The organism is Pseudomonas sp. IPO3778 (assembly GCF_013386825.1).
Lineage (GTDB): Bacteria > Pseudomonadota > Gammaproteobacteria > Pseudomonadales > Pseudomonadaceae > Aquipseudomonas.
In genome coordinates, this window is sequence record NZ_JACARC010000066.1 from 1 (window position 1) to 57,671 (window position 57,671).

50 protein-coding genes (1 of these 50 running past the window's edge) are annotated in these 57,671 nt (G+C 61.0%); 26 read left to right on the forward strand and 24 right to left on the reverse strand.

All coding sequences use genetic code 11. From position 1 onward, the window contains the following. The first annotated feature begins 226 nt into the window (after positions 1-226). From cobU to HX855_RS28565, 7 genes are all read left to right on the forward strand, one after another. A complete protein-coding gene (gene cobU, locus HX855_RS28535; protein ID WP_177082378.1) occupies positions 227-748 on the forward strand; it encodes a bifunctional adenosylcobinamide kinase/adenosylcobinamide-phosphate guanylyltransferase in 522 nt (173 codons plus the stop codon). Continuing rightward, positions 745-1,800, forward strand: a complete 1,056-nt coding sequence (gene cobT, locus HX855_RS28540; RefSeq protein WP_177082376.1) for a nicotinate-nucleotide--dimethylbenzimidazole phosphoribosyltransferase — start codon at positions 745-747, stop codon at positions 1,798-1,800. The genes cobU and cobT overlap by 4 nt, the downstream gene beginning before the upstream one ends. Further along, positions 1,797-2,372: an alpha-ribazole phosphatase family protein gene (gene cobC, locus HX855_RS28545; protein ID WP_177082374.1), complete on the forward strand. Its 576-nt coding sequence runs from the start codon at positions 1,797-1,799 to the stop codon at positions 2,370-2,372. Before cobT ends, cobC begins: the two co-directional genes overlap by 4 nt. Positions 2,373-2,374: 2 nt before the next feature. Next, positions 2,375-3,103 carry an adenosylcobinamide-GDP ribazoletransferase gene (locus tag HX855_RS28550; protein ID WP_177082372.1) on the forward strand — a complete coding sequence of 243 codons (729 nt, stop codon included), beginning with the start codon at positions 2,375-2,377 and terminating at the stop codon, positions 3,101-3,103. A 42-nt stretch (positions 3,104-3,145) separates the two neighbouring features. Then, positions 3,146-3,550, forward strand: coding sequence for a MarR family winged helix-turn-helix transcriptional regulator (locus HX855_RS28555; protein ID WP_177082370.1), 405 nt, complete (start codon positions 3,146-3,148; stop codon positions 3,548-3,550). A gap of 61 nt (positions 3,551-3,611) precedes the next feature. Next, positions 3,612-4,811, forward strand: a complete 1,200-nt coding sequence (locus HX855_RS28560) for an MFS transporter (protein ID WP_177082703.1) — start codon at positions 3,612-3,614, stop codon at positions 4,809-4,811. A 150-nt stretch (positions 4,812-4,961) separates the two neighbouring features. Beyond that, the gene (locus HX855_RS28565) at positions 4,962-5,513 is read left to right on the forward strand and encodes a glutathione peroxidase (protein ID WP_177082368.1); all 552 of its coding nucleotides are present in this window, start codon (positions 4,962-4,964) and stop codon (positions 5,511-5,513) included. A 65-nt stretch (positions 5,514-5,578) separates the two neighbouring features. Here HX855_RS28565 and HX855_RS28570 read toward each other — a convergent pair whose 3' ends face one another. From HX855_RS28570 to HX855_RS28580, 3 genes are all read right to left on the reverse strand, one after another. Further along, positions 5,579-6,853 carry an OmpP1/FadL family transporter gene (locus HX855_RS28570; protein WP_177082366.1) on the reverse strand — a complete coding sequence of 425 codons (1,275 nt, stop codon included), beginning with the start codon at positions 6,851-6,853 and terminating at the stop codon, positions 5,579-5,581. A 146-nt stretch (positions 6,854-6,999) separates the two neighbouring features. Continuing rightward, positions 7,000-7,482, reverse strand: coding sequence for a hypothetical protein (locus HX855_RS28575; RefSeq protein WP_177044794.1), 483 nt, complete (start codon positions 7,480-7,482; stop codon positions 7,000-7,002). A gap of 266 nt (positions 7,483-7,748) precedes the next feature. Then, positions 7,749-7,973, reverse strand: a complete 225-nt coding sequence (locus HX855_RS28580; protein ID WP_003214941.1) for a hypothetical protein — start codon at positions 7,971-7,973, stop codon at positions 7,749-7,751. A gap of 849 nt (positions 7,974-8,822) precedes the next feature. Here HX855_RS28580 and HX855_RS28585 point away from each other — a divergent pair. After that, positions 8,823-9,146 (forward strand): sel1 repeat family protein, encoded by a 324-nt coding sequence (locus HX855_RS28585; protein WP_177082364.1) that lies wholly within the window; start codon positions 8,823-8,825, stop codon positions 9,144-9,146. Between the two features lie 175 nt (positions 9,147-9,321). After that, positions 9,322-10,686 carry a DNA recombination protein RmuC gene (rmuC, locus tag HX855_RS28590; RefSeq protein ID WP_177082700.1) on the forward strand — a complete coding sequence of 455 codons (1,365 nt, stop codon included), beginning with the start codon at positions 9,322-9,324 and terminating at the stop codon, positions 10,684-10,686. Between the two features lie 102 nt (positions 10,687-10,788). Here the strand turns inward: rmuC and HX855_RS28595 are convergent, their stop codons facing one another. Beyond that, positions 10,789-14,259 carry a PAS domain-containing hybrid sensor histidine kinase/response regulator gene (locus HX855_RS28595; RefSeq protein ID WP_177082362.1) on the reverse strand — a complete coding sequence of 1,157 codons (3,471 nt, stop codon included), beginning with the start codon at positions 14,257-14,259 and terminating at the stop codon, positions 10,789-10,791. Between the two features lie 120 nt (positions 14,260-14,379). After that, entirely contained in the window at positions 14,380-15,126 is a 747-nt protein-coding gene (locus HX855_RS28600) for a 3-oxoacyl-ACP reductase family protein (RefSeq protein WP_177082360.1), read from the reverse strand. A gap of 114 nt (positions 15,127-15,240) precedes the next feature. Between HX855_RS28600 and HX855_RS28605 the strand changes: the two genes are divergently transcribed. Continuing rightward, a complete protein-coding gene (locus HX855_RS28605; RefSeq protein ID WP_177082358.1) occupies positions 15,241-16,164 on the forward strand; it encodes a LysR family transcriptional regulator in 924 nt (307 codons plus the stop codon). 188 nt (positions 16,165-16,352) lie between these two features. On the opposite strand, the gene HX855_RS28610 is transcribed toward HX855_RS28605, so the two are convergent. From HX855_RS28610 to HX855_RS28620, 3 genes are all read right to left on the reverse strand, one after another. Then, positions 16,353-17,081 carry an aspartate/glutamate racemase family protein gene (locus HX855_RS28610; protein ID WP_177082356.1) on the reverse strand — a complete coding sequence of 243 codons (729 nt, stop codon included), beginning with the start codon at positions 17,079-17,081 and terminating at the stop codon, positions 16,353-16,355. Between the two features lie 13 nt (positions 17,082-17,094). Further along, complete coding sequence (locus HX855_RS28615) at positions 17,095-18,624, reverse strand: NCS1 family nucleobase:cation symporter-1 (RefSeq protein WP_177082354.1); 1,530 nt, start codon at positions 18,622-18,624, stop codon at positions 17,095-17,097. Positions 18,625-18,975: 351 nt separating this feature from the next. Then, positions 18,976-19,710 (reverse strand): phosphoadenylyl-sulfate reductase, encoded by a 735-nt coding sequence (locus HX855_RS28620; RefSeq protein WP_010176442.1) that lies wholly within the window; start codon positions 19,708-19,710, stop codon positions 18,976-18,978. A 152-nt stretch (positions 19,711-19,862) separates the two neighbouring features. Here HX855_RS28620 and thrH point away from each other — a divergent pair, with 152 nt between their 5' ends. Beyond that, complete coding sequence (thrH, locus tag HX855_RS28625) at positions 19,863-20,480, forward strand: bifunctional phosphoserine phosphatase/homoserine phosphotransferase ThrH (protein WP_177082352.1); 618 nt, start codon at positions 19,863-19,865, stop codon at positions 20,478-20,480. A 116-nt stretch (positions 20,481-20,596) separates the two neighbouring features. On the opposite strand, the gene HX855_RS28630 is transcribed toward thrH, so the two are convergent. The 6 genes from HX855_RS28630 to HX855_RS28655 form a co-directional block, all read right to left on the reverse strand. Beyond that, positions 20,597-20,953 (reverse strand): type II toxin-antitoxin system HigA family antitoxin, encoded by a 357-nt coding sequence (locus HX855_RS28630; protein ID WP_177082351.1) that lies wholly within the window; start codon positions 20,951-20,953, stop codon positions 20,597-20,599. After that, positions 20,953-21,255 carry a type II toxin-antitoxin system HigB family toxin gene (locus tag HX855_RS28635; RefSeq protein ID WP_177082350.1) on the reverse strand — a complete coding sequence of 101 codons (303 nt, stop codon included), beginning with the start codon at positions 21,253-21,255 and terminating at the stop codon, positions 20,953-20,955. Before HX855_RS28635 ends, HX855_RS28630 begins: the two co-directional genes overlap by 1 nt. Positions 21,256-21,483: 228 nt before the next feature. Next, positions 21,484-22,827 carry an aminodeoxychorismate synthase component I gene (pabB, locus tag HX855_RS28640; RefSeq protein WP_177082349.1) on the reverse strand — a complete coding sequence of 448 codons (1,344 nt, stop codon included), beginning with the start codon at positions 22,825-22,827 and terminating at the stop codon, positions 21,484-21,486. Between the two features lie 81 nt (positions 22,828-22,908). Beyond that, complete coding sequence (locus HX855_RS28645) at positions 22,909-23,895, reverse strand: alpha-L-glutamate ligase-like protein (RefSeq protein ID WP_177082348.1); 987 nt, start codon at positions 23,893-23,895, stop codon at positions 22,909-22,911. Continuing rightward, on the reverse strand, positions 23,895-25,427 hold the full coding sequence (locus HX855_RS28650) for an inactive transglutaminase family protein (protein WP_177082347.1): 1,533 nt from the start codon (positions 25,425-25,427) through the stop codon (positions 23,895-23,897). The genes HX855_RS28645 and HX855_RS28650 overlap by 1 nt, the downstream gene beginning before the upstream one ends. Before the next feature lie 5 nt (positions 25,428-25,432). After that, positions 25,433-25,966, reverse strand: coding sequence for an ATP-dependent zinc protease (locus HX855_RS28655; RefSeq protein ID WP_177082346.1), 534 nt, complete (start codon positions 25,964-25,966; stop codon positions 25,433-25,435). Between the two features lie 272 nt (positions 25,967-26,238). Between HX855_RS28655 and HX855_RS28660 the strand changes: the two genes are divergently transcribed. The 6 genes from HX855_RS28660 to prpD all read left to right on the forward strand — a co-directional run bounded on the left by HX855_RS28660 (position 26,239) and on the right by prpD (position 34,966). Next, entirely contained in the window at positions 26,239-26,952 is a 714-nt protein-coding gene (locus HX855_RS28660) for a GntR family transcriptional regulator (RefSeq protein WP_008432676.1), read from the forward strand. Next, positions 26,949-27,842 carry a methylisocitrate lyase gene (prpB, locus tag HX855_RS28665; RefSeq protein ID WP_177082345.1) on the forward strand — a complete coding sequence of 298 codons (894 nt, stop codon included), beginning with the start codon at positions 26,949-26,951 and terminating at the stop codon, positions 27,840-27,842. The genes HX855_RS28660 and prpB overlap by 4 nt, the downstream gene beginning before the upstream one ends. 174 nt (positions 27,843-28,016) lie before the next feature. Continuing rightward, the gene (prpC, locus tag HX855_RS28670) at positions 28,017-29,144 is read left to right on the forward strand and encodes a 2-methylcitrate synthase (RefSeq protein WP_010176436.1); all 1,128 of its coding nucleotides are present in this window, start codon (positions 28,017-28,019) and stop codon (positions 29,142-29,144) included. Between the two features lie 205 nt (positions 29,145-29,349). Next, positions 29,350-31,944 carry a Fe/S-dependent 2-methylisocitrate dehydratase AcnD gene (acnD, locus tag HX855_RS28675; protein ID WP_177082344.1) on the forward strand — a complete coding sequence of 865 codons (2,595 nt, stop codon included), beginning with the start codon at positions 29,350-29,352 and terminating at the stop codon, positions 31,942-31,944. Positions 31,945-31,986: 42 nt separating this feature from the next. After that, positions 31,987-33,177, forward strand: a complete 1,191-nt coding sequence (gene prpF / locus HX855_RS28680) for a 2-methylaconitate cis-trans isomerase PrpF (protein WP_177082343.1) — start codon at positions 31,987-31,989, stop codon at positions 33,175-33,177. A 304-nt stretch (positions 33,178-33,481) separates the two neighbouring features. Further along, on the forward strand, positions 33,482-34,966 hold the full coding sequence (prpD, locus tag HX855_RS28685) for a 2-methylcitrate dehydratase (RefSeq protein WP_177082341.1): 1,485 nt from the start codon (positions 33,482-33,484) through the stop codon (positions 34,964-34,966). A 166-nt stretch (positions 34,967-35,132) separates the two neighbouring features. On the opposite strand, the gene HX855_RS28690 is transcribed toward prpD, so the two are convergent. The 7 genes from HX855_RS28690 to HX855_RS28720 all read right to left on the reverse strand — a co-directional run bounded on the left by HX855_RS28690 (position 35,133) and on the right by HX855_RS28720 (position 43,882). Continuing rightward, a complete protein-coding gene (locus HX855_RS28690) occupies positions 35,133-36,455 on the reverse strand; it encodes an AAA-associated domain-containing protein (RefSeq protein WP_177082339.1) in 1,323 nt (440 codons plus the stop codon). A gap of 14 nt (positions 36,456-36,469) precedes the next feature. Then, positions 36,470-38,215, reverse strand: a complete 1,746-nt coding sequence (locus HX855_RS28695; RefSeq protein WP_177082337.1) for an ABC transporter permease subunit — start codon at positions 38,213-38,215, stop codon at positions 36,470-36,472. Between the two features lie 227 nt (positions 38,216-38,442). Further along, a complete protein-coding gene (locus HX855_RS28700; protein WP_177082335.1) occupies positions 38,443-39,171 on the reverse strand; it encodes an alanyl-tRNA editing protein in 729 nt (242 codons plus the stop codon). A 2-nt stretch (positions 39,172-39,173) separates the two neighbouring features. Next, a complete protein-coding gene (locus tag HX855_RS28705) occupies positions 39,174-40,166 on the reverse strand; it encodes a serine O-acetyltransferase (RefSeq protein ID WP_177082333.1) in 993 nt (330 codons plus the stop codon). A gap of 22 nt (positions 40,167-40,188) precedes the next feature. Continuing rightward, positions 40,189-41,103, reverse strand: coding sequence for a PLP-dependent cysteine synthase family protein (locus HX855_RS28710; RefSeq protein ID WP_177082698.1), 915 nt, complete (start codon positions 41,101-41,103; stop codon positions 40,189-40,191). 24 nt (positions 41,104-41,127) lie between these two features. Then, complete coding sequence (gene moeB / locus HX855_RS28715; RefSeq protein WP_177082331.1) at positions 41,128-42,987, reverse strand: molybdopterin-synthase adenylyltransferase MoeB; 1,860 nt, start codon at positions 42,985-42,987, stop codon at positions 41,128-41,130. 1 nt (position 42,988) lies between these two features. Continuing rightward, positions 42,989-43,882, reverse strand: coding sequence for a DMT family transporter (locus tag HX855_RS28720; protein ID WP_177082696.1), 894 nt, complete (start codon positions 43,880-43,882; stop codon positions 42,989-42,991). Positions 43,883-44,032: 150 nt separating this feature from the next. Here HX855_RS28720 and HX855_RS28725 point away from each other — a divergent pair, with 150 nt between their 5' ends. Beyond that, positions 44,033-45,457, forward strand: a complete 1,425-nt coding sequence (locus tag HX855_RS28725) for a PLP-dependent aminotransferase family protein (RefSeq protein WP_177082329.1) — start codon at positions 44,033-44,035, stop codon at positions 45,455-45,457. A 187-nt stretch (positions 45,458-45,644) separates the two neighbouring features. On the opposite strand, the gene HX855_RS28730 is transcribed toward HX855_RS28725, so the two are convergent. After that, complete coding sequence (locus HX855_RS28730) at positions 45,645-46,463, reverse strand: pyruvate, water dikinase regulatory protein (protein WP_010176424.1); 819 nt, start codon at positions 46,461-46,463, stop codon at positions 45,645-45,647. A gap of 178 nt (positions 46,464-46,641) precedes the next feature. Between HX855_RS28730 and ppsA the strand changes: the two genes are divergently transcribed. The 8 genes from ppsA (at position 46,642) to HX855_RS28770 (ending at position 54,777) form a co-directional block, all read left to right on the forward strand. After that, positions 46,642-49,017, forward strand: a complete 2,376-nt coding sequence (gene ppsA, locus HX855_RS28735) for a phosphoenolpyruvate synthase (RefSeq protein ID WP_076017171.1) — start codon at positions 46,642-46,644, stop codon at positions 49,015-49,017. Between the two features lie 107 nt (positions 49,018-49,124). After that, positions 49,125-50,114: an alpha/beta fold hydrolase gene (locus HX855_RS28740; RefSeq protein WP_177082327.1), complete on the forward strand. Its 990-nt coding sequence runs from the start codon at positions 49,125-49,127 to the stop codon at positions 50,112-50,114. 222 nt (positions 50,115-50,336) lie between these two features. Next, positions 50,337-50,828 carry a ribonuclease E activity regulator RraA gene (gene rraA, locus HX855_RS28745; protein WP_003215007.1) on the forward strand — a complete coding sequence of 164 codons (492 nt, stop codon included), beginning with the start codon at positions 50,337-50,339 and terminating at the stop codon, positions 50,826-50,828. Between the two features lie 25 nt (positions 50,829-50,853). Continuing rightward, positions 50,854-51,849 carry a zinc transporter ZntB gene (locus tag HX855_RS28750; RefSeq protein ID WP_177082325.1) on the forward strand — a complete coding sequence of 332 codons (996 nt, stop codon included), beginning with the start codon at positions 50,854-50,856 and terminating at the stop codon, positions 51,847-51,849. Positions 51,850-51,935: 86 nt separating this feature from the next. Continuing rightward, positions 51,936-52,181 (forward strand): CrfX protein, encoded by a 246-nt coding sequence (locus tag HX855_RS28755; RefSeq protein ID WP_177082323.1) that lies wholly within the window; start codon positions 51,936-51,938, stop codon positions 52,179-52,181. A 2-nt stretch (positions 52,182-52,183) separates the two neighbouring features. Then, positions 52,184-53,008, forward strand: a complete 825-nt coding sequence (locus tag HX855_RS28760) for a mechanosensitive ion channel domain-containing protein (protein ID WP_177082321.1) — start codon at positions 52,184-52,186, stop codon at positions 53,006-53,008. A gap of 87 nt (positions 53,009-53,095) precedes the next feature. Continuing rightward, positions 53,096-53,686: an RNA polymerase sigma factor SigX gene (sigX, locus tag HX855_RS28765; protein WP_008432648.1), complete on the forward strand. Its 591-nt coding sequence runs from the start codon at positions 53,096-53,098 to the stop codon at positions 53,684-53,686. 107 nt (positions 53,687-53,793) lie between these two features. Beyond that, the gene (locus tag HX855_RS28770; protein ID WP_177082319.1) at positions 53,794-54,777 is read left to right on the forward strand and encodes an OmpA family protein; all 984 of its coding nucleotides are present in this window, start codon (positions 53,794-53,796) and stop codon (positions 54,775-54,777) included. 60 nt (positions 54,778-54,837) lie between these two features. On the opposite strand, the gene cobA is transcribed toward HX855_RS28770, so the two are convergent. Together cobA and HX855_RS28780 are read right to left on the reverse strand one after the other, a co-directional pair. Further along, positions 54,838-55,581: a uroporphyrinogen-III C-methyltransferase gene (gene cobA / locus HX855_RS28775; protein WP_177082317.1), complete on the reverse strand. Its 744-nt coding sequence runs from the start codon at positions 55,579-55,581 to the stop codon at positions 54,838-54,840. A gap of 9 nt (positions 55,582-55,590) precedes the next feature. Continuing rightward, on the reverse strand, positions 55,591-57,671 hold the 3' portion of the coding sequence (locus HX855_RS28780) for a nitrate reductase (RefSeq protein ID WP_177082315.1). 628 nt of this gene lie beyond the right edge of the window; 2,081 of the gene's 2,709 nt are visible here — the last part of the coding sequence; its start codon lies beyond the right edge, outside the window; it ends in the stop codon at positions 55,591-55,593.

The window sequence follows — 57,671 nt, forward strand, 5'->3', positions numbered from 1 at the left end:
GGGGCAGGGACGCCCCGTCGCGGCGGCCCGCGGAGTAATGCCGGAGTGAGGGCACACCGAGCCTAGGCGAGGTGCCGAGTGGTGGGGCAAGAGCCCTTTTGGTTACTTTTGGCTGGGCCGGCATTCCGGGCTCTTTTCCAAAAGTGACCCGCCGTAAGGGCGGAACCCATAGCCGCCGTTACGAAAATAACGGATACACACACTGTCAAAAACAGAGGCTCCAGCCATGCTCCAAATGATCCTCGGCGGCGCCCGCTCAGGCAAAAGCCGCCTGGCTGAAAAACTCGCCACCGACAGCGGCCTGACCGTCACCTACATCGCCACCAGCCAACCCCTGGACGGCGAAATGAGCGCGCGCGTCGCCCACCATCGCGAACGTCGCCCAGTCGAGTGGGGCTTGATCGAAGAACCCATCGAACTGGCCCGTGTGCTCAAGGAAAACGCCAGCCCGAACCATTGCCTGCTGGTCGACTGCCTGACCCTATGGCTCACCAACCTGCTGATGCTCGAAGACCCCAACCGTCTTAAGGAAGAGCGCGAAGCCTTGCTCCAAACCCTGGCCTCTCTGCCAGGAGAAATCATTTTTGTCAGCAACGAGACCGGACTGGGTGTCGTCCCGCTGGGCGAATTGACTCGCCGCTATGTCGATGAAGCCGGATGGCTTCATCAAGCCTTGGCCGAACGTTGTCAGCGCGTCGTCCTGACCGTCGCCGGCCTGCCCCTGACTTTAAAAGGTACTGCGTTATGACCGACACCTGGTGGCTCAACCCCTGCAAAGCAATTGACACCCAAGCCCACGAACACGCCCTGGCCCGTCAGCAGCAACTGACCAAACCCGCCGGCTCCCTCGGCCAGTTGGAAGCGGTGGCTGTACAACTGGCCGGCCTCCAGGGCCAGGTCAAACCCAGCGTCGACCACCTGTGGATCGCCATCTTCGCCGGCGACCACGGCGTCGTCGCCGAGGGTGTCTCCGCCTTCCCCCAGGAAGTCACCGGCCAGATGCTCCACAACTTCGTCACCGGCGGCGCCGCCATCAGTGTGCTCGCACGCCAACTCGACGCGAAGCTGGAAGTGGTCGACCTCGGCACCATCACCCCTGCCTTGAACCTGCCGGGCGTGCGCCACCTCAACGTCGGCGCCGGCACCGCCAACTTCGTCAACGGCCCGGCCATGACCGAGGCCCAAGGCAGGCTGGCCTTGCACGCTGGCCGCGACAGCGCGCACCGCGCCATCGCAAGCGGCGCGCAACTGTTTATCGGCGGTGAAATGGGCATCGGCAACACCACCGCCGCCAGCGCCCTGGCCTGCGCACTGCTGGACTGTCAGGTCAGCGACCTGACCGGCCCCGGCACCGGCCTGAACGCCCAGGGCGTCAGCCACAAAGTCGCGGTGATCGAACGCGCGCTGGCACTGCACGCCAGCGACCGTGGCGACGCACTGAAAACCCTGTTCAACCTCGGCGGCTTCGAAATTGCCGCGTTGGTCGGCGCCTACCTGGCCTGCGCTCAAGAAGGCGTGGTGGTGCTGGTGGACGGCTTTATCTGCACCGTCGCCGCGCTGGTTGCCACGCGCCTCAACCCTGCCTGCCGTGAATGGCTGCTGTTCGGCCACCGCGGTGCGGAGCCCGGCCATCGTCATGTGTTGCAAAGCCTCAACGCCGAGCCGCTGCTGGAACTCGGCCTGCGCCTGGGCGAAGGCAGTGGCGCCGCGCTGGCGGTGCCGTTGTTGCGTCTGGCCTGTGCACTGCACGGGCAGATGGCGACCTTCGCTGAGGCGGCCGTGGCGGATCGCCCGGCATGACCTTGCACCTGGACCTGCTGCGCCACGGCGAAACCGAACTGGGTGGCGGCTTGCGTGGCAGCCTGGACGATGCGCTCACCGCCAAGGGCTGGGAGCAGATGCGTGCGGCGGTGGTGGAGCAGGGCCCGTGGGACCGTCTGGTCAGCTCGCCGCTGCAGCGTTGTGCGCGGTTTGCCGAGGAGTTGGGCGCGCGCCTGAACTTGCCGGTCACCTTCGAAAAGGATGTGCAGGAGCTGCACTTCGGCGCCTGGGAGGGGCAGAGTGCTGCGGCCTTGATGGAGGCCGATGCCGAGGCGTTGGGCCTGTTCTGGGCTGACCCGTACAGCTTCACGCCTCCGCAGGGCGAGCCGGTGTTGCAGTTTTCTGCGCGTGTACTGGGCGCCGTTGCCCGCTTGCATCAGGCCTATAAGGGGCAGCGAGTACTGCTGATCAGTCACGGCGGGGTCATGCGTTTGCTGCTCGCCCAGGCACGCGGCTTGCCTCGTGAACAACTGTTGAATGTCGAAGTCGGCCACGGTGGCCTGTTCAGCCTGTTGGTCGAGGCGGATGGCGTATTAAAGGAAGGAGTCTAAGCATGTTGCCGTTCTGGATCGCCTTGCAGTTTCTCAGCAGCCTGCCGATTCGCTTGCCGGGCATGCCGCAACCGCAGGAGCTGGGGCGGTCGTTGCTGTTTTATCCGCTGGTGGGGCTGCTGTTCGGGCTGTTGCTGTGGGGGTTGAACGCCGTGTTGATGGGCGCGCCCTTGTTGCTGCACGCCGCCTTGCTGTTGACCGCGTGGGTGTTGCTCAGTGGCGGCCTGCACCTGGACGGCCTGGCGGACAGCGCCGACGCCTGGCTTGGTGGCTTCGGCGACCGCGAGCGCACCCTGACCATCATGAAAGACCCGCGCAGCGGGCCGATCGCGGTGGTCACCCTGGGCCTGGTACTGCTGCTCAAGTTCACTGCGCTAGTGGCGTTGATCGAGCAGCACAATAGTGCTGCGCTGATCCTCGCACCGTTGATCGGTCGCGCGTCGATGCTGGCGCTGTTTCTCACCACGCGGTACGTACGCGCCGGTGGGCTGGGGCAGGCGTTGGCGGATCATTTGCCACGGATTGTCGGCCAACAGGTGCTGATCCTCAGCGGTCTGGCGTGTATCTTGATCGGCGGTTTCAGCGGCGGGATTGCCGTGTTGCTGGCCGCCCTGTGCTTTGTCGGCTTGCGCCAACTGATGGTCAATCGCCTCGGCGGCACCACCGGCGATACTGCCGGCGCGCTGTTGGAGCTGTTGGAAGTCGCGGTGTTGATCGGCCTGGTGCTGTAACACTTTCTTGCATTTCACTAATCCCGGGTATATACACGCTCCATGCTTGCCTCCGAATGTTTATGCACCAACCTGCGTCGCGCCGCTCGTGGCGTCAGCAGGCATTACGACGGCGCTCTCGACGGCTTCGGGATCAACGTTGCCCAGTATTCTCTGCTGTGTAATCTGCAGCGCCTCGATCAACCGAGTATTTCCAGCCTGGCCGATGCCATGGGCCTGGATCGCAGCACCCTGGGGCGAAACCTGCGGGTATTGGAGGGCGAAGGCCTGGTGCAGTTGGTAGAGGGCGACGACCTGCGCAACCGCCTGGTGTTGCTGACAGAGGCGGGTCACGAACGGCTGGCTGCGGCATTGCCGGCGTGGGAAGCGGCGCAGCAGAAATTGATTGATCAGTTGGGCGCCGAAAAGCGCGAAACCCTGTTGGCCTTGCTGGACGAACTCGCCTGAAGCGGGTTTGTTTGATGACAAACGGGTATATACCCGCGAACGGAGAATAAGAATGACCTCGATGTGGCGCACCAGTGGCTGGATTCTTGTGGGGAGTGCGCTGATCCTGGCGTTGTCCCTGGGTGTGCGGCATGGCTTTGGCCTGTTCCTGGCGCCTATGAGTACTGAGTTTGGCTGGGGTCGTGAAACCTTTGCCTTTGCCATCGCCCTGCAAAACCTGATCTGGGGCCTGGCGCAGCCGTTTACCGGTGCCCTGGCCGACCGCTTCGGCGCGACCAAGGCCGTCCTGGTGGGCGGGGTGTTGTACGCAGCCGGCCTGGTGCTGATGGGCATGTCCGATTCCGCGTGGTCGTTGTCACTGAGTGCCGGCTTGTTGATCGGAATTGGCCTGTCCGGCACCTCGTTCTCGGTGATTCTCGGTGTGGTCGGGCGTGCCGTGGCGCCGGAAAAGCGCAGCATGGCCATGGGCATTGCCAGCGCCGCCGGGTCATTCGGCCAGTTCGCCATGGTCCCGGGCACCCTGGGCCTGATCAGTTGGCTGGGCTGGTCGGCCGCCCTGCTGGTGTTGGGCTTGATGGTGGCGCTGATTTTGCCGCTGGTTGCCATGCTCAAGGATCGGCCGTTGCCGGTCATGGCCGGCCAGCAAACCTTGCGTGAAGCGTTGAAGGAAGCCGGTTCCCACTCCGGCTTCTGGTTGCTGGCGTTCGGTTTTTTCGTGTGTGGTTTCCAGGTGGTGTTTATCGGTGTGCACTTGCCGTCGTACCTGGTGGACCAGCATTTGCCGGCCTCGGTAGGCACCACGGTGCTAGCCTTGATCGGCCTGTTTAATATCTTCGGTACGTACACCGCCGGATGGCTCGGCGGGCGCATGTCCAAGCCGCGCTTGTTGACCGGGTTGTACCTGTTGCGGGCGGTGGTGATCGTGATCTTCCTGTGGGCGCCGGTGACGCAAACCAGTGCCTACCTGTTTGGCATGGCGATGGGCTTTTTGTGGCTGTCCACGGTGCCACTGACCAACGGCACGGTGGCGACCTTGTTTGGTGTCAGAAACCTTTCCATGCTCGGTGGGATCGTGTTCCTGTTCCACCAACTGGGGTCGTTCCTCGGCGGTTGGTTGGGCGGGGTGGTCTATGATCGAACCGGCAACTACGATTTGATCTGGCAGGTCGCAATCGTGCTGAGCCTGGTGGCAGCGGCCTTGAACTGGCCGGTGCGCGAGCGCCCGGTGGCACGTTTGCAGACGCAAATGGGGGTGGCATGAATTCGACCTGGCATTGGCTCGGCGCAGCCGGAGCAGCCGTCCTGCTGCTTCTGGCATGGTGGGGCTGGCAACAGGGCGGCCTCGCGTTGATGCAGTTGGGCATGGCGATCTGTTAAGTTCTGTGTCTGAGACTTTTCAAGGACAGGTGACATGCACATGCGCTGGCTTGCAGTACCCGCTCTGATGCTGGCGTTTGGCGGCGTCGCCCTGGCCGCCGATTGCCCGCCGTTGCTTGAAGGCCAGTTGCCCAAGCTGCGCGCCAAGGAGTCCATCGACCTGTGCCAGCGCTTCGCCGGCAAGCCGCTGTTGATCGTCAACACCGCCAGCTTCTGCGGGTTCGCGCCGCAGTTCAAAGGGCTCGAAGCCTTGTACCAGCGTTACAAGGGCCAGGGGCTGGAAGTGATTGGCGTGCCGTCCGATGACTTCAAGCAGGAAGCCAAGACCGGGGAGGAAACTGCCAAGGTTTGTTACGTTAATTACGGCGTGACGTTCACCATGACCGAGCCACAGAAGGTCAAGGGCCCGGACGCGGTGCATCTGTTCAAGATCCTGGCGCAACAGAGCAGCGCGCCGAAGTGGAATTTCTACAAGTACGTGGTGGACCGCCAGGGCAAGGTGATCGCCAACTTCTCCAGCCTGACCAAGCCGGATAACCCGGACCTGATCAAGGCGGTGGAAGAGGCGCTGGCTTCGAAGCCCTGATCGCCGCCCACTAAAAAGCCCCGCCTCTGTTGCAAGAGAGCGGGGCTTTTTTATGCGGCGTTACATCAGAACTTGTACGTTACGCCCAGGCCGAAACCGTTGGCGCTGTTTTCGTACTTGGCGCTGTAGGAACCCAGTGCATTGGACTTGTTAACTTTGACCGGCTCTTCCTTCAGGTAGGAGTAAGCCAGGTCAACGGTCATGTTATCCATCACGGCATAACCCAGGCCCACACTGAAGATGGTGCGGTCGCCGGTAGGGATACGTGGCGAACGATCAGTGTTGTTGGTTGGCGACTGGTCGAATGTCAGGCCGGTACGCAGTACCACTTGCTTGGTGACCTGGTACGAAGTACCCAGGGCGTAGGCCCAGGTGTCGTGCCAGTTCTGAGGTTCAGTGATAGTGCCGATGACCGAAGGTGCGAGGAAGCCGTTGGCGCCGGTTACACCTTGGTTCTTGACCGTGATGTCTTTCAGGCGGCTCCAGCGGGTCCAGGTAGCACCACCGTAGAGTTTCCAGGCGTCAGTCAGGTCCTGGGTTACCGACAGGTCGTAAGACTCAGGCGTGTCGATGCTCAGCGAGGCGTCGTAGCGGCCACTGCCAATCGCACCGGCAGTCGGAGCAGGCGCCGTCACCTCGGTGTGGCCGTCAAGCTTGTAGCTGACCTTGGAGTGATAGGTCAGGCCGACACGGGTGGTATCGGTGGCCTGTACCAGTACGCCGACGTTGAAACCAATGGCGGTATCGTCGCCCTTGATCGTGACATTGGTCGAAGGCACGGCAGGGTTCAGGGTCAGTTCCGATTCCAGCTTGCCGGAAATCCGGTTGATGGTCGGACCGAAACCGATGGAAACCCGGTCGTTGAACGCGTAGCTGACCGTTGGCTGAAGGGTGATGACAGATACTTTGCTGTAGCTGCCAAACCCGCTGCCCTGGAAGCCGCGTTCATAATCAGTCACCAGGCCGAACGGTGCGTAAACACCAAAGCCGACAGCCCACTGATCGTTGAGTTTGTTGGTGTAGAAACCGAACGGTACGCCGGTGAAGGGCACCATGTCGCCTTTGTTAGAGCCCCTGGAGCGGCCGCCGGCGTCTTTGATATCGGTGGAGGCGTCGATGGTTGCAACGCCACCGGTGATTTGCTGGCCTTCCAGGCGAGCCATACCGGCAGGGTTACCATAAACGGTGCTTGCGTTATCGGCAGATGAAGAACGTCCCGCAAAACCGGTACCCATCCCGGCAACGTCTTGTTCGTTGAGGGCAAAGCCGCTCGCGAACACGTGGGAGGATGCCATTGCAACGGCGAGGCTAAGTGTCGTCTTGAGCATTACTTTTTTCATTATTAGAACTCCGTGGTGATCACCGCTGCGGAAAGTAACAATAAATTTATGTTTGCGCTATAGGCTGAAACATAGGAGATAGAGCGGTTTTGTAGGACAATCCGACCAAAATCAACGTTTTTAGCCGAATCTTGCAAATCGCCCGATCAACAAGCGACATGATTCATGGGTGAAACACAGGTTTGCCACGCTTGGGTGAAGTCCCGAAGCCGGCCCTGGGGGTGAAATATTTCTTTCCAGATACGCGCCATGGCCAAAACATCGTCGGGTGGCGGCAGGGCAGGGCGGTGTTGTTCCACCAGCAGCCAGGCGATGGCAGTGGCGTAACGCAGGTTGACCGTCAGCTCCAGCTGCGGCCCGCTGAGGAAGGCATGCTGGCTGGCGAGGCCACGAACCAGGCTGGCGCGCTCGGGGTCCAGCGCCAGGTAGTTATCCCACAGTGCGCGGTGGCGCGGTTCGGTGATGCTGTACAGGCCATGGCCGCGGCGGTCGTGCAGGGCTGAACCGAGGGCTGACTGGCTGGCGGCGATGCCCAGCAGCAGGGATTCGGCAGTCGGGTTATGGCGGCCCAGGTACAGCAGGGTGGGCCGGATCACATAACGACACAATTCGCTGGCGGCAATGCCCATAAAAGCCTCAATCCATGAAAGGGTCAGCGATGCCTGAGAGGGGGGGCTTGGCAGCAGTGAATCGGATCTCAGGCTCGCCGGAAGCGGATCATGCCGCTTGAGTTGAAGTGTAGTGTCATATTTACGACGTAAAGGACTGTTTTTAAAATATTTTCATCATTTAGTTATATCGGTTATATCAATTTAAACTTAGCGCGCTTGAATTTCGGGCAATAAAAAACCCCGGGTTTTAACCGGGGTTTTTGTGTTTCAGCGATCCGGGTCGATCAGGCAACCAGTGCCTGGCGAGTACGATCGATCACGGCCTGCAGCGGTTCTGCGCTGGAGTATTGATCGGGGTACAGGCGTTCGCTGTGACGAGCGATGCCGTGTTCGTTGACCAGGGTAAAGCTGAAGCAGCCTTTGCGAGCGGCCATGATCAGGCAGTTCATTGGTGCAAAAGCGTTGGTGAGGGTGCGAATGGCATCCTGAGTGTGGATTTGAGTGGACATATTATGGGTGTTCCTACAAATGACACGGTTAAGAACCGTGCAACGTTAAAACGTTCCAGTGACGCTGATCACCATTGATCAAACGAAGAACCCGACTGGAACAAAGCAGCCAGTTTGAAGCGCTAATTAAGTTTGGCGCGCTTGGGCTGGCAGGTAGGTACTTAGGAGGGCAGGCAACACAACAGGGGCAAAGGTTCTGGGCCCGGGGTGAAGATCCTGATCAATTTGCAGGTTGGTTCGGTCAGCGTATGGAAACTTCGCGACACCCTTTGCATTGTTCAAAGGCTGTGTCGTCGCAAGTGATACCTGGAAACCATCGAGGTGGTCGATCCCTTTTTGTCGGCGGTGCCGTGAGGGAGTTGTTCGACCAGAATTGACTTTCAGCTTGGTACTAACGCCGCGGATAGTAACGGATTGAAACGTGGAAAGAAAGTGTGCTAGGCAAAAAACTTTTCTGTCCTTGGTACGCCGGTAACAGTACTGAGGCCGCCGCCTGACAAAAAAACGCGGTTGATATAACCGCGAGGTGGGTAGTTGTGCACATTGGTTGCGCCGTGTGTAACCGCCCTGACATACGCCCCGCAATGCTCCCGGGTGCCTGTAACTAAAATTTAAGTCAATGAAAAATAGAGCTTTTTTTTATTGGTGAAAAAATCGTCAGTTTGACTGCGGCCCCCGTTCCATGGGCCTTTGCGAGAGTTACAGAACGGTTGTCCACTGAGTTATCCACAGGTTCTGTGGATTGTCCCAAGCGCTTGCTCTAGAACGGGCGTGCAGGCTTTTTTCAGCTTTACCTGTGCGAAAAAAAGAGTAGAGTGGCGCGCCTTCCGTTCTGTCCCACAGTGCTTTATGAAGTTTCGCTCAGTATCACCTTCTGTTACCGACAGCCCCCAAGTTGTTACCGCACCCAAGCGTTTCTCCCTGAAAGTTGCCTTGTGGTTGCTCGACAGCCCGCGCCTGAGCCACAGCCCCAACGTCAAGCATTTTGCCGGGCACTTGCTCAAGCAGCCGGCACGCGCGGGCGTGGTCGTGGCGCAAAGCCGTCTGGGCCAGTTGATGTGCCGCGAGTGCGGCAACGCCCGGGACCGCCGCATCGGCCACGACCTGCTGCGCCAGGCCGCCCGCGCCGGCGACCGCATCGCCCAGCGTGAACTGGGCCAGATCGAAGACTGAGCTGTCCTCAATGCGCAGGCTTGGTTAACCTTCCTCTTTTCGGGTGACGGCAGGAATCGCTATGGCTTTTGACTGGACCAGTGTTGCGCTGGGTCTCGCCGGTGCAGCATTGCCGCTATTGGGCCTGTGCTGGCAGATCCAGCGAAAACTGACGGCGCGGACGGCCGGCTGGGAGTTGCTCGAAGAGCGCCTGGCCACCGCGCAACTGGCCCAGGAAGGGCTCGCCGCGCAGTTGGACGCCAGCCGTGACGAAATCAGCGACCTGAGCCAGGCCAACGCCGCCAAGCAAGCTGACCTGGCGGCCGTACGCCGCGAAGTCGAACTGCTGCAGATCGACCGCGACAACGCCCGCGACGCCGCCCACGCCTGGAACCTCGACCGTTCCGCCAAGGAAACCGAACTGCGCCGCCTGGACGCCCTGGCTGCGTCCCTGCGCGCCGAGTTGCGCGAGCAGCAGGAAAGCCACCAGCAACGCCTCAGTGACCTGCAAGGCTCCCGCGATGAGCTACGCGCGCAGTTTGCCGAGCTGGCCGGCAAGATCTTCGACGAGCGCGAGCAGCGTTTCGCCGAAACCAGCCAGCAACGCCTCGGCCAATTGCTCGACCCGCTCAAGGAGCGCATCCAGTCGTTCGAAAAGCGCGTCGAAGAAAGCTACCAGAGCGAAGCCCGCGAGCGGTTTTCCCTGGCTAAGGAGCTGGAGCGCCTGCAACAGCTGAACCTGCGCCTCTCCGATGAAGCCACCAACTTGACGCGTGCCCTCAAGGGCCAGAAAACCCAGGGCAACTGGGGCGAATTGATTCTGGAGCGGGTGCTGGAACACGCCGGTTTGGAGAAGGGCCGCGAGTACCAGACCCAGGTCAACCTCAAGGGCCCGGATGGCGAGCGCTTTCAGCCCGACGTGTTGATCATGCTGCCGGGTGACAAGCAGGTGGTGGTGGACTCCAAGGTCAGCCTGACTGCCTATCAACAGTACGTTTCCGAGGACGATCAAGCGATCGGCCAGGCGGCCCTGAAGCAACACGTGCTGTCGTTGCGTAACCACGTCAAAGGCTTGGCCGGCAAAGACTACAAGCGCCTGGAAGGCCTGCACAGCCTGGATTTCGTGCTGCTGTTCGTGCCCATCGAAGCCGCGTTTTCGGCAGCGCTGCAAGCCGAGCCGAATCTGTTCCAGGAGGCGTTCGACCGCAATATCGTCATCGTCAGCCCGACCACGTTGCTGGCCACCTTGCGGGTGATCGACAGCCTGTGGAAACAGGAGCGGCAAAGCCAGAACGCCCGGGAAATCGCCGAGCGCGCCGGTTGGCTGTACGACAAGTTCGTGCTGTTTATCCAGGACCTGGACGAGGTGGGCAACCGTCTGCAGCAGTTGGACAAAGCCTACAGCGCTGCGCGGAACAAGCTGACAGATGGACGTGGAAACCTGGTCAGCCGTATCGAGCAATTAAAGCTGCTCGGCGCCCGCGCCAGTAAAAGCCTGCCGGCCGACCTGCTGGAGCGGGCGATGACTGATGAAGACGGCGTGGCGCAGTTGCCGGAATAGTCACCGGCCTTTGTGGGAGCTGGCTTGCCTGCGATAGCATCAACTCGGTCTCACTTCAGAGACCGAGCTGCCTGCATCGCAGGCAAGCCAGAGCCCACAGGGCTAAAGCGGCAGATGCCGGCTCAACAACGCCCGCAACGCCGCCGGCTTCACTGGCTTGGCCAAGTAGTCGAGCCCCGCCGCATGCACCTGAGCCACCATCTCCGGCCGCCCGTCGGCACTGATCACCACCCCCGGAATCGGCTCCGCCAGTTGCGCCCGCAGCCAGCCCATTAATTCGGTGCCGGTTTCGCCGTGGTCCAGGTGGTAATCCACCAGGGCCAACTGCGGCCGCACACCCTCGGCCAGCAGCGCGGCACATTGCGCCTGGTCGCGGGCGGTCCAGACCTCACACCCCCAGCGCGTCAGCAAACTGCGCATACCGATCAGGATGCTTTCTTCGTTATCCACACACAGCACCTGCGCCCCACTCAACGGTTGGCCGCTTTCCAGTGCCGGCTTGGCGGGGGCGCTGACCTGTGAGCGCGCCAGCGGCACGCGTACGCTGAAAACGCTGCCCTTGCCCGGCCATGAGCGCACGCTCAAGCGGTGCCCGAGCACGCGGCACAGGCCGTCGGCAATCGCCAGGCCCAGGCCCAGGCCTTTTTCTGCACGGGTCTGGTGGCTGTCCAGGCGTTTGAATTCTTCGAAGATGACTTTCTGCTTATCCTGGGGAATGCCTGGCCCACGGTCCCACACCTCAAGGCACAGTTCACCGCGACGGCGCCGGACACCCAGCAGCACCGGCCCGTCGGCATACCGGAACGCGTTGGTGAGGAAGTTCTGCAGCACCCGCCGCAGCAACTTGATGTCACTGTCGACCCGCAAGCGACTGCCCCGCAGCCGGAAGCGCAAACCCTGTTCCTGGGCCAGCGCCTTGAACTCGGCGCCCAACGTATCAAACAGTTCGTTGAGCACGAAGGGTTGGCGCTGCGGGTTGATCTTGCCGTTTTCCAGGCGCGAGATATCCAGCAGGTCGCTGATCAGGTCTTCTGCTGAACGCAGCGAACTGTCCAGGTGCTGCACCAGTTGCCGGGCATCTGGCGACATGCCGTCGTTCTGGTGGGAGAGGGCGGCGGAGAACAGCCGCGCGGCGTTCAATGGCTGCATCAGGTCGTGACTGACCGCCGCGAGGAACCGGGTTTTCGACTGGCTGGCCGTCTCGGCGACGCCCTTGGCATCGGTCAGGGCGACGTTGAGCTGCGACAGTTCATGGGTCCGCTCGGTCACCCGCTGCTCCAGCCCTTCGTTTGCCTCGGTCAACGCTTGCTCGGCTTCGCGGAACGCGGTGATGTCGGTGAAGCTCATGACAAACCCGCCGCCCGGCATCGGGTTGCCGATCAGCTCGATTACCCGGCCATTGGGAAACAGCCGTTCGGAGGTATGCGCACGGCCCTGGCGCATCCAGTGCAGACGGCGCGCCACGTGCACTTCCGCCTCGCCCGGGCCGCACAGCCCGCGCTCGGCGTTGTAGCGAATAATGTCGGCAATCGGCCGGCCCACGCTGATCAGGCCTTCGGGGTAATTGAACAACTCCAGGTATCGCCGGTTCCACGCCACCAGCCGCAGGGACTGGTCCACCACGCTGATGCCCTGGGTGATGTTTTCGATCGCGCCTTGCAGCAATGCTCGGTTGAACTGCAGCACTTCCGACGCTTCGTCGGCGATGCGTACTACATCTTCCAACTGCATTTCCCGGCCTTCAATGGCGGCTTTCACCACCGCCCGGGTTGACGATGCACCGAGTACACCGGCCAGCAGGCGTTCGGTGTGGGCGATCCAATCGTTGTCGGCGTTCTGGTTGGGGTTGAAGCCTTTGCCCTGGCGATAGGCGAAGCGCACGAAACTCTGGTGAGCCCGTTCTTCGCCGACAAACCGCGCGGCCAGGCTGAGCAGATCGTTGATCTGCACCGAGAGCATGGAGCGGGCGCTGGCCCGCTGGCTGGTTTCCTGGCCGATAAAACGCCCGGCTTGCCAGTGTTCCGACACCCGCGTACGCGAGAGCATCGAGACCCACACGAACAAGGTGAAGTTACCCGCCAGGGAAAATACGGTGCCCAGCGTCAGAGACGTTACAGACAAGCCCAGCGGGTGCGAATGCAGCCACGTCATGCCCGGGAAAAGGCTGAATGACCAGCCCAGACTTTTCGCGGTGACCGGCAGGACCAAGGTGTAGAACCACAGGAACGTACCCGCCGCCAATCCGGCAAACACGCCGCGCCGGTTGGCCTGTTTCCAGTACAGCGCGCCGAGCATCGCCGGTGCCAGCTGGGTTACGGCGGCGAAGGCTATCTGGCCAATGGTTGCAAGGCTCGCAGAGGAACCCAGCAGCCGATAACTGACGTAAGCCAGCAGCAGAATGATGACAATACTGACCCGGCGCACCGACAGCATCCAGTGACGGAAGACCTCGAACGGCCGCTCGGCGCTGGAACGGCGCAGCAGCCACGGCAGCAGCATGTCGTTGGAGACCATGGTCGACAGCGCGATGCTCGCGACGATCACCATGCCTGTGGCCGCCGAGGCACCGCCGATAAACGCCAGCACCGCGAGGGCCGGATGGGCCTCGGCCAGCGGCAGGCTGATCACGTAGGAATCCGGCAATACCGAGCCCGGCAGCAGCATCTTGCCGCCGAGGGCAATCGGGATCACGAACAGTGCGGCGAGGATCAGGTACGCCGGGAACACCCACTTGGCCAGGCGCAGGTCCTGGGGGTCGATATTCTCCACCACGGTGACGTGGAACTGCCGGGGCAGGCAGATGATCGCCATCATCGCCACGCCAGTTTGCACCACCATCGAAGGCCAGTTGACGGTCTCTTTCCAGTACTCCTCCAGCCGCGGCGCGAGCAACGCCTGGCTGAACAAGTCGTCGAAACCGTCGTATAGCCCGTAGGTCACAAACGCACCAACGGCGAGAAACGCGAACAGCTTGACCAGGGATTCAAAGGCAATTGCCAGCACCATGCCTCGGTGGTGTTCCGTGGCGTCCAGGTTGCGCGTACCAAACACAATGGTGAACAGCGCCAGTACCAGCGACACAATCAGCGCCGTGTCCTGGGCGCGGGTGCCGGTGGTGTCGGCGCTGGTACCGATCAGCAGGTTCACCCCCAGCACGATGCCTTTGAGCTGCAAGGCAATATAAGGCAGGACGCCCACCAGGCAGATCAGCGCCACTACCACCGCCAGCGATTGGGATTTGCCATAACGGGCGGCGATAAAGTCGGCGATGGAGGTGATGTTTTCCTGCTTGCTGATCAGCACCATCTTCTGCAGGACCCACGGCGCCAGCACCAACAGCAGCACCGGCCCCAGGTAGATCGGTAAAAACGCCCATAACTGTTCCGCCGCCTGGCCTACGGCACCAAAGAAGGTCCAGCTGGTGCAATACACCGCCAGCGACAGGCTATACACCCAGGCACGCATCCGCGGTGGCAACGGCGCATGGCGACGGTCACCGTAAAAGGCGATGGCAAACATAATGGCCATATAGGCCAGGGCAACGGCGGCGATCAGCCCGCTGGACAGCGTCATGAGAACTCCAGACATAAGAACGCCCGGGCATTCCCGGCCCGGGCGAACAGTCTCGCATGATGCTTGGCGTTAGTCAGTGTCGACCAAGGTCGGAGCGTGGTGTGATGTCGCAGCCCACACTCAGGCGCCGAAACCACCGTCGATGGTCAGGCTGGCACCGGTGATATAGCCGGCTTCAGGGCCCACCAGGTAAGCGACGAAGCTGGCGATCTCTTCCACGTGGCCATAACGGCCCACGGCCATTAAACCGATCAGGCTCTCGGCGAAATCACTGTTTGCCGGGTTCATGTCGGTGTCCACCGGGCCTGGCTGCACATTATTGATGGTAATGCCACGGGGTCCGAGGTCCCGGGCCAGGCCTTTGGTCAGGCCTACCAGCGCCGATTTGCTCATGGCATACGGGCCACCACCGGCAAACGGCATGCGGTCGGCGTTGGTGCTGCCGATGTTGATGATGCGCCCACCTTCACCCATGTGCCGCGCGGCTTCCTGGGTGGCGACAAACACGCTGCGTACGTTGATGGCCAGGGTGCGGTCGAAGTCTTCCAGTGTGAAATCTTCCAGTGGGCCGACGGCCAGCACGCCGGCGTTGTTCACCAGAATATCCAGGCGCCCGAATGCCTTGACGGTGGCGTTGACGGCACTGCGGATGGCGTCTGCGTCGGCGCTGTCGGCATGAATCGCCAGGGCTTTGCCGCCTTCGCTGATCACGCTGTTCTGCAATTCTTCAGCCTTGGCGGCCGAACTCACGTAGGTAAAAGCGACAGCTGCGCCCTGTGCGGCCAGGCGTTTAACGATGGCGGCGCCGATACCGCGAGAGCCGCCCTGGATCAAGGCGACTTTGCCGCTGAGGTTCTGTGTGGTCATGTCGTTCTCCAAAAGGTGTGTTGAGGTTGGAATCGAGTATCGACCTCCCTCGGCGCCCCCGGTAGACCGTGAATGCTATAGTCTGTGTAAACCAAAAGTTTAGAATAGGGCGATATGGAAAGCTTTGGCAGTATCGAATGCTTCGTGCGCAGCGCTGAAGGTGGCAGCTTTGCCGAAGCCGCCCGGCACCTGAGCCTCACCCCGGCGGCCGTGGGCAAAAGCGTGGCCAAGCTGGAGGCGCGCCTCGGTGTAAGGCTTTTCCAGCGTAGCACCCGGCGCCTGACCCTGACCGAGGCCGGCAAGCTGTTCCTGGAAGAAGTCAGCGGCAGCCTCACCACCATTCAAAATGCCGTGGCCAACCTGGCCAGCGCCGAAGGGCGGCCGGTGGGCACGCTGAAAGTGAGCATGGGCACGGTGTTCGGCAACCGTTATGTGGTGCCGTTGCTGGGGGAGTTTTTAAAGCGTTTTCCTGACATCAACCCCGACTGGCATTTCGATAACCGCCAGGTGGACCTGATCGGCCAAGGCTTCGATGCGGCGATCGGCGGTGGTTTCGAGCTGCCCCAGGGCGTGGTCGCGCGCAAGCTGGCACCGGCGCACCGGATCCTGCTGGCTTCACCGGAGTACCTCGCCAAACGCAAGCCGGTGAACGCGCCCGAGGACTTGGCACTGTGCAACGGCATCCTGATCCGCTCACCGCAAACCGGGCGCGTGCGTTCCTGGCAACTCACCCACCGCAACCGCGAGCAACGCCCCCTGGTGCTCAAACCACGCATGACCATGAGCGACTCCGGCGCCGCCTGCTGCGCCAGCGCCCAAGGCCTGGGGATTGCGCTGGTCAGCATGCCGATGGCGGTGCCGTATCTGGACGTTGGTCAACTGGTGCGGGTGCTGCCCGACTGGTACGTGGACGACGGCAACATCTCGCTGTATTACGCCGAACACAAACTGCTGCCCGGCAAGACCCGCGCGTTTGTGGATTTCATCCTGGAGCAGTTTGTCGAGCGCGAGCTGGGGCAGCGGTTCAGTGCCATTTGATCCTGGCGGGGATCAAAATGTGGGAGCGGGCTTGCTGTGGTGAGCGGGCTTGCTGTGGCGAGCGGGCTTGCCCCGCGTTGGGCTGCGAAGCAGCCCCATCAATCGGTGGTGAGCCCGACGGGGGGCAAGCCCCCTCACCACAGGACAAGCCCCTCTCCACAGCAAGTCCGCTCCCACATGTTGGATCTTCAGCGCCCGAACTTGCCCGGCCAGCCGATGACTTTCTTCGGCCTCGGCGTCGCATACGTGCGGATCTTCGAAGTTGACAGGCCCAGACGTACCAAGCCTTCGGCAATGGTTACAGCCGAAGTCACCCCGTCCACCACCGGCACGCCCGTGCGATAGCGAATCTGTTCATCCAGCCCGGCCATGCCGCCGCAGCCCAGGCAGATCACTTCGGCCTTGTCTTCGCTGATCGCCAACTCGGCCTGGCGCACGATGGCTTCCATGGCCCGCAGCGGGTCTTCCTCCAGTTCCAGTACCGCCATGCCGCTGGCCCGCACCGATGCGCAACGCTGGTACAAGCCGGCGAGTTTCAGCCGGTCCTCGATCAGCGGCACGGTGCGGTCCAGGGTGGTCACCACCGAGTAGGCGTGCCCGAGAAACATCGCGGTGCTGGCGGCCGCTTCGGTGATGTCCACCACCGGCACGTTGAGCAGCTCCTGCAAGCCTTCGCGGCCATGCTCGCCGTAGCCGGCCTGAATCACCGCATCGAACGGCTGATCGTAGGCCATGACCCGGTCCATCACGGCGATGGCCGCCAGGTAGCTTTCGAAATTGCCTTCCACCGATTCGGCACCGAAAAACGGGGTCAGGCCGACGATCTCGGTGCCGGGGGACGCCACCGCCCGTGCCTGTCTGGCGATGGCCTCGGTGATGGACTCGGTGGTGTTGACGTTGACCACAAGGATGCGCATGGAATGTCCTTACTTAATGACTGACGTTATCGACTGCAATGCTTTCGCCGCTCACATCGGCGTAATACGGCTGGCGCTTGGCGAACAGCAGGTACAGCAGCCCTGCAATACCGGCGCCAATCAGCCAGGAGAACGGCGACACGTGGGCGAACCCGGGCAACAGGGCCAACAGAATGGCGATCACTGCCGCAGGAATGAACGCCGCTACGGCGCGCAGATTGACGCCACGGCTGTAGTAATAAGCGCCTTTCGGGTCTTCGCTATACAGCTGCGGCACGTCCACCTGGCTTTTGCGGATCAACCAGTAGTCGACCATGATCACCCCGTACAACGGCCCGAGCAGGGCGCCCAGCCCGGAGAGGAAATACACGATCACCAGCGGGCTGTTGTAGAGGTTCCACGGCAGGATCAACACCGCCACGGTGGCGCTGATCAGCCCGGCACGGCGGAAGTTCAGGTACTTGGGCGCCAGGTTGCTCAGCACAAAGGCCGGCGCGACGAAGTTGGCCATGATGTTCACCGCTACGGTCACGATCAGGAACGCCAGGCAACCCAGCACCAGGAAGAAGGTGTTTGGAATCGCCGCGATGATTTCCGTAGGGCTCTCGATCACCCGGCCATTGAGGTGGAACTGCCCGCCGCACAGCAGCACGGTGATGCTGGCGAACACCAGGATATTCACCGGCAGGCCCCAGAAGTTGCCGACCTTGATGGTCTTGCGGCACGGCGAGGAGCGGGCGAAATCGCAGAAATTCAGGATCAGCGTGCCGTAGATCGCCAGCCACAACGCGCCACCGGCGAAGATGTTGCGCCACATTTCGCCACCCGTCAGCGGCTCGCGGATCGACCAGGCGATCTGGCCGCCTGCCTGGAAATACATCCAGCCGGCCAGGGACGCTACCGTCAGTAGAATGACCGGCCCGGCGAAGGCTTCATAGCGGCGCACCATCTCCATGCCATAGGCGAGGATGGCCAGTTGCACCAACCAGATCGCCACAAAACACGCCCAACCGAGGGTCGACAGGCCAAGGATCGCGTTGTGGTCATAGTCGGCAAAACCTGGATGAACCGCGGTCAACAGCACGCGGAAAACCACCGAGGCGAGGTACGTCTGAATCCCGAACCAGGCGATCGCGATCACTGCGCGAATCAGCGCCGGAATCTGCGCGCCATGAATGCCGAAACTGATACGGCTGATCACCGGAAACGGCACGCCGGTCTTCTGTCCCATATAGCCGGACAGGTTCATGAAGAAGTACACCAGCGCCGCGCCGATCCCCAGGGACAGCAGAATCTGCCAGCCGCCCAGGCCCAGGGCATACAAGCCGATGGCGAAGGAATAGTTGGCGATGTTGTGCACATCGTTGGTCCACAGGGCAAAGATACTGTAGCGGCCCCAGCGGCGGCCTTCGGCCTTGGTGGGCGCCAGGTCCTTGTTGTGCAGGCGCGGGCTGAGTACCAGCGGGCCGGGGCTCGCGGCCTCGGGGTTCAGGGTGGAGGAGGGCAGATCCAGTGCGATGTTATTGGAGAGGCTTGTACGCATTCCGGCAGGCTCCTGGACATCAGCAGGAGAGCGGCTGACGTCAAAGTGTATGTATCTTTTTTATTAATTGTATACAAAGTGTGTTTTGCCTTAAGCCACATGCGTGCCAGATTTTCCGCGGAAAAATCGGCGGGTGATTTGGTTTTTAGAGTGATTGGAAATAAACGACTGAATTTAAAGCGATATAAATTGACCGTTTGAACAGCTATTTATTTTGTGTTGCTGGAAAGGAAGAGGATTTAAGCGGAGGTACGGCGAGGGAGGATGTAACTTTTCGGTGCAGGATTTTATAAGTGCACACAAAAATGGCACCGATGGTGACATTTTTGTGTACAGGTTTTGCCTGGCGGGTTACGCCTTGCTGATGATGTTCCCGGCGTGCAACCCGCATTCTTTCTGGGTCGCTTCTTCCCACCACCAGCGGCCTTCGCGCTCGTGCTGGTTCGGCAGCACCGGACGGGTGCACGGCTCACAGCCGATGCTGATAAAACCGCGCTCGTGCAGGCTGTTGTACGGCAGCTCCAGCATGCGGATGTAACCCCAGATCTCCTCGCTGGTCATCTGCGCCAGCGGGTTGAACTTGTACAGGGTGCGTTCCGGGGTGGAGAAGGCGCTGTCGATTTCCAGCGCGGCCACCTGGCTGCGGGTGCCCGGGCTCTGGTCGCGGCGCTGGCCGGTGGCCCATGCGCTTACGCCGGACAGCTTGCGGCGCAGCGGTTCGATCTTGCGCACGCCACAGCATTCGCCATGGCCGTCCTTATAGAAACTGAACAGGCCCTTTTCCTTGACGAAGGGTTCCAGCTTGCTCTGGTCCGGCGAGATCAACTCGATGTCGATCTTGTAGAACTCACGCACCTGCTCGATAAACCGGTAGGTCTCCGGGTGCAGGCGGCCGGTGTCGAGGCTGAACACCTTGACGTTCTTGTTCAGCTTCCAGGCCATGTCTACCAGCACCACGTCCTCGGCACCGCTGAAAGAGATCCACAGGTCGTCGCCAAACTGGCTGAATGCCAGCTTGAGAATATCCTGGGCGGATTTGTTGGCATAAGTCGCGGCGAGTTCAGCGACGTCGAAGGCTTGGTTCATCAGGACGGTTCCTACAGGTCAATGGCGCTGAGCGCTCTATAGGGGGGCGATGGTAACAAAATCCCGCCTGCGTTGCGGCGGCCAGCGTGAATCGCTAGAGTTCGGCAGTCCTTTTGCTCGCTCAACTCAATAACTTTAAATGGGAGTGTCTTGTGGAAATTGCCTGTCTCGACCTGGAAGGGGTGCTGGTCCCGGAAATCTGGATCGCCTTCGCCGAAAAAACCGGTATTGAATCCTTGCGGGCCACCACCCGGGACATTCCCGACTACGACGTGCTGATGAAACAGCGCCTGCGCATTCTTGATGAGCACGGGCTGAAGCTCTCGGATATCCAGGAAGTGATCGCCACCCTCCAGCCCCTGGATGGCGCCATTGAATTCGTCAACTGGCTGCGCGAGCGCTTCCAGGTGGTGATTCTGTCGGACACGTTCTATGAGTTTTCCCAGCCGTTGATGCGCCAGCTGGGCTTCCCGACGCTGCTGTGCCATCGGTTGATCACCGATGAGAATGACCGGGTGGTGAGCTACCAACTGCGCCAGAAAGATCCCAAGCGTCAGTCGGTTTTGGCCTTCAAGACCCTGTACTACCGGGTGATTGCCGCCGGCGACTCCTACAACGACACCACCATGCTCGGTGAGGCAGACCGCGGGATTCTGTTCCACGCGCCGGAGAACGTGATCCGCGAATTCCCGCAGTTCCCGGCGGTGCATACGTTTGAGGACTTGAAGAAAGCGTTCATCAAGGCGTCGAATCGGCAGTTGAGCCTGTAAGTTATTTGGCGTTGCCAATGGCCTCATCGCAGGCAAGCCAGCTCCCACATGTTGACCGCGCTCCCACGTGGGAGCCGGGCTTGCCCGCGATTGGGCCGGTGTGGGCACTGCACAGCCTAAACGCCTGCCAGCAAACTCTCATAAGGAATGCGCAAGCCTTTATGCAGGCGTTTAATCATCGACAAGCTCAGCTTGCGCTTGTGGTTCAGCACTTCGGAAACCCGCCCGCTCGGCCCTATGAAAGGCTCCAGGTCTCGGGCGGTCAGGCCTAGCTGCTCCATTCGAAACTTGATCGCTTCTACGGGATCCGAAGGGGGCATTGGGTAATGCTCTGCTTCGTACTTTTCGATAAGAATGGCGAGAATTTCCAGCTCGTCACCCTCGGGCGAGCCAATTTGTGCTTCCCATAGCTGCTCGACACGCGCGAGCGCAGCGGTCAGGTCTTCCTGGGAATGAATAGGTTTGATGTTCATCACACGGTCTCCGCGTTGATCTGATCGTACTGCGCGTGGGTCCCCACGAAACGTATGAACGCAAGCTGTCGCTGATAATTGATCGCCATGATCACTCGATACTTGTTACCACCTATGTTGAACACAACCCGGCCCCCTTTGAGAATGCTCGCTGTTCTTAGCTCTGCCTTGAGGGCCTGCGGGGTTGGGTAGGTAGCCTTTTCCATATGGCGATACAACTCCACCAGCGGCGTTTTGGCATCCATGCAGCCGGGGTGGCTTTCCCAGAATATTCGGAACGTCGACAGAGCGATTATCCGCATCGCGTCAACCTCCCAATTTGGGAGATAATAGGTGCGGTTGAGGGCAGATGCAATCTCGGAAATATTTCCTGACGAGTAGGCAGTCGCTTCATGTGATCCTTCACAGACGGCGGGTGGACGGTTGAAGCCGGACGCTATCCTCCCGCTTCAAACCCGTCTACTTCGGCACTGATTCAGGTCTTTTCTGCTGCGTGGCTCTACGTCAGCGAGCCAGGAAGGGGCAGGGTGCTACAAGCTTTCCAAGGTGTGTAACAAAACCTGCACCTTGGTCAGCGACTCCTGGTACTCCGCCTGCCACTCCGAGTCCGCGACGATCCCGCCGCCGCCCCAGCAGCACACCTGCCCATCCTTGACCAACAAGCTGCGAATGGCGATGGAGCTGTCCATCTCGCCGCGTACGTCCAGGTACACCAGCGAACCGCAATACAGCCCGCGCCGGGTGGGTTCCAGCTCGTCGATGATCTGCATCGCGCGGATCTTCGGGGCGCCGGTGATGGAGCCGCCGGGGAAGCTGCCGGCGATCAGGTCCAGGGCGTCTTTATCGTCGGCCAACTCGCCGGTGACGCTGCTTACCAGGTGATGCACGTTCGGATAGCTTTCGAGGCTGAACAACTCCGGCACTTTCACCGAGCCGGTACGGCAGGTGCGGCCCAGGTCGTTGCGCAGCAGGTCGACGATCATCAGGTTCTCGGCACGATCCTTGGGGCTGGCCAGCAGTTCGGCGGCGTTGGCCGCATCTTCTACGGGTGTTGCGCCCCGTGGGCGGGTGCCCTTGATCGGGCGGGTTTCCACCTGGCGCTGGCTGATTTTGACAAAGCGTTCCGGCGACAAGCTCAACACCGCGCCGTCGTCCGGGAGGCTCTGGAACCCGGAAAACGGCGTCGGGCAGGCTTCGCGCAGGGCGCAGTAGGCCGCCCACGGATCGCCGCTGCACGGGGCGCGGAAGCGTTGGGCGAAGTTGACCTGGTAGCAGTCGCCGGCCTGGATGTAGGCCTGGATGCGGGCGAGGGCTTGCTTGTAGGTTTCGGCAGTCACGTCCGGAGCCATGGGGCCCTGCAGCTTGAACGTTTCCAGCGGGGTGATGGCCGGCTGGCTGAACAGGGTGATCAGGCGTTGCCGCTCGCTCTCCACCAGTTTGGGATGGAACACCAGTTGGCTGGCCTGCGCCTGGTGGTCGCTGATCAAGGCCCAGGCGTACAGGCCAAAGCGCGCGTCCGGCAGGTGCAGATCGTCCACGGCTAAGTGCGGCAGGTGCTCAAGGTGGCGGCCGAAGTCGTAGCTCAGGTAACCGATCAGGCCGCCGGCGAACGGCAGCTCATAAGGCGCAGGAATGCTGGCTTCACCCAGCAACGTCAGGTTTTCCCGCAACCGTTGCAGGAAATCGCTGCCGCTTTCGTCCGGCAGTACCGCCAGCGTCGCCTCGGGCCACGCACTCAGCAAATCATACCGGCCACGCTCGGCAGCCGGTCGGCCGCTGTCCAGCAGCACTGCGCCGGGGGCATGGCGGATCGCTGCAAAATACTCGGCAGGGTTGGCCCGGTAGGGCAACGGGTGTACAGAACAGATCGACATGCGGGGCGGAGCCATCGGTGCGCGGGGGAGGGGATTGTAGTCCCCTGCAGGATTTGCTCCTAGAGGGGATAGGCAGAGCGGTCAGGCTTCAACCGCAGGAATATGCCCGAACATCTCCTGCACAAACTTTACCCGTTCTTCCGGTGTTTCTGTCACGCCGGCGGCTTTGAACTCTTCCAGCCGAGCCTCTACGGCATGGGTACGCAGGGTCAGGCCGCAGTCGTTGGCAATCTGGATATTCAGCCCCGGGCGAGCATTAAGCTCCAGGATCAGTGGGCCTTTTTCCTGGTCCAGCACCATGTCCACGCCGATGTAACCCAAGCCGCACAGCTCATAGCAGCCGGCTGCGAGCTTCATGAAACCGTCCCAGTTGGGCAGTTGCACGCCGTCCACCGCGTTGGTGGTGTCGGGGTGTTTGGTGATGATGTTGTTCAGCCAGGTGCCACGCAGGGTCAGCCCGGTGGCCAGGTCGACACCCACGCCAATCGCGCCCTGGTGCAGGTTGGCCTTGCCGCCGGACTGGCGAGTGGGCAAGCGCAGCATGGCCATCACCGGGTAGCCCATCAGCACAATGATGCGGATGTCCGGAACGCCTTCATAGCTGATGCTTTTGAATATCTGGTCGGGCACCACCCGGTATTCGATCAGCGCCCGGTCACGGTGGCCGCCCAGGGAATACAGGCCGGTGAGGATGCTGGAAATCTGATGCTCGATCTCTTCATGGCTGATGATCTTGCCGGAGACCGTGCGATAGCGCCCCTCAAAACGGTCGGCGATCACCAGGATGCCGTCGCCGCCCGCGCCCTGGGCCGGCTTGATCACGAAGTCGCTGCGCCCACCGATGATGTCGTCGAGCTTGTCGATTTCCTTCTCGGTGGAAATGATCCCGTACATCTGCGGCACATGGATGCCGGCCGCCATGGCCCGTTCCTTGGTGATGATCTTGTCATCCACGATCGGGTACAGGCTGCGCTTGTTGTACTTGAGCACGTAGTCGGCGTTACGCCGGTTGATGCCCATGATCCCCCGCGCTTCCAGGGCCTTCCAGGTCTTCCAGAAGCCGAACATTACGAGTCAGCCTTGAGGAAGGCCTTGAAGCGCACCAGTTCGGTCAGGCGGTAGCCGCGATAGCGACCCATGGCCAGCATGAAACCCACCAGGATCAACAGGATCGCCGGGAAGGTGAACACGAAGTAGATCAGCTCCGGCACGCTCATGATGATGTGGGCCAGGGAGGCCGCGAACAGCGTGCCGATCGCGACTTTCATCGCATGGCCACCCCCGCGCTCTTCCCAGGTGATCGACAGACGTTCGATGGTCATGGTCAAAATCACCATCGGGAACAACGCCACCGACAGCCCGCGCTCCAGGCCCAGCTTGTGGCTGAACAGGCTGATGGCCGCGATCAGCACCACCACGAAGGTCAGCACCACCGACAGCCTCGGCAGCATCTGCAGCTTCAAGTGTTCCAGGTAAGACCGCAGCGACAGCCCCAGCGCCGTAATAATGGTGAACAGCACAATCCCGAAGCCCAGCTGCGTCTCTCGGAACGCCAGGGCAATCAGCACCGGGGTGAACGTGCCGAGGGTCTGCAGGCCGATCAGGTTGCGAAGGATCAGGATCACCAGCACGCCGATCGGGATCATCACCATGATCATGAAGGTCTGCTGGGTTTGCAGCGGCAGGCCGTACAGCGAGTATTCGAGGAAGTTGGCGTCGGTATTCTCGTCCGTCAGCTTGGCCAGGCGAATGGCGTTCATTTCGCTGTTGTTGAGGCTGAAGGTCACCATGGCCTTTTTGCCGCCGTCGACGGTGATCAGGTTTTCATCGCCGGTCCACCACAGCAGGCGGTCGGTGGGCAGCCCTTGTTCGCCGGTGTCGGGGTTGAAGTACAGCCAGTCATTGCCGTTGAAGCTGCGCAGCCAGAGTTCCGGGGTTTGTGGCTGGTCGGCCACCAGGCGGATGGTGTGGACCTTTTCCACCGGCACGTGGGCAATGGACAGCAGCAACTCGACGATCTTGGCCTTGTGCGGTGTCGACGGGTCGCCCGCCAGCAGCAGCTTCACGTTGTCGTCGTTGAGGTTGTTGGTGCGCTTGATGGCTTCGCTGATAAAGGTCTCGACATCGGCCGAGTGCTGGCGGATCGGCGCCAGCAGGGCTTCGGCGGCGATTTTTTCCGGGCCGTCGACGGCAATGCTGTCGCGGAAGGTGGGGCCCTTGACCTTGACCTTTTCGCCGCTGTAACGCTTGGTCAGTACCAAGCGGTAGTAGAGGGTCTGGTTGCCCTTGGCCCGACGGGCCGACCAGGTGACCTTGCGGTTGCCATCGAGGCGGTTGACGCTCACACCGTAGTTATTCGAAATAAAGCTTTCATTCAGGCTGACGAAGTCGCGGCTCAGGGGCGGCACGAACATCTGGATCTTCACCGGGTCTTTGGCGTTGGCGACGAATTCGACCTTGGCGTCGATGTTCCACAGGTCGTCGGTGGCGTCCTCGGTGACAGGAATCCCCAGCACGAAAATCTGATAGGCCGTGACCGAAATGCCCAGGACCACCAATACGGCGATCAGGATTTTCAGGTGCAGATTAAGAGAGCGCATTCAAATTACTCAGCGGTATGAGCGTCGGTGGCGCAGGCAGGTTTGCCCGCCGCGTATTTAAGACTGGGGTCGACCAGCGCATCAAAGCGTTTGAGCGCTTCGGAGCCGATCAGCAGCGGGTATTGGAAGGCGCTGCGGTCAGTCAAGTTCACTTCGATACTGCGTAAAGCGGTGCCCATGCAGATGTCCAGGGCAATCACGGGACGGGCGGTGTAGTTCTTGTCTTCATCGGGGTCGTAGTCACCGGCGCGGCGTTTGATCTTGCTCACGCGGGCCAGGGGGCGCTCGATGGGGTGGGAATGGGCGGCGTCGATGGCAAGATAAAAGCGCACCCAGGATTCGCCGTTGCGCTTGAAACGCTTGATGTCGCGGGCACTCAAGGACGCAGTCTTGGCGCCCGTGTCGAGTTTGGCGGCCACTTCCAGGTCAATGCCGGCCAACGTGGCGTATTCATTGAGCCCATACACGGTCTTCTCGGCTGCAACGCCAAGGCCCGGTATAAACAGTAGAAACATTAGGGGGAAGGGCTTGAGTCTCATAAATCCTGAGGCGGTGCAGTGCGATGTTCAATTCAAGGCGACTGGCATTGCTGCGCAAACTCCCTCGTGCGCCTTTTCATCCAGGGATGTGAGGCAAAAGTGGCCGGCATTCTAACATGAAGGTTTTCTGGCGCCAGCGCTGGCAGCCGGCCATGCCCCGATAGGGTGCAGGGCCGGTTATTAGAAGATTGTCGACAATGTGTATTTATTCTTTGACTATTCTGGGCTGATTGGCTAGTTTTTGCGGCATTGCTTTTAAAGGTGTCGACAATATGCTGGATCAACTGGAAACCCCAGTGATGGCCCAAGACGATTCCCAGACCATGTCCGAGAACGTCTTCCGGCGTATCCAGGCCGCCATTGTCAAGGGCGAGATCGCCCCCGGCAGCAAGATCTCCGAGCCGGAACTGGCGCGCACCTATGGCATCAGCCGTGGCCCGCTGCGCGAGGCGATCCACCGCCTGGAAGGCCAGCGCCTGCTGGTGCGCATCCCCCATGTGGGCGCGCGAGTGGTGTCCTTGAGCCATGAAGAGCTGATCGAACTCTACGAAATCCGCGAGTCCCTGGAAGGCATGGCCTGCCGGCTGGCCGCCGAGCGCATGACCGACGCCGAGATCGAAGAGTTGCGCCAGGTGTTGCACACCCACGAGCGCGATGCCGCCTTCCAGGCCGGTGTCGGCTACTACCAGCAGGAAGGCGACTTCGATTTTCATTACCGGATAATTCAAGGCGCCGGTAACCGTACCCTGACCCAAATGTTGTGCGGCGAGCTGTATCAGTTGGTGCGCATGTACCGCATCCAGTTCTCCGCCACCCCCAATCGTCCACGCCAGGCCTTTGCCGAGCATCACCGCATTCTTGACGCGATTGCCGATCGCGACGGTGAACTGGCCGAGTTGTTGATGCGCCGTCATATCGGCGCTTCCAAACGCAACATTGCCCGTCACTTCCCGGACGGCGCGCCCCAATCACGAGGTGAGTCATGAGTTCCAAGAACAACACTACTCCAGGCCAGCGTTTCCGTGACGCCGTTGCCAGTGAACAGCCGTTGCAGGTGGTCGGCGCGATCAACGCCAACCACGCCCTGCTGGCCAAGCGCGCCGGTTTCAAGGCGATCTACCTGTCGGGTGGCGGGGTGGCTGCCGGCTCGCTCGGCGTGCCGGACCTGGGGATTACCGGCCTGGATGACGTGCTGACCGACGTGCGCCGCATCACCGACGTGTGCGACCTGCCGCTGCTGGTGGACGTGGACACCGGTTTCGGCTCCTCGGCGTTCAACGTGGCACGCACGGTCAAGTCGATGATCAAGTTCGGCGCGGCGGCGATCCATATCGAAGACCAGGTGGGCGCCAAGCGTTGCGGCCATCGTCCGAACAAGGAAATCGTGTCCCAGCAGGAAATGGTCGACCGTATCAAGGCCGCCGTGGATGCGCGCACCGATGACAGCTTCGTGATCATGGCCCGTACCGACGCGCTCGCCGTGGAAGGTCTGGAGTCCGCCCTGGAACGTGCCGCCGCCTGCATCGAGGCCGGTGCCGACATGGTGTTCCCGGAAGCCATCACGGAGCTGGAGATGTACAAACTGTTCGCCTCCCGCGTGAAAGCGCCGATCCTGGCTAATATCACCGAGTTCGGTGCCACGCCGCTCTACACGGTCGATCAGTTGAAATCTGCGGATGTTTCCATTGTGCTGTACCCGCTCTCGGCCTTCCGCGCCATGAACAAGGCTGCCGAGAACGTTTACACCGCGATCCGTCGCGACGGCACCCAGCAGAACGTGATCGACACCATGCAAACCCGCATGGAGCTTTACGATCGCATCGACTACCACACCTTCGAGCAGAAGCTCGACGCGCTGTTCGCCGCCAAGAAGTAACGCACCCGGATACTTGTAGGCGCGAGCTTGCTCGCGAAGATCGTTAACGATAACGCGCTTAGCCTGAATGAACGCGGCGCCCTGAAGTTTTTCGCGAGCAAGCTCGCTCCTGCAAGGGGCGGTGTGACGCTTCAGCGAGACGCTTCCCTAATAAAGACAAGATTGGAGATAACCATGGCCGAAGCAAAAGTACTCAGTGGCGCTGGCCTGCGTGGCCAGGTCGCCGGGCAAACCGCACTGTCCACCGTGGGCCAGGCCGGTGCCGGCTTGACCTATCGCGGCTACGACGTGCGTGAACTCGCCGCCGACGCGCAGTTTGAAGAAGTCGCCTACCTGCTGCTCTACGGCGAATTGCCGACCCAGGCCGAGCTGGCTGCCTACACCGCCAAGCTCGGCAAGCTGCGCGACCTGCCCCAGGCACTGAAAGAAGTACTGGAACGCATCCCCGCCGACGCCCACCCGATGGACGTGATGCGCACCGGTTGCTCGTTCCTGGGCAATATCGAGCCGGAGAAAGACTTCAGCGTGCAGCGCGACGTGACCGACCGCCTGCTGGCGGCGTTCCCGGCGATCATGTGCTACTGGTACCGCTTCAGCCACGACGGCCAGCGCATCAATTGCGTGACCGACGAGCCATCCATCGGCGGCCATTTCCTGCACCTGTTGCACGACAAGAAGCCGAGCGACTTGCACGTCAAAGTGATGAACGTCTCGCTGATCCTCTACGCCGAGCACGAATTCAACGCGTCGACCTTCACCGCCCGCGTGTGTGCCTCGACCCTGTCGGACCTGTATTCCTGCGTCACCGCCGCCATCGGCTCCCTGCGTGGCCCGCTGCACGGCGGCGCCAACGAAGCGGCGATGGAGATGATCGAGCGTTTCTCTTCCGCCCAGGAAGCGGTGGAAGGCACCCTCGGCATGCTGGCGCGCAAGGACAAGATCATGGGCTTTGGCCACGCGATCTATAAAGACAGCGACCCGCGTAATGAAGTGATCAAGGGCTGGTCGAAAAAACTCGCCGACGAAGTGGGCGACACCGTGTTGTTCCCGGTTTCCGAAGCCATCGACAAGACCATGTGGGAGCAAAAGAAACTGTTCCCCAACGCCGACTTCTACCATGCCTCGGCGTACCACTTCATGGGCATCCCGACCAAGCTGTTCACGCCGATTTTCGTTTGCTCGCGGCTGACAGGATGGGCCGCGCATGTATTTGAACAGCGTGCCAACAACCGCATCATCCGTCCGAGCGCCGAGTACATCGGCGTTGAGCAGCGCAAGTTCGTGCCAATCGAACGTCGCTGAATGGTGGGAATCTGAGGCGCCAGTTTTAAGGATCGGAACCGGTTCAATGTGGGAGCTGGCTTGCCTGCGATAGCATCACCTCGGTGTAACTGACACACCAAGGTGCCTGCATCGCGGGCAAGCCCGGCTCCCACAGGGACCGTGTTCATCCAGGCCAATGCCACAGTTTTTTGCTGTACACCTTACCGTGACCGAGTCCCAGCCTATGAACACTGACCACCGCAAACCGCTGCCCGGCAGCCGCCTCGATTTCTACGACGCCCGTGCGGCAGTCGATGCAATCACCCCCGGCGCCTACGCCACCCTGCCTTACACTTCCCGCGTACTCGCGGAAAACCTGGTGCGTCGCTGCGACCCCGCGACCCTCAATGCCTCCCTGAGCCAGCTGATCGAACGCAAACGCGACCTCGACTTCCCCTGGTTCCCGGCCCGCGTGGTGTGCCACGACATTCTCGGCCAGACCGCCCTGGTGGACCTCGCCGGCCTGCGCGATGCCATCGCCCTGCAAGGCGGTGACCCGGCCCAGGTCAACCCGGTGGTGCCCACCCAACTGATCGTCGACCACTCCCTGGCCGTCGAAGCCGGTGGGTTTGACCCGGACGCGTTCGAGAAAAACCGCGCCATCGAAGACCGCCGCAACGAAGACCGTTTCCACTTTATCGAGTGGACCAAAAAGGCCTTCAAGAACGTCGACGTGATCCCGCCGGGCAACGGGATCATGCACCAGATCAACCTGGAGAAAATGTCTCCGGTGATCCAGGTGCGTGACGGCGTGGCCTTCCCCGATACCTGCGTCGGCACCGACAGCCACACGCCACACGTTGATGCCTTGGGCGTGATCGCCATTGGCGTGGGCGGCCTGGAAGCGGAGAGCGTGATGCTCGGCCGTGCCTCGTGGATGCGCCTGCCGGAAAGCGTGGGCGTAGAGCTGACGGGCAAGCTGCAACCAGGCATCACCGCCACCGACATGGTGCTGGCGCTGACCGAGTACCTGCGCAAGCAAAAGGTCGTCGGTGCGTGGCTGGAGTTCTTCGGCGAAGGCGCCTCGGCCCTGACCCTGGGCGACCGCGCCACCATCTCCAACATGGCCCCGGAATACGGCGCCACGGCGGCGATGTTCTACATCGACCAACAAACCATTGCCTACCTGAAACTCACCGGCCGTGAAGACGAACAAGTCACCCTGGTGGAGCAGTACGCTCGCCACACCGGCCTGTGGGCGGACGACCTCAAGGGCGCGCAATACGAGCGTGGCCTGAGCTTCGACCTGTCCTCGGTGGTGCGCAATATGGCCGGCCCGAGCAACCCCCACGCCCGCGTCGCCACCAGCGATCTGGCGGCCAAGGGCATCTCTGGCCAGTGGGATGATGTGCCGGGGCAAATGCCCGACGGCGCGGTGATCATCGCCGCCATCACCAGCTGCACCAACACCAGCAACCCGCGCAACGTGATTGCCGCCGGGCTGCTGGCGCGCAACGCCAACAAGCTCGGGCTGGCCCGCAAGCCGTGGGTCAAGTCGTCCCTGGCGCCGGGTTCGAAAACCGTAGCCATGTACCTCGACGAAGCCGGGCTGACCACCGAACTGGAGCAGTTGGGTTTCGGCGTGGTGGCGTTCGCCTGCACCACCTGCAACGGCATGTCTGGCGCACTCGACCCGGTGATCCAGCAAGAGATCATCGACCGCGATTTGTACGCCACCGCCGTGCTCTCGGGTAACCGCAACTTCGATGGCCGTATCCACCCGTACGCCAAGCAAGCGTTCCTCGCGTCGCCGCCACTGGTGGTGGCTTACGCGATTGCCGGTACCATCCGTTTCGACATCGAAAAAGACGTACTGGGCCTGGACGCCAGCGGCCAGGAAATCCGCCTGAAGGACATCTGGCCGAGCGACGAAGAAATCGACGCGGTGGTCAAGGCCTCGGTCAAGCCGGAGCAGTTCCGCCAGGTCTACATCCCGATGTTCGCGATCCACGAAGACACCGGCCCCAAGGTCACGCCGCTGTACGACTGGCGCCCGCAGAGCACCTACATCCGCCGCCCGCCGTATTGGGAAGGGGCCCTGGCCGGCGCGCGTCCGCTCAAGGGCATGCGCCCGCTGGCAGTGCTGCCGGATAACATCACCACCGATCACCTGTCGCCGTCCAACGCGATCATGCTCGACAGCGCCGCCGGCGAATACCTGGCGAAAATGGGCTTGCCGGAAGTCGACTTCAACTCCTACGCGACCCATCGCGGCGACCATTTGACCGCGCAGCGCGCCACCTTCGCCAATCCGAAACTGTTCAATGAAATGGTCATCGAAGACGGCAAGGTCAAGCAGGGTTCCCTGGCGCGCCTGGAGCCCGAAGGCACGGTCACGCGCATGTGGGAAGCCATCGAAACCTACATGGAACGCAAGCAGCCGCTGATCATCATTGCCGGTGCCGACTACGGGCAAGGTTCGTCCCGGGACTGGGCGGCCAAGGGCGTACGCCTGGCCGGTGTGGAAGCGATTGCCGCCGAAGGCTTCGAGCGCATCCACCGTACCAACCTGGTGGGCATGGGCGTGCTGCCCCTGGAGTTCCTGCCGGGCACCGACCGCAAGACCCTGAAGATCGACGGCACCGAAACCTACGACGTGATCGGCGAGCGCACCCCGCGCGCCCAACTGACGTTGGTGATCAACCGCAGGAATGGCGAGCGTGTCGAGGTGCCGGTGACCTGCCGCCTGGACACGGCTGAAGAAGTGTCGATCTACGAGGCGGGCGGCGTGTTGCAACGTTTTGCCCAGGACTTCCTGGAATCGGCTGTTACCGCCTGACAACCGCGGCCGGGGTGAACGCCCCGGCCCATGAGGACCACCATGGCACACGTACCGCAGATCAAGATTCCCGCCACCTACATGCGTGGCGGCACCAGTAAAGGCGTGTTTTTCAGCCTCAAGGATTTGCCCGAATCGGCCCAGGTTCCCGGCGCTGCGCGGGATGCCTTGTTGCTGCGGGTGATCGGCAGCCCCGACCCGTACGACAAGCAAATCGACGGCATGGGCGGCGCCACCTCCAGCACCAGCAAAACCGTAATCCTCGCCAAGAGCACCCGCGCCGATCACGACGTGGACTACCTGTTTGGCCAGGTGTCCATCGACAAACCGTTCGTGGACTGGAGCGGCAACTGCGGCAACCTGTCGGCGGCGGTGGGCTCCTTCGCCATCAGCGCCGGGCTGGTGGACGCCGCACGCGTTCCGCACAACGGTGTGGCCGTGGTGCGGGTGTGGCAGGCGAATATCGGCAAGACCATCATCGCCCACGTGCCGATCACCGACGGTGCGGTGCAGGAAACCGGCGACTTCGAACTGGACGGCGTGACCTTCCCGGCGGCCGAAGTGCAGCTGGAGTTCATGGACCCGGCGGCAGAAGAAGAGGGCGGCGGTGGCTCGATGTTCCCTACCGGCAACCTGGTGGATGACCTGGAAGTGCCGGGTGTGGGCACGTTCAAGGCGACGCTGATCAATGCCGGGATTCCCACCATCTTTATCAATGCCCAGGACCTGGGTTACACCGGCACCGAGCTGCAGGGCGCGATCAACAGCGACCCCAAGGCCCTGGCGATGTTTGAAACCATCCGTGCCCACGGTGCGTTGCGCATGGGCCTGATCAAGCACCTGGACGAAGCGGCCCAGCGGCAGCACACGCCGAAGGTGGCGTTTGTGGCACGGCCGGCGGATTACGTGGCGTCCAGCGGCAAGGCGATCAAGGCCGGCGATGTGGACCTGCTGGTGCGCGCGCTGTCCATGGGCAAGTTGCACCACGCGATGATGGGTACGGCGGCGGTGGCGATTGGCACGGCGGCGGCGATTTCCGGCACGCTGGTGAATGTGGCGGCGGGCGGTGTGGAGCGCAATGCGGTGCGGTTCGGGCATCCATCCGGCACGTTGCGCGTAGGCGCCGAGGCCAGCCAGGTCGACGGTGAATGGGTCGTGAAAAAGGCCATCATGAGCCGCAGTGCGCGGGTGTTGATGGAAGGCTTTGTGCGCGTGCCCGGCGACGCGTTTTAACTTGAGAATCACCCCTCACCCTAACCCTCTCCCTGGAGGGGAGAGGGTACTGACCGAGGTGTCTGAAGGAATTTTGCGACCTGAGAGATCGAGTCGATTGTGGATTCAACGCAACTCGTTCAGGTCGCCGTAAATCTGCAATATCCCCCAATCAGTCCCCTCTCCCCTCTGGGGAGAGGGCTAGGGTGAGGGGCGATTCCACCAGACGCACCACGATCAGGCAGACACCAAGATCTGCCTTTAAAAAACACATCAACCCTGACGCTGAGGATGGACCACACCTAACCCACTTTGGAGTACTGCCATGAGCGCCAACGTCGACCAAAACAACCGCCCCGACTACGACCAGGTCCTGCAGGACATCGCCGACTACGTCCTGAGTTTCAAGATCGAGTCCCGCGACGCCCTGGACACCGCCCGCCACTGCCTGATGGACACCCTCGGTTGCGGCCTGCTGGCCCTGCGTTTTCCGGAGTGCACCAAGCACCTGGGGCCGATCGTCGAAGGCACGGTGGTGCCCTTCGGTGCGCGGGTGCCGGGCACCTCGTTCCGCCTGGACCCGGTCAAGGCCGCGTGGGACATCGGCTGCATCGTGCGCTGGCTCGACTACAACGACACCTGGCTCGCCGCCGAATGGGGCCATCCTTCCGATAACCTCGGCGGCATCCTCGCCGTCGCTGACCACCTCTCGCAAAAACGCGTGGCCAATGGCGACGCGCCGCTGACCGTGCGGGCAGTGCTGGAGGCGATGATCATGGCCCACGAAATCCAGGGCGTGATTGCCCTGGAAAATTCCTTCAACCGCGTCGGTCTTGACCATGTGCTGCTGGTGAAAGTCGCCTCCACCGCCGTCACCGCCAAACTGATGGGCGCCAACCGTGAGCAACTGCTGTCGGCCCTGTCCCAGGCGTTTGTCGACGGCCAGGCACTGCGTACGTATCGCCATGCGCCGAACGCCGGTTCGCGCAAGTCGTGGGCCGCGGGGGATGCGTCGAGTCGCGGGGTGCGCCTGGCCGATATCGCCATGCGTGGCGAGATGGGGATTCCCGGCGTGTTGAGCGCGCCGCAGTGGGGCTTTTATGACGTGCTGTTCAGCCACACCAACAAGGACCTGGCGCTCAAGCCCGAAGACAAGCGGGCCTTCAGCCTGTCCCAGCCCTACGGCACCTATGTGATGGAAAACGTGCTGTTCAAGATCAGCTTCCCCGCCGAGTTCCATGCGCAAACGGCCTGTGAAGCGGCGGTGACCCTGCACCCGCAAGTGAAGCACCGCCTGCCTGAAATCGACAAAATCGTCATCACCACCCACGAGTCGGCGATTCGCATCATTTCCAAGGTCGGGCAGTTGGCCAATGCGGCGGACCGCGACCATTGCCTCCAGTACATGACCGCCGTGCCGCTGGCGTTTGGCAACCTGGTGGCCGAGCAATACGAGGATGAATTCCACGGGGCCCACCCGATCATCGATGAGCTGCGGGACAAGATGGTCATCGTCGAGGAGCCGCGCTACAGCCGCGAATACCTGGAGGCCGACAAGCGCTCCATCGCCAATGCGGTGCAGGTGTTCTTCAAGGATGGCTCCAGTACCGAACGGGTGGCTGTGGAATACCCGATTGGCCACCGGCGTCGTCGGGTGGAGGGTATTCCGTTGCTGGAGGACAAGTTCAAAGCCAACCTGGCGACCCGGTTTACCGCACAGCGCAGTGCTGAGATTTTTGCGTTGTGCAAGGATCAGGCACGGCTTGAAGCAACGCCCGTGAATCGGTTTGTGGACCTGTTCGTGATCTGAGAAACACCACGGCACTCACTGTGTAAACCCAATCAATGTGGGAGCTGGCTTGCCTGCGATGCAGACACCTCGGTCTTTCAGATACACCGAGGTGATGCTATCGCAGGCAAGCCAGCTCCCACATTTGTTCTGTGTTGTTCAATGGAAAGGGGTCGACATCACGCCGTTACATGCTGCCTTCTACGTCATCCAGGCTGAACGTCTCGGTATGGTCGTCGTAGGAGAAAATCTCCGCATACCGTCCCCAGGCCACCACGCTTTCCAGGGTTTTCTCGACGAACGCCTCGGTCAGCGAGTCTTCCAGTTCCTGCTCAAACCGCACCCGTGGTGCACGGTGGCCGCTGCGCTCCAGCAACACCTGGTGAATGCGGGCGGCCAATGGCACGTGGCGGATCAAGTGTTCGGCGAACAGGGTTTTACGCTCCTGGGTGCCGTAGTCGGCGAACAGTTTGCCGGCGTCGGTGAGGGTGATGTCCGCACCCTTGAGTTCGGCAAAGCCCAAATGTTCGAGCATCTCCGCGACCGGGAACAGATCGTCGACTTCCAGCAAGCGCCGTTCGGCCACGGTCGGCAGGCCCGCGTGGCCATTGTAGGGCTCGGCGGCCAGGGTTTCGATCAGGCCGGCCATCAGGTTGGTGGACACTTCCGGCAGCAGGCTGCCCATTTTCAGCTCCGGTAAGCCTCTGCTCGCGTCAGCGCTGCGGCGGTCGGTCATCAGGGCGTAGATGTCGTCGACCATTTGCCTGAAGGTCGGGTCCAGCCGGTTGCGCGGGTGCGCAAACGGCACCTTGATCTCGGCTACCACCCGGCCAGGGTTGGACGACAGCACCAGGATGCGGTCGCACATCAGCACGGCTTCTTCGATGTTGTGGGTCACGATCAGGATCGATTTGATCGGCAGCTGCTTGCCGCTCCACAGGTCCAGCAGGTCGGTGCGCAGGGTTTCAGCGGTGAGCACGTCCAGCGCCGAGAACGGTTCGTCCATCAACAGCAGCGTCGGGTTGACCACCAGCCCGCGGGCGAAACCCACACGCTGGCGCATGCCGCCGGACAATTCCCGCGGGTAGGCGTTTTCGAACCCGTCCAGGCCGATCAGGTCGATGGCCGCCAGGGCGCGCCGGCGGGTTTCCTTGCGCTCGACCTGCAAGGCTTGCAGGCCGGCCTCGACGTTTTCCAGCACGGTCAGCCACGGGAACAGCGCGAAGGTCTGGAACACCATGGCCACGCCTTCGGCCGGGCCGTTGAGCGGCGCGCCGTTGTAGCGTACTTCGCCTGACGACGGCTGAATCAGCCCGGCGATGATGCGCAGCAAGGTCGACTTGCCCGAGCCGGAGCGACCGAGCATGCCGACAATCTCGCCTTCGTGCAGGCTCAAGTCCACGCCGCTGAGGACTTGCAACTCATCTTTACCTTTGCCGAACACCCGGTTCACGTTTTTCAACGAGTAGATTTCCGGGGTGTCGGCGGCGTGCTCGGTATAGGTAGTCATCACAGCGAATCCCATCAATTCAGACGAAGTTTGTTTTCAGCCATGGCGTACATCGGCCGCCAGACCGCGCGGTTGAACGCCACCACGAAGATCGACATCACCACCACGCCCAGGGCGATTTTCGGGAAGTCGCCGGCAGCCGTGGTCTGTGCAATGTAGGCGCCCAGGCCATGGGCGACCACGTTGTCCTGGCCCCAGGACACGTACTCGGACACGATACTGGCGTTCCAGGCACCGCCCGAGGCGGTAATGGCGCCGGTGACGTAGTACGGGAAAATCCCCGGCAACATCACTTTGCGCCACCACAACCAGCCGCGAATGCGGAAGTTGGCAGCGACTTCCTTGAAGTCATTGGGAAACGCGCTGGCGCCAGCGATCACGTTGAACAGGATGTACCACTGGGTGCCCAGCACAATCAGCGGGCTCAGCCAGATATCCGGGTTGAGGTGGTAGTGCAGGATCACGATGACGAACACCGGGAACAGCAGGTTCGCCGGGAAGGCCGCGAGAAACTGCGCCAGCGGCTGGATTTTTTCCGCCAGGGCGGGGCGCAAGCCGATCATCACGCCCAAGGGCACCCAGATCAGCGAGGCGATCAGGATCAGGCCGGCCACCCGCAGCAGCGTGATCAGGCCCAGCACAAACACATGGCCGACTTCGGCCAGGGTCACTTCGGTGCCGACGTACTGCACGATGTGATACAGCGCATACGCGGCCAGCAGCGCGATGAGGGTGCCCCACACCCAGTCGATCACTTTTGATGCCTGGGGTGTTTCTGCCGGCAACGCCTTGAGTGCACCGCCCGCCAGGCTGAAGCGTTTGTTGCCAAGGCGGCTGACGGTGCGGGTAACAGGCCGCAGGATGCGCTGGACGATGCGCGTGCGCTGGATCAGGTTCAGCAGCCAGGATTGCGGCGCGGCGCCTTGGGAGGCGGTGGTTTCCATGCGGAACTTGTCGGCCCAGGCCACCAGCGGGCGGAACAGGAACTGGTCGTACATCAGGATGACCACAATCATCGCCAGGATCACGTAACCCACGGCGTGCAGGTCTTTCTGGGCAATCGCCAGGGCCAGGTACGAACCCACGCCCGGCAAGGTGATGGTCTTGTCGCCGACGGTAATGGCTTCGGAGGCAACCACGAAAAACCAGCCGCCGGACATGCTCATCATCATGTTCCACACCAGCCCCGGCATGGCGAAGGGCACGTCGAGCTTCCAGAACTTCTGCCAGCCGGACAGCCGCAGGTTGGTGGACACTTCCACCAGGTCATGGGGCAGCATGCGCAGCGACTGGTAGAAGCTGAACGTCATGTTCCAGGCCTGGCTGGTGAAAATCGCAAAGATGGCCGCCAGCTCCGCGCCTAGCACGCGCCCGGGGAACAGCAGCAGGAAGAACGTCACGGTAAACGAGATGTAACCCAGCACCGGTACCGATTGCAGGATGTCGAGCACGGGCACCAGCAGTTTTTCGGCGCGCCGGCTCTTGGCGGCCAGGGTGCCGTACAACAGGGTGAAAACCAGCGCTGCAACCATCGCCGCCAGCATGCGCATCGTAGTGCGCATCGCGTATTCCGGCAGGTTGGCCGGGTCGAGGGAGATGACTTCACTTTGCAGGGTGGCGATCGGCGCCCAGGTTTCCCGGGCCGTGATGGAGAAAAACAATAAAAAGCCGATCACCAGGGGCAGGGCGACCAAGTCCCAGCGGTTGGGCAGCAAGCGCAAGGTGGATGCAGGGATGTAGTGACGGAACACTCTTTTCATAGGCAGTCATTCCTGCAGCGTTCAGGTTCAGGGGCGTGGTGGGAGTGAGCTTAGCTGCTGCACGAATGCCCCACCGGGCAGGAAGGGCGCTGTTTTCGCGAGTCAGGGGTAACAAGGCGTTGCTGGCGGGATTGTACGTTTCTGAATGTTACAAGCACATAAATTTGCTGTCAGTTTCCTGTACGAACAGCGGCTAGGGCGTTGGCGCCCCGGCCGTCGCTTTGCTGTTATTCAAACCGCAGGATCACCCGGCGGTTGTGTTTGCTTTTCTTCTCGATCTTTTCGCAGAACACCCGGCCGATTTCCTCGGTGTTGGTCACATGGGTGCCGCCACAGGGCTGGATGTCGATGCCGGCAATCTCGATGACCCGCACCGAACCCTGGATCACCGGTGGCGCCACCGCCTGGGTACGGGTGATCTGCAGCAGGGTGGAATACTCCGAGGCGGGCATCGACAACGTCTTGACCGCGTGAGCCTGCTGGATCAGCTCGTTGAGGTCGCGGGTGATGGTCTCTTTGTCGAGGGTCATTTCCGGCAGGTCGAAATCCAGTCGGCCCTTGTCAAAGCTGATGCTGCAACCGGTCACCGGGGCATCGATGATCGAGCACAGCAGGTGCAGGCAGGTGTGCATCTTCATGTGCTGGTAGCGGCGCTCCCAATCCAGGCTGGCGTCCACCTGCATCCCGGCGGCCAGTTGTTCAGGGCAGTGTTCCACCTGGTGCCAGATGATCGAGCGCAGCACCGGGTCGCGCACGGTGCCGGTGATGTCGACACGGCTGCCATCGGGCAGGGTGAAGTGGCCGGTGTCCCCCGGTTGCCCGCCGCCGGTGGGATAGAACAGCGTGTGCTCCAGGGCGATGCCTTGCTCGCCGACGGCAATTACCCGCGCACTGAAAGCATTCTGGTAAGGCGCGCTGTCGAACAGCGCGAGGGTTTCCATGGTGTGCACGGACATGTTCAACCTCCGACGATCAATGGGCTGGCTTGCAGCAGGCGACGAACCATCGCGCTCAAACCAGGGGGAGAGAGCAGGGTGATTTCAAATTCGGGCCCGCTCACCTTCAGGTTCAACGGCAGGCGCGGCGGGTAGGCGGCGGTTTCGATGTGCCGCAGGCGAAATTGCAGGTGATGGCGTTCCTTGACCGTCGGCTCCAGCAGCAGGCCGGGCAGAGGGTGGAAGTCGGCGTCCAGCACCGTCACCTTGTGGCTGGCGTTGACCTCGCCCACCACGTGCAGGCGCTCGTCGAGGGCAAACGCGCCGAGGTAATTGCTGTGGTCCGATTCGTCGTTTTTCTGTAGCTGGATCTGATTGACCACCTTGACCTTGGTGCCGGCCGGCACGTCCTGGGTGATCACACAGGAGGGGCTGATAAACACGTTGTCGCCGATCAGCACATAACCGAGCACCCGGGCACCGGAACCGACTTCCACGTTGTTGCCCAGGCGTGGGTGGCGCTTGCCGTCGGGGTTGTTGGCAATGCCCCGGGCGCCCAAGGTCACGCCGCAGAGGATGTAGCAGTCGTTGCCGATCTCGCAGGTTTCGCCGATGACCGTGCCGTAACCGTGGTCCAGCACAAAGCGCCGGCCGATCCGCGCGGCCGGGTGAATCTCGGCACCGGACAAAATCTTGCCCTGGTTGCTCAGCTTCAGGGCGATGGCGGAAAACACGCCGTTGTTGGTGTCCGGGAAATTCCACACCAGGTGCGCCAACCGGTAATACAGCACCGCCTTGAACGAGGCGTAGGACTCCAGGATCAGCTCCCCGCGCCCACGGGACGCCGGGTCGCGCCAGGCGTAGGCGATCAGGTCTTCGGCCACCGCCTGCGCCGCCGCCTGGATCAGCGGCGCAAGGTGGTCTTCCAGCTGCTTCAGCTGCGCGGGTGTAAGCGTGGTGATGAGGTGGGTGAGCAACTCATCGTGCAGCTGTTGCATGTCGATAAAGCCCCCCATGGAGGCACCCCCGCAATAGTTGTTATTCAAAACAGGGCAAATAACTGTCGGCACTGTCGTAGACCATCGTCAGCACGACGGTGTCGGTGGGCAGTTCCGGCGCCAGCTTGGCAATGGCCACCATGTTGGCGGCCGACGACAGCCCGAGGCTGATGGCGTCGGTGCGCATGATGCGTTTGATCATGTCGATGCATTCCTGGCGCGACACCTTGAGCATCCCGTCGATGATCGCGACGTTGAGAATGCTCGGGATCAAGCCGATGGACAGGCCCTGGATATGGTGCGGCGCGTGGCGGTCGCTGAGCAGGTCGCATTCTTCCGGCTCCACGCCCATCACGCGGATCGCCGGCCAGGTGCTCTTGAGGGTTTCGCCGATGCCGGTGATATGGCCGCCGGTGCCGATGCCGCTGACGAAGTAGTCCACCCGCTGCTCGCCGAACGCGCGGATGATTTCCCGGGCGGTGGTGTCACGGTGGGTCTGCGGGTTGGCGCCGTTGCGCTGCTGGTTGAGCATCACGTAGCTGGGGTTTTCCAGCTGTAGCTCCATGCACTTTTCACCGTGGGAATTGTTGCCCTGGCGGCTGTCCGACAGCACCACCCTGGCACCGTACAGCCGCAGCAGTTTCTGCTTCTCGGGGCTGTAATTGTCGGGGATCACCAGCACCACTTTGTAGCCCAGCACGTTGCCGGCCATCACCAGGCCAATGCCGGTGTTGCCGCCGCTGGGCTCGATGATGGTTTGCCCTGAGCCGCGAATCAGAATGCCCCGGCGCTCGGCGTCGAGGATCATGCCCAGGGCGATGCGCGCCTTGTGGCTGCCGCCGGGGTTGAGGGATTCCAGCTTGGCGTAGACCTCAATGCCGAGGTCTTCGGAAAACTGTTCCAGGCGCACGATGGGCGTTTGGCCGATCGCGTCGAGTATCGAGTTATGCAACATCAAGTAAGAACCCATGGCCGCTGATCAGTACAAAGGCATGTCGGGTTCGACGTCGCGAACCCAGTGTTTCATGCCACCTTGCAGTACTTTGGTGTTGGCGAATCCGGCTGCCAGCAGGGTAGTGGCGGCTTGTTCCGCGCGAGTTCCGGCGTAGCAGATCAGGTAGTGCGTATTGTCGCGGCTGAGGGTGGCGAGTTGCCCGTCGAGTTCGGCCAGGGGTATGTGCACCACCCCTGGCAGCTTGCACACCTCCAGTTCGCTGGCATCTCGCACGTCCAGCAGCACGTCGGCCTTGCTGTGTTGTTCGAGCAGTTGCTTGAGCACCCGTGGCTTGATGTAGCGCTCTTCGGCCAACGACGGTGTGCTCGGCACGGCATCCGCGCAGACGGCGGGGGCGATGGTTTGGGTGTGGCGCAGCTCGGAGCAGCAAGGGCATTCGGCGCGGCGCTTGAAGCGGATCTCGCTGAATTTCATCGCCAGGGCATCAAAGCGCATCAACCGGCCCGACAGGGGTTCGCCAATGCCGATCAACAATTTGATCGCCTCGGTGGCCTGGATCATGCCGACCACGCCGGGCAATACGCCGATGACGCCGCCGGCGCTGCAATTGGGTGCCAGTTCTGCCGGCGGTGCCTGGGGGAACAGGCAGCGGTAGCACGGCCCGCCTTTATAGTTGAGCACGCTGATTTGCCCGTCGAAACGGTAGATCGCGCCGTACACCAACGGTTTTCCCAGTTGCACGCAGGCGTCGTTGACGAGGTAGCGGGTTTCGAAATTGTCGGTGCCGTCGATCACCAGGTCATAGGCACCCACCAGCTCCAGGGCGTTGTCGGTGTTGAAAGCGGTGTCGTAGGTGTTGATCTGGATGTGGCTGTTCAGGTCTTGCAGACGCTGCTTGGCAGACTCGACCTTGGGCATGCCCAGGGTGCTGTTGCCGTGGACGATCTGGCGTTGCAGGTTGCTGCTTTCCACCACGTCGAAATCCACCAGCCCCAGGGTGCCGATGCCGGCTGCCGCCAGGTACAGGCTGATGGGCGAACCGAGACCGCCGGTGCCGATGATCAGCACCTTGGCCTTCTTCAGGTTCAGTTGGCCTTCGCGGCCGACGCCGGGCAGGGTGATGTGGCGCACGTAGCGCTGCACTTCTTCGTTGCTCAGTGAGTCGACGTCCATGCCGCCGGACGTGGCCAGCAGCACTTCGATTTTTGCCTTCTCGGGCAACGGGTCGTTGGCGTCGATCAGTTCCTCTTCGGCGGTGAACAGGAAGTGTTCCTTGAGCTGGTTGTTCTCGTAGAGCAGGTGCGCGCGCAATTGCGGGTGCTCGGCGCACAGGTTTTCAATGACTTCGCGCAATGTCGATCCGGCACCCTCGAGGGTCGGTGCTGGCAGCTTGGCCACGCGGACCAGGATGTCGGGGAAAGAGACAGCGTTCATGCACAACTCCGTTTGCAGGTCGTTGAAGGGTTTTTGGGCGAAGCCGTTGCCATCCCAGGCAAACAGCTTGGAACCTTGGGTTTTGCCCTGGCGAACATCCACCACCAAATAGCTCACGGGGTAGATCGGCTCGCCCATGAAGAGGGCCTTGTCCTGGTCTTCGTCGCTGAAATATGCGCCGACGTCAGGGTGGGAGTGGTAGATCACCACCACCGGGTTATCACTGCGAAACGCCTTGTTCATCTTCAGCGTGTCGGCCACCGAGAAGGTGTAGCCGTTGGCGGCGCTGCGTGAATACATCTCGGGGTTCTTGCGGTGCAGTTCGTTCTGGATATTGCTGCCCAGGTACACGCTGCCGTCGGCGAAAACGAAACCGCAGCATTCCTCGGGGTAGCTGCGGTCGGCGTGGGCGTAAATCTGCTCCAGGGCGGTTGGGCTCAGGACCTTCATCTCAGTTTTTCTTCGCCAGGAGCTTTTCGATGGGCAGCTTGGTGATGGCAAAGCCGGCCAGCAGGATCGCCGAATACATCATCAGGTCCTTGGAAATCTGCACGCCTTCGTACCAGGCGCCGATGATCACCGCGAACACCGGGAAGATGATGAACACAAAAGACAAAATGATCGGGCTCAGGCGCTTGAGCAGCATGAAGTACACGATAAAGCCACCCACCGAGGCCACCAGGCCGAGGTAGAACAGCGCACTCCAGGAGCGCAGGGTGATGTCTTCGAACGTTGGGGTTTCAAACCACAGCCCGGCGACAAACAGCATCAGCCCGGCGATGCCGATGGGCAGGGTGTTGTAGGTGATCACGCTGATGGCGCTGCCTTGCTTCTTGGTAATCACGTAACACAAGGCATGCATGATCGCGGCGGTCAGAATCGCCAGCACCCCGAAGAACTCGGCATGGTCCAGGTGCAAGCCCTGGCTCTTGATGATCATGTACAGGCTGCCGAAACCGATGGCGATACCGACCACCTGGGAAAAGTAGATGCGTTCACGCAGGAACAGCGCGGAGAAAATCAGGATAAACACCGGCATGCAGCTGAACAGCAGGGCGGTGAGGCCGGACGAGACATGCATCTCACCGTAGTTGAGCAGGTAATACGGAATGCTGAAGTAGGACAGCGTGACGAACACGAAGAACCAGCGGCTCTCCCGGGGAAACAGGATCGGCTCGCGGCGCACCCAGGCAAAACACAGGAACAGCGGAAAGGCGATCAAAAACCGCAGCCCGGCGGAGGTCAGTGGCGGCACGCTTTCCACGGCAATCTTGATACCCAGCCAGGTGGTGCCCCAGCTCAGGCAGACGATCAGGAACATCACACTGGTAATCAGCCCAGCCAACCACTGCTTGTGAGTTTTTGTTTTTTCAGCGTTTTCTAGAACGGCGGACATTGGCATCGTGACATTGCTTCCATGAGACCGAATTGACCTCTATATTGAGTGCCTTGATTCGGTGATTGAACCCGTAAAAGCACACTATTAGGGCGAATGATGGCTGTCAAAACAAATATTGACATGGTGTCAATTATGCGAGAAGGACTCTCCAGCGGGCAGGGCGTGAAGTACAAACGCCTGTCCGATGTCATGGAGCGGGGCATCCTTGAAGGCTTGATTGAACCAGGACGCAAACTGCCGCCCCATCGGGTGCTTTCCGACAATCTCGGGGTGACCATTGGCACCATCAGCCGGGCTTACGGTGAGCTGGAGCGGCTGGGGTTGGTGGTGGCGCGGGTGGGTGACGGCACCTTCGTACGCAAGCGTGGGATGGAGCGCCAGCGGGATGAAGGCTTTCGCAACTTCAGCGACGAGCCGCGGCAGTACTTTGATATGAGCCGCAACATGCATATTCCGGGGCAGGAAACCACGTTCCTGGCCCAGAGCTTCCAGACGCTGGCGAACAACGCCAAGTTCTTGCAGGACATCAGCGCCTATACACCGGATGCCGGGCTGCCACGTTATCGGGCCGCCGGTGCGCAGTGGTTGGTGCAACGGGATTTCCACCCGATTCCTGAACAGGTGATTTGCGTGAACGGCGGCCAGCATGGGCTGCTCTGCGCGATGATGGCGCTGCTACGGGCCGGCGACACGGTGGTTACCGAACAACTGACCTACCCGGGGCTGATCACCGCCGCGCGGATGCTGGGCATACGCCTGATCGGCCTGGAAATGGATGAAGAAGGGCTGTTGCCGAGCGCGCTGGATGAGGTCTGCCGCAATCACCGGGTGTCGGCGCTGTACTGCACGCCGACCATCCAGAATCCTACGACGGCGGTGCTGTCGGTCGCGCGCCGTGAGGCGCTGGTCAAGGTGTGCCGGGAACACAATCTGCTGATTCTCGAGGACGAGGCTCACGGCGTACTGGTGGAAGATCGCCCGCCGCCCCTGAGCTTTTTTGCGCCCGAGCGTACGATTCTGATCAGCAGCCTGAGCAAAGCGGTATCGGCGGGGTTGCGCGTGGGGTATGTGCACGCGCCGCCGGCGCTGGTCAGCCGGATCTCTGCAGCGTTGCGCTCAACCTGCTGGATGGCCACCCCGGTCACCCTGGAACTGGCGACCCAATGGATCGAAAACGGCACGGCAGAGCACTTGCTGCACCAGCAGATCCAGGAAATCAGTCGGCGTAAAGCACTGGTTGAGGGGTTGTTGATCGGTCTGGAGTACCGTACCCACCTCAATAGCCCGCACTTCTGGATCGAAGTCCCGGAGCCTTGGCGCGCGTCGGAAATCGAGGCGGAGCTGAAGCAGAACAATTACCTGATTGCCACAGCCGAAGCGTTTGCGGTGGGCCAGACGGCGGTGCCGCAGTTTATTCGGGCGAGTATCTGCAATACGTCGGGGGATGATCAGTTGTTGCTGGACGGGTTTGATGCGCTGGCGACGGCGCTGGGGCAGGGCGGGGGACGGTTTCACTTGTGAACATCGACAGCCGTTGTGAGCATGGCCCCTGTGGCGAGGGAGCTTGCTCCCGTTGGGCTGCGAAGCAGCCCCAAGGCCATTTACCGGTTGGTGTCAGTTAACTAACAGTCGTCTGGTTTACGGCTGCTGCGCAGCCGAGCGGGAGCAAGCTCCCTCGCCACACAAGCACCTTGGCCAGAGAGCGGAGTTACTTGAACCGCCGCTCCACACCTTTCTCCACCAGAATCTTCGCCGAAATCTCTTCCACCGAAAAATGCGTGGAATTGATGTGCGCAATATTCTCCCGGCGGAACAGATTTTCCACTTCCCGCACTTCAAATTCGCACTGCGCATAGCTGGAGTACCGGCTATTGGGCTTGCGTTCATTACGAATCGCCGTCAGCCGGTCCGGGTCAATGGTCAGCCCGAACAGCTTGTGCTGGTGCGCGCGCAGGGCGGCGGGCAGCGTCAGGTGTTCCATGTCGTCTTCGGTCAGCGGGTAGTTGGCCGCGCGAATCCCGAATTGCATGGCCATATAAAGGCAGGTCGGCGTCTTGCCGCAGCGGGACACGCCCACCAGGATCAAATCAGCCTTGTCGTAGTAGTGGGTGCGGGCGCCGTCGTCGTTGTCGAGGGCAAAGTTCACCGCCTCGATCCGCTCCATATAGTTGGAGTTGTGGCCAATGGAGTGAGATTTTCCGACGGAGTATGACGAATGTTCACTTAACTCTTGTTCCAGCGGCGCCAGGAAGGTAGAGAAGATGTCGATCATGAAACCATTGGAGGTGGCGAGGATCTCACGAATGTCCTGATTGACGATGGTGTCGAAAATGATCGGACGAAATCCGTCTTTTTCGGCCGCCAGATTGATTTGTTGTACCATGGCTCGCGCTTTATCCACGCTATCGATATAGGGTCGCGTGAATTTGCTGAAGGTAATGTTTTCGAACTGCGCCAGCAGGCTTTGACCCAGGGTTTCGGCTGTGATGCCGGTGCCGTCGGAGATAAAGAAAGCAGATCGTTTCATTTGAGCCTTGGGCCTTAAGCTGATGACGAATCTTGGATATGATAGGCGCGATTTTGCCGTCCCGCAGTGGGCCGCATTCTCACTTATTTTCCAGGTCCAGGCCACAAACGCCGGTAACCGCTCCTACTGAGCCGCCGGCGTCCTGAGCTTTTCCAACACAGAAAGTGGAGAGATCACCTTGGTAGAGTACGTAGTTTCCCTCGATAAGCTCGGCGTCCATGATGTAGAGCACGTAGGGGGCAAGAACGCATCCCTGGGCGAGATGATCAGTAATCTTGCGGGCGCCGGTGTATCGGTGCCAGGTGGTTTTGCCACCACCGCCCAGGCTTACCGTGATTTCCTCGAGTTGAGCGGCCTCAACGATCAGATCCATGCCGCCCTCGATGCGCTGGACGTCGATGACGTCAACGCCCTGGCCAAGACCGGCGCCCAGATCCGTCAATGGATCATGGAAGCCGAGTTCCCCGAGAAGCTCAACGCCGAGATCCGCACCGCGTTTGCCACGCTGTCGGCCGGTAACCCGGACATGGCCGTCGCCGTGCGCTCCTCGGCCACCGCCGAAGACCTGCCAGACGCCTCCTTCGCCGGTCAGCAAGAAACCTTCCTGAACATCCGCGGCGTGGAAAACGTGATCCGCGCGGCCAAGGAAGTGTTCGCCTCGCTGTTCAATGACCGCGCCATTTCCTACCGTGTACACCAGGGTTTCGACCACAAGCTGGTGGCCCTGTCTGCCGGTGTGCAGCGCATGGTGCGTTCGGAAACGGGTACCGCCGGCGTGATGTTCACCCTGGACACCGAGTCGGGCTTCCGTGACGTGGTGTTCATCACCGGTGCCTACGGCCTCGGCGAAACCGTCGTACAAGGCGCGGTGAACCCGGACGAATTCTACGTCCACAAACACACCCTTGAAGCCGGTCGCCCGGCCATCCTGCGCCGCAACCTGGGCAGCAAGGCAATCAAGATGATCTACGGCGACGAGGCCAAGGCCGGTCGCTCGGTAAAAACCGTTGACGTCGACAAGGCCGAGCGCGCGCGTTTCTGCCTGTCCGACGCCGAAGTCAGCGAGCTGGCCAAGCAGGCGATGATCATCGAGAAGCACTACAAGTGCCCGATGGACATCGAATGGGCCAAAGACGGTGACGACGGCAAGCTGTACATCGTTCAGGCCCGCCCTGAAACCGTGAAGAGCCGCACCTCGGCCAACGTCATGGAACGCTACCTGTTGAAAGAAACCGGCACCGTGCTGGTGGAAGGCCGTGCCATCGGCCAGCGCATCGGCGCCGGCAAGGTGCGGATCATCAAGGACGTGTCCGAGATGGACAAGGTCCAGCCAGGCGACGTGCTGGTCTCCGACATGACCGACCCGGACTGGGAACCGGTGATGAAACGCGCCAGCGCCATCGTCACCAACCGTGGCGGGCGTACGTGCCACGCGGCGATCATCGCCCGTGAACTGGGGATCCCTGCCGTGGTCGGTTGCGGCAACGCCACCCAGCTGTTGAAAGACGGCCAGGGCGTGACCGTGTCCTGCGCTGAAGGCGACACCGGCTTCATCTTCGAAGGTGAGCTGGGCTTCGACATCAAGCAAAACTCCATTGACGCCATGCCGGACCTGCCGTTCAAGATCATGATGAACGTCGGTAACCCGGACCGCGCCTTCGATTTCGCGCAGTTGCCGAACGCCGGTGTGGGCCTGGCCCGCCTGGAGTTCATCATCAACCGCATGATCGGCGTGCACCCCAAGGCGCTGCTGAACTACGACGGCCTGCCGCTGGACATCAAGGAAAGCGTCGACAAGCGCATCGCCGGTTACAACGACCCGGTGGGCTTCTACGTCGAGAAACTGGTGGAAGGCATCAGCACCCTGGCGGCGGCGTTCTACCCGAAAAAGGTCATCGTGCGGCTGTCGGACTTCAAGTCCAACGAATACGCCAACCTGATCGGCGGCAAGCTCTACGAGCCGGAAGAAGAAAACCCGATGCTGGGCTTCCGTGGCGCCTCCCGTTACATCAGCGAAGCGTTCCGCGATTGCTTCGAGCTGGAATGCCGCGCCCTCAAGCGCGTGCGCAATGAGATGGGCCTGACCAACGTCGAAATCATGGTGCCGTTCGTGCGCACCCTGGGCGAGGCGAGCCAGGTAGTCGACCTGCTGGCTGAAAACGGCCTGTCCCGTGGTGAAAACGGCTTGCGCGTCATCATGATGTGCGAGCTGCCGTCCAACGCCATCCTGGCCGAAGAGTTCCTGGAATTCTTCGACGGCTTCTCCATCGGCTCCAACGACCTGACCCAGCTGACCCTGGGCCTGGACCGCGACTCCGGGATCATCGCTCACCTGTTCGACGAGCGTAACCCTGCGGTCAAGAAGCTGCTGGCCAACGCCATCCAGGCGTGCAACAAGGCTGGCAAGTACATCGGCATCTGCGGCCAAGGCCCTTCCGATCACCCGGACCTGGCCAAATGGCTGATGGAACAGGGCATCGAAAGCGTCTCGCTGAACCCCGATTCCGTACTGGAAACCTGGTTCTTCCTGGCTGAAGGCCAAGCGCCGGCGTAAGACGTAACACCCCAAAGTGCCGGTCAATCTTGCGATTGGCCGGCATTTCTCATTCTGTACAGGGCGGAACTCCTACCGGACGCCGCCCTTTTTTGTGCAAGAGCATTATGCAAAGCAGCAGCAACCTGTTTCCCGTCGCCTTGATCAGCGCTGAGCGTCGTGGCGACCTGAGTGAAGACGTGTACCGCCTCAAGCCCGGCAACAGCCCCGACGGCACCGTCGAGCTGGCCGTGACCCGCCTGGGCCTGGCTGATGTCCCGGAAAACCGGGGCGTGCCGGTGGTTTTGTTACATGGCAGCTTCTCCAATCGACGCTTCTGGTATTCGCCGAAGGGGATCGGCCTGGGGGCTTACCTGGCACGCGAGGGGTTCGACGTCTGGATTCCGGAGATGCGCGGCCATGGGCTGTCCCGGCGTAACCAGGACTACGCCAAAAACCGCGTCGCCGACTATGCTCGCTACGACTTGCCGGCCATTGCCGCCTTTGTGCGTGAGCAAAGCGCGCAGATTCCCCACTGGGTCGGGCATTCCCTGGGTGGCACAACTTTGGCTGCGGCCTTGGGTGGGCAGCACCTTGGCGCGCCGGCAGTGGCCTCGGTGGCGTTGTTTGGCTGCCAGGTCAGCCGTACCCATTGGCCGTTGAAATTGCCCCCGGTGGAATGGACTGGCCGCCTGCTGTTGAAGCGTTTCGGCCATTTATCGGGTTCACGACTGAAACGTGGCCCAGAAGACGAGCCGGCGGGTGTACTCATTGATGCCATGCGCTGGAATGGCCTGTTTGGCCGCTTTGGCGAAGGGAAGCAGGATTGGTGGAAAGGCCTGGCAGAGGTCGACGTGCCGCTATTGGCCGTCAGCGCCGCCGGCGATCACCAGGACCCGGCCTGGGCGTGCCGTAAACTCTTCGAGCAAGTTGGCGCGGAGCATCGCCAGTACCTGTGCCTTGGGCGCAAGCAAGGGTTCAGCGGGGATTTCGGACATGTGGAGATGCTCGTCAGCAAGGCCGCCCAGGCCGAAGTGTGGCCGTTGGTGAAGGGTTGGTTGAACGATCCATTCACCCCTTTGGCGGGGGTGCAGTCGTCGGAGGTGGTGGCGGTTTAAGCGGGAGGCTCTATCATGGGCGTTTCGCTTGTTTGCCGTAGCGGCTAAGATATGACGCATTGGGTGGTTCTGGTCATATTCAGTCGCGCAGTGGGCCTTGCGTTGCTGTCCGCTGGGCCCGACTATTCGGCCCGGATTAAAGAACCTTCATGGCAAAGCGTTTCAAGATGTAAGTAAACAGTGGGATGTTTGACACCTTCTTTCACCTACAGGAGTTTCTCGATGAACCATTACCTTACCCCCGACCTGTGTGACGCCTACCCGGAGCTGGTGCAGGTGGTTGAGCCGATGTTCAGCAATTTCGGCGGCCGAGACTCCTTTGGTGGCGAGATCGTGACCATCAAGTGCTTTGAAGACAATTCCCTGGTCAAGGAACAAGCCGAACTCAATGGCGCCGGCAAGGTGCTGGTAGTCGACGGTGGTGGTTCCCTGCGCCGTGCGTTGCTGGGCGACATGATCGCCGAGAAAGCCGCGAAAAACGGCTGGGAAGGGCTGGTGATCTATGGCTGCATCCGTGATGTCGACGTGATCGCCCAGACCGACCTGGGGGTGCAGGCCCTGGCCAGCCACCCCATGAAGACGGATAAACGCGGTATAGGCGATTTGAACGTCGCGGTGACGTTCGCCGGCGTGACCTTCCGCCCGGGTGAGTACGTGTACGCCGACAATAACGGTGTGATCGTCTCCCCCAGCCCGCTGAAAATGCCTGAATAAATAGCCGTAGCCGACAGGGGTGAGGATGTTCGAGGAAGAAAACGCGCAGTGGGGGCTGGTGCATGCCCTGGTGTTGGACGGTAAGGGTGGCGCGCGTTCGATTGCCCGAACAGAGCTTGATGAGCTGCACCTGCAGCCTCAGGAAAGCCTGTGGCTGCATTGGGATCGTAGCCATCCCCAAACCCAGACCTGGTTGCGTAAATCCAGCGGTTTGAGCGAGTTCGCCTGTGACCTGCTGCTGGAGGAAAACACCCGCCCACGCTTGTTGCCGCTGCCGGATGCCGAACTGCTGCTGTTTTTGCGCGGGGTCAACCTTAATCCCGGTGCCGAGCCGGAAGACATGGTCTCGGTGCGCATCTTTGCCTCGGCGGCGCGGGTGATTTCCCTGCGCTTGCGCCCATTGCGCGCCACCGATGAGCTGCTGGTGCAGTTGACCGACGGCAAGGGCCCGAAAACCGCTTCGGAACTCGTCCTTTATATGGCGCAGTACCTGACCAACAAAGTCCAGGATCTGGTCAGTGATCTGTCCGAAATCGTCGATGTAGAAGAAGAAAAACTGGATGCCGACGAACGGTATACTCCGGAGCATGGCAGCGTTTTGCAGATCCGTCGGCGCGCCGCCGGGCTGAAACGTTTCCTGTCCCCGCAGCGGGATATTTTCGCCCAGTTGACCCGGATCAAATTGCCCTGGTTCTGCGACGACGATGCTGACTACTGGAACGAATTGAACAACAGCCTGACCCGTTACCTGGAAGAGCTGGAATTGGCCCGGGAGCGCGTGGGGCTTGTGCTTGAGACCGAAGACCGGCGCTTGAGCCTGCGCATGAACCGCACCATGTACCGCTTCGGGATCATCACTGGAATCTTCTTGCCGATGAGTTTTCTGACCGGTTTGCTGGGGATCAACGTGGGCGGAATTCCGTTCTCTTCCAGCCCCTACGGGTTCCTGATTGCCTGCCTGATGATGGTCTCGGTGGCCGTCGGGCAGTGGTGGTTGTTTCGACGTTTACGTTGGGTCTGACCTGAATGTGACCTGAACATGGAAAGAGGTCATGTGACCCGAAGAATTTTACCCTCGTCTTTTAATTCACTTGCGAGAGGTCTTTTATGCACGATCCGTTCGAACAGTCTTTGCGTGACATGCTTAACGCCTCGCCGTCCGACCGGGACGACGATGCTTGCCTGGGTCGCGTTTTGAAAACCGCCAACCGCCAGGTCGGGGCGGGGGACCTGTTCGGCCTGCTCGGCCGCTGGCTGCCGGCATTGATGATGGCGTTGAACAATGGTTCGGCCCACGTTTCACCGGTTTCCCGTCGTAAACCTCTTGCTCGCACTGCTGATAAGGCTGAATGAATATGGAACTCGATCTCTGGACCCAGAGTCTGGTAACTGCAATGACTGCGTTGTGGACCAAGGTGGCGAATTTCATTCCCAACCTGTTTGGTGCACTGGTGGTGGTACTGCTGGGTTTTGTCGTGGCCAAGCTGCTTGACACCCTGCTTTCCAAATTGCTGGCTAAACTGGGTCTCGATCGACTGATGGGCGGTACCGGCCTGACCAAGATTCTGGGGCGTGCCGGGCTGCAAGTGCCGATCTCGACATTGATCGGCAAGATCGTTTATTGGTTTGTTTTGCTGATTTTTCTGGTTTCTGCGGCTGAATCCCTTGGACTTGAGCGAGTTTCAGCTACGCTCGACATGCTGGCGCTGTATTTGCCGAAGGTATTCGGTGGCGCGCTGGTATTGCTGGTAGGGGTTTTGCTGGCGCAACTGGCCAATGGGCTGGTGCGCGGCGCGGCTGAAGGGGTAGGGCTGGATTACGCCAGCGGCCTGGGGCGAATTGCCCAGGGCCTGGTGATTATCATCAGTATTTCGGTCGCGATCAGCCAGTTGGAGGTCAAGACTGACCTGCTGAACCACGTGATTGTGATTGTTTTGATTACCGTTGGTCTGGCCGTTGCGCTGGCCATGGGACTGGGAAGCCGGGAAATTGCCGGGCAGATTCTTGCGGGAATCTATGTGCGTGAGCTGTATCAGGTTGGGCAACAAGTGCGTGTGGGCGAGGTCGAAGGGCAGATCGAGGAGATCGGTACGGTGAAGACAACCGTGCTGACCGATGATGGCGAACTGGTGTCGCTTTCGAATCGGATCCTGCTGGAACAGCATGTGATTAGCCGCTAACCCGGCAAACCCTGCTAATGTACGCCGCCGCAATCCTGGGTATCCAGGCTGTAGCGGACATTGACCTGACTGTCGGCACGACTTGTTTTGAATAAAGCCCAAACGCTGTCCACGCGCTATGACCCCCGTGAGCTCTCTGATGAGGAGTTGGTCGCGCGCGCGCACACGGAGCTGTTTCACGTAACACGCGCGTATGAAGAATTGATGCGCAGGTATCAACGCACTCTGTTCAACGTTTGTTCAAGGTATTTAGGGAACGATAGAGATGCGGATGATGTCTGTCAGGAAGTGATGCTCAAGGTGCTATACGGCCTGAAGAACTTCGAGGGCAAATCGAAGTTCAAGACATGGCTATATAGCATCACGTACAACGAGTGCATCACGCAGTATCGGAAGGAACGGCGAAAGCGTCGCTTGATGGATGCTTTGAGTCTGGACCCCCTTGAGGAAGCGTCTGAAGAGAAGGCGCCAACCCCGGAAGAAAAGGGCGGACTCGATCGCTGGCTGGTGCATGTGAATCCGATTGACCGGGAAATTCTGGTGCTACGATTTGTCGCAGAGCTGGAATTTCAGGAAATTGCTGACATCATGCATATGGGTTTGAGTGCTACAAAAATGCGTTACAAACGCGCTCTTGATAAATTACGTGAGAAATTTGCGGGCAGTACTGAAACTTAGTGCGTGGCAAATATCTCTTACGTGTAGGCAAGTTCTGTTAGACTTGCCGCCGAGTTGTCCCCCGGTATGTGGGACTGCTTTACAATCACCAGATGGGGATTTAACGGATGAAACTGAAAAACACCTTGGGCTTGGCCATTGGTACTCTTATTGCTGCTACTTCCTTCGGCGCTCTGGCACAAGGCGAAGGCGCAGTTGAAGGCCAGCTGTTCTACAAAAAGCAGTTCAACGATAGCGTCAAGCATATCGAAGACGGCTACAATCCTGGCGCCAGCATCGGTTACTTCCTGACCGACGACGTGTCGATCAACCTGAACTACGACACTACCAACCACACCCGTTCGAACGACGGTACCGGTAGCCAGAAGATCAAAGGTGATACCGGCAGCGTTACTGCCCAGTACCACTTCGGTCAAGCTGGTGTCGACTCCCTGCGTCCATACGTAGAGGGCGGTTTCGGCCACCAGAGCCGTACCAACGTACAGGCTGATGGTCACAGCGGTCGCGATCAGTCGACCCTGGCTATCGCTGGCGCTGGTGTGAAGTACTACTTCACCGACAACCTGTTCGCACGTGCTGGTGTTGAAGCTGACTACGCACTGGACAACGGCAAGTGGGATTACTCCGCACTGGTTGGTCTGGGCGTAAACTTCGGCGGCAACGCTGGTAAAACTGCTCCAGCTCCTGCTCCAGCACCAGCTCCAGAGCCAGTTCCAGAGCCAGAAGCTCCGGTTGCTCAGGTTGTACGTGTTGAGCTGGACGTGAAGTTCGACTTCGACAAGTCGGTTGTTAAGCCTAACAGCTACGGCGACGTGAAAAACCTCGCTGACTTCATGAAACAGTACCCACAAACCACCACCGTTGTTGAAGGTCACACTGACTCCGTCGGTCCTGACGCTTACAACCAGAAGCTGTCCCAGCGTCGTGCTGACGCTGTTAAGCAAGTCCTGGTCAAAGACGGTATTGCTCCTAACCGTGTAAGCTCGGTTGGTTATGGCAAATCCCGCCCAGTTGCTGACAACGCAACTGAAGCTGGCCGTGCTATCAACCGTCGCGTAGAAGCCTCGGTAGAAGCACAAGCAGCTCAGTAATTACTGAGTTGTAGAAAAAAGCCCGGCTTAGGCCGGGCTTTTTTTCGCCTGGAATTTGTTTCAGGCGCGAACGCAGGCTATGGCTTCCAGCGCCTGCATCGCCGGGACAACCCGCCCAATCACCAGGATCGCCGGGCTCTTCAGGGCGAACGCCTGCGCATCATCGTGCATCCGGGACAGGCTGCTGCGGCATTCACGCTGCTGTGGCAATGAGGCGTTTTCGATCATCGCCACCGGCATGTCATCGCTCATGCCAGCGTCCCGCAACTGCTGGCGAATCTCCCCCAGCTTCGCCACGCCCATGTAGATCACCAGCGTCGTGCCACCCTCGGCCAGTGCCCGCCAATTGAGGCTGCTGTCGTCCTGAGTGTGGGCCGTGACCAGCGTTACCCCACGGCTGACACCGCGCAACGTCAGCGGGATATCACACTGGGTGGCCCCGGCCAGCCCGGCTGTAATGCCGTTGACCAACTCCACCTCCACCCCATGCTGCCTGAGCCACGCGGCCTCTTCGCCGCCGCGACCAAAAATACACGGATCGCCGCCCTTGAGCCGCACCACGCACTTGCCTTGCCGGGCATAGCGCAACATCAGACGGTGGATAAACGCCTGCGGGGTGGAACGGCAGCCGCCGCGCTTACCCACTGTGATCAGCCGTGCGGCGGGGCAATGCTCCAGCAGCGCCGGGTTGACCAGATCATCGATCAGCACCGCATCGGCCTCTCGCAGAGCCCTTGCCGCCTTGAGTGTCAGCAGTTCCGGGTCGCCGGGGCCTGCGCCCACCAGCCAGACTTTTGCGCTCATATGCTTCCCTCACACCGTGATCGCGAGCGGCTGCGTACCGCTCGCCAATAGCCGTTTGATTTCGGGCACACAGGAGCCGCATTGCGTGCCGCAACCCAGTTCCTGCTTCAGCCCATTCAGGTCCAGGCCCCGGGCAATGCCGGCGCAGACCGCGCTTTCGCTGACGTTTTTGCAGTTGCATAACGTCTTGTTGCTGGTCGAACCGCCCCCCGGTGGCGCACTCAGGGGGGCCAGCAGCCAGCGTCGCAACTGGTCGTCGGTGCGACCTTCCAGCCACAGGCTTTGCAACCAGTGGCGAGCCAGGGTTTCGCCGGCCAGGCGGATGGCGGTGATACGGCTCTTTTCAATTTTTACCCGCTTGCCAATGGAGCGCCGCGGGTCGTCGTAGGCCATGACCGGGCCGTCATTGAGGCCCAGCAGTTGGTCGATCTGCTTAAGCAGCTCAAGGGCGGGCGCTTCGTGATGCGCCGCACGAATCAGCAGGGCCGGACGCTCACGGCCAGTCAGGCTCAGGCTGACGTAGGCAAAGCCCTCGCACAGCGGTCGCAAGGCTTCAAAGTGCTGCTGCACATCGCCTTCAATCAGCGCAAACAAGTGCCAAGGCAGTTGCACCGCCTCCAGGCGTACGCCGCTGTGTTTGAGTTCCGGCTGCTTGGACAGCGGATCGAATGCCGGCTGGGTGAGCGCATTCACGCCGCCTTTTAGAAACCGGTCGCCCCAGTGCATCGGCAGAAACGCCTGGCCAGGACGCACGCTGTCATCGCTGGCGACAGCCACAATCACGCTGCCGCGCCGGCTTTTCAGGCTGATCAGGTCGCCTTCCTTCAAGCGGTGCCGGCGCAGTTCATCCGGGTGCAGGCTGAGCAACGCTTCACTGACATGCCCGAACAGCTGAGCCGCGGTGCCGGTGCGGCTCATGCCATGCCATTGGTCCCGCAGGCGCCCGGTGATCAAAGTGAGTGGGAAACGGGCGTCACGTTGCTCCTTGGCGGCGCGATAAGGGTCGGCCACAAAGTGTGCGCGTCCTGTCTCGGTAGGAAAAACACCGTCGGTGTACAACCGCGGGGTGCCGCGCACTGCGTTGGCCGGGAACGGCCATTGTTGCGGGCCGATCCGGTCCAGCAGGGCGTGACTGATGCCCGACAAATCCAGGTCGCGGTCACGGGTCAGCAGTTTGTATTCATCAAAGATCTGCGCCGGGTGTTCAAAGGCAAAAAGACCTGGTTTGCCGGGATGCAAACGGTGCTCCAGGCGCTGAGCAAAATCTACGGTGATGGCCCAGTCTGGACGCGCTTCTCCTGGTGGGACGATGGCCCGTCGAACGTGGGAAATGCGCCGTTCAGAGTTGGTAACCGTGCCTTCTTTCTCGCCCCAGCTCGCCGCCGGTAACAACAGGTCGGCGAAACGCGCAGTCTCGGTTGTACGAAAAGCTTCCTGCAGCACCACAAACGGGCACGCCTCCAGGGCCTGGCGCACGGTGTTCTGGTCGGGCAGGGATTGGGCCGGGTTGGTGCAGGCAATCCACAGGGCCTTGATCGTGCCGGCCTGTACCTGTTCAAACAGTTCGATGGCGGTCAGCCCGGTGCTGGCCGGCAGGTGTTCAACCCCCCAGTAGGCGGCCACTTCTGCGCGATGTTCAGGGTTGGCCGCCTCACGATGCCCCGGCAGCAAATTCGACAAGCTGCCTGTTTCCCGCCCGCCCATGGCATTCGGCTGACCGGTCAGGGAGAACGGTCCGCAGCCGAGGCGGCCAATGGTGCCGGTCGCCAGGTGCAGGTTAATCAAGGCGCTGTTCTTTGCGCTGCCCGCGGTGGACTGGTTAAGCCCCATGCACCACAACGACAGAAAGCTCGCCGAAGTACCCACCCATTCCGCGCACAGTCGCAGTTGCTCGACGCTGATCCCGCACAACTGCGTGACCATTTGCGGTGTGTAGTCGTGGACCAGGCGTTTGAGCTCCGCCAGGCCGTCGGTGTGGGCCTGGATAAAGTCGCGATCGATCCAGTCTTCCCACAACAGCAAGTGCAAAATCCCATGGAACAACGCGACATCCGTCCCCGGCAGGATCGCGAGGTGCAGGTCAGCCAGGT

Coding starts and splice junctions, on each gene's coding strand:
- cobU (WP_177082378.1), top strand. CDS start 227: ATGCTCCAAATGATCCTCGGCGGCGCCCGCTCAGGCAAAAGCCGCCTG.
- cobT (WP_177082376.1), top strand. CDS start 745: ATGACCGACACCTGGTGGCTCAACCCCTGCAAAGCAATTGACACCCAA.
- cobC (WP_177082374.1), top strand. CDS start 1,797: ATGACCTTGCACCTGGACCTGCTGCGCCACGGCGAAACCGAACTGGGT.
- HX855_RS28550 (WP_177082372.1), top strand. CDS start 2,375: ATGTTGCCGTTCTGGATCGCCTTGCAGTTTCTCAGCAGCCTGCCGATT.
- HX855_RS28555 (WP_177082370.1), top strand. CDS start 3,146: ATGCTTGCCTCCGAATGTTTATGCACCAACCTGCGTCGCGCCGCTCGT.
- HX855_RS28560 (WP_177082703.1), top strand. CDS start 3,612: ATGTGGCGCACCAGTGGCTGGATTCTTGTGGGGAGTGCGCTGATCCTG.
- HX855_RS28565 (WP_177082368.1), top strand. CDS start 4,962: ATGCACATGCGCTGGCTTGCAGTACCCGCTCTGATGCTGGCGTTTGGC.
- HX855_RS28570 (WP_177082366.1), bottom strand. CDS start 6,853: ATGAAAAAAGTAATGCTCAAGACGACACTTAGCCTCGCCGTTGCAATG.
- HX855_RS28575 (WP_177044794.1), bottom strand. CDS start 7,482: ATGGGCATTGCCGCCAGCGAATTGTGTCGTTATGTGATCCGGCCCACC.
- HX855_RS28580 (WP_003214941.1), bottom strand. CDS start 7,973: ATGTCCACTCAAATCCACACTCAGGATGCCATTCGCACCCTCACCAAC.
- HX855_RS28585 (WP_177082364.1), top strand. CDS start 8,823: ATGAAGTTTCGCTCAGTATCACCTTCTGTTACCGACAGCCCCCAAGTT.
- HX855_RS28595 (WP_177082362.1), bottom strand. CDS start 14,259: ATGACGCTGTCCAGCGGGCTGATCGCCGCCGTTGCCCTGGCCTATATG.
- HX855_RS28600 (WP_177082360.1), bottom strand. CDS start 15,126: ATGACCACACAGAACCTCAGCGGCAAAGTCGCCTTGATCCAGGGCGGC.
- HX855_RS28605 (WP_177082358.1), top strand. CDS start 15,241: ATGGAAAGCTTTGGCAGTATCGAATGCTTCGTGCGCAGCGCTGAAGGT.
- HX855_RS28610 (WP_177082356.1), bottom strand. CDS start 17,081: ATGCGCATCCTTGTGGTCAACGTCAACACCACCGAGTCCATCACCGAG.
- HX855_RS28615 (WP_177082354.1), bottom strand. CDS start 18,624: ATGCGTACAAGCCTCTCCAATAACATCGCACTGGATCTGCCCTCCTCC.
- HX855_RS28620 (WP_010176442.1), bottom strand. CDS start 19,710: ATGAACCAAGCCTTCGACGTCGCTGAACTCGCCGCGACTTATGCCAAC.
- HX855_RS28630 (WP_177082351.1), bottom strand. CDS start 20,953: ATGAACATCAAACCTATTCATTCCCAGGAAGACCTGACCGCTGCGCTC.
- HX855_RS28635 (WP_177082350.1), bottom strand. CDS start 21,255: ATGCGGATAATCGCTCTGTCGACGTTCCGAATATTCTGGGAAAGCCAC.
- pabB (WP_177082349.1), bottom strand. CDS start 22,827: ATGTCGATCTGTTCTGTACACCCGTTGCCCTACCGGGCCAACCCTGCC.
- HX855_RS28645 (WP_177082348.1), bottom strand. CDS start 23,895: ATGTTCGGCTTCTGGAAGACCTGGAAGGCCCTGGAAGCGCGGGGGATC.
- HX855_RS28650 (WP_177082347.1), bottom strand. CDS start 25,427: ATGCGCTCTCTTAATCTGCACCTGAAAATCCTGATCGCCGTATTGGTG.
- HX855_RS28655 (WP_177082346.1), bottom strand. CDS start 25,966: ATGAGACTCAAGCCCTTCCCCCTAATGTTTCTACTGTTTATACCGGGC.
- HX855_RS28660 (WP_008432676.1), top strand. CDS start 26,239: ATGCTGGATCAACTGGAAACCCCAGTGATGGCCCAAGACGATTCCCAG.
- prpB (WP_177082345.1), top strand. CDS start 26,949: ATGAGTTCCAAGAACAACACTACTCCAGGCCAGCGTTTCCGTGACGCC.
- prpC (WP_010176436.1), top strand. CDS start 28,017: ATGGCCGAAGCAAAAGTACTCAGTGGCGCTGGCCTGCGTGGCCAGGTC.
- acnD (WP_177082344.1), top strand. CDS start 29,350: ATGAACACTGACCACCGCAAACCGCTGCCCGGCAGCCGCCTCGATTTC.
- prpF (WP_177082343.1), top strand. CDS start 31,987: ATGGCACACGTACCGCAGATCAAGATTCCCGCCACCTACATGCGTGGC.
- prpD (WP_177082341.1), top strand. CDS start 33,482: ATGAGCGCCAACGTCGACCAAAACAACCGCCCCGACTACGACCAGGTC.
- HX855_RS28690 (WP_177082339.1), bottom strand. CDS start 36,455: ATGACTACCTATACCGAGCACGCCGCCGACACCCCGGAAATCTACTCG.
- HX855_RS28695 (WP_177082337.1), bottom strand. CDS start 38,215: ATGAAAAGAGTGTTCCGTCACTACATCCCTGCATCCACCTTGCGCTTG.
- HX855_RS28700 (WP_177082335.1), bottom strand. CDS start 39,171: ATGTCCGTGCACACCATGGAAACCCTCGCGCTGTTCGACAGCGCGCCT.
- HX855_RS28705 (WP_177082333.1), bottom strand. CDS start 40,166: ATGGGGGGCTTTATCGACATGCAACAGCTGCACGATGAGTTGCTCACC.
- HX855_RS28710 (WP_177082698.1), bottom strand. CDS start 41,103: ATGTTGCATAACTCGATACTCGACGCGATCGGCCAAACGCCCATCGTG.
- moeB (WP_177082331.1), bottom strand. CDS start 42,987: ATGAAGGTCCTGAGCCCAACCGCCCTGGAGCAGATTTACGCCCACGCC.
- HX855_RS28725 (WP_177082329.1), top strand. CDS start 44,033: ATGGCTGTCAAAACAAATATTGACATGGTGTCAATTATGCGAGAAGGA.
- HX855_RS28730 (WP_010176424.1), bottom strand. CDS start 46,463: ATGAAACGATCTGCTTTCTTTATCTCCGACGGCACCGGCATCACAGCC.
- HX855_RS28740 (WP_177082327.1), top strand. CDS start 49,125: ATGCAAAGCAGCAGCAACCTGTTTCCCGTCGCCTTGATCAGCGCTGAG.
- rraA (WP_003215007.1), top strand. CDS start 50,337: ATGAACCATTACCTTACCCCCGACCTGTGTGACGCCTACCCGGAGCTG.
- HX855_RS28750 (WP_177082325.1), top strand. CDS start 50,854: ATGTTCGAGGAAGAAAACGCGCAGTGGGGGCTGGTGCATGCCCTGGTG.
- HX855_RS28755 (WP_177082323.1), top strand. CDS start 51,936: ATGCACGATCCGTTCGAACAGTCTTTGCGTGACATGCTTAACGCCTCG.
- HX855_RS28760 (WP_177082321.1), top strand. CDS start 52,184: ATGGAACTCGATCTCTGGACCCAGAGTCTGGTAACTGCAATGACTGCG.
- HX855_RS28770 (WP_177082319.1), top strand. CDS start 53,794: ATGAAACTGAAAAACACCTTGGGCTTGGCCATTGGTACTCTTATTGCT.
- cobA (WP_177082317.1), bottom strand. CDS start 55,581: ATGAGCGCAAAAGTCTGGCTGGTGGGCGCAGGCCCCGGCGACCCGGAA.